Genomic DNA, 57671 nt, shown 5'->3' with positions numbered 1-57671 from the left:
CTCATTTGATAAAGGTTGATAATATAATAGCAGGTTAGTTGGTATGCAGGATGGTGTGTTCATAACGATTAGGTTTAAGTTTTAACACTAGACATCATGGTCATAAATATTGATAAGAATAACCACTGATGTAACCGTGCTTGGATTTTGTTAATGAACAGACAAATGGTTGTTTTTGGTAGTAATTATTAGCTTATACTTTAAGATTTATGATTAACATTTAGATGGTAACAAACGATATCAAAGTCTACTCCGAACGAGGATCATTGTTATTAATCTCATCGTTCAGATAACAAAATATTAAACAAAACAAGTGTTATTTTGAGTTATATTGTTAGGAGGATGTACGAGGATGATAACAACATCATTTTATATAAACGATTATCTACTTTATGTTTACCATATTTTGGTTGTGTTAAATGTTTAAACAACAGTTTGTCATATAAAAATTACAATGGAATAAGTTTAACAATGGTTCATAGATTGGATTATGGAACTTGTGGATTGATGGTTGCAACCAAAGTTAAAGATGTAAATTTATCTAATCAATTTTGATTTAAAACAATGGAAAAGATGTATAAACTTCTCTGTTTTTCTAAAAGTTATAAAACTTCATCATGTTGTTGTTTTAACAATACTTCAGTTTTAATCTTGGATAAGTTAAAGCTTTACATGGTTGATTGTAAACTAATTGTTGGGAAACGACATCAAATTAGACTACAAACTCGATGCGTTGTAGGTGACAAGATGTACAGCTATAAGTTATATCCAAAAGTTTATTGAGATATATTATGATCATCGATTGAACATCCGGTCTTAACATCATGCTTAATCAGCTATGAGATAACCGAAACTAAACGAATTATTTGTGTTGAAACAAAACCATCACAGATTTCTCGTTACATATTAATCCTCTTCTTAAAGTTGTAGTTAATCAACTGATAATCCATAATACAATAAAGTATTAATCCGTTCGGATAAGAACTATCCATTAACTAATTAACAATCTGATAACTTAAATAACAAAACCATGGCAACGTTCAGATGGTTATAATTCTCGATTAAAACAGACATTCATGACCTCGTTTGTCATTATTTTGTTGTTCAAAGAAGTTATATTGATGTAATTAATTAATAACGATCAGTTTACCCATGGTAATAATGGGTTGTTATAATCATTACAACCAAGATTTATATTGATAGAGTTGCTTTGATATATCGTTGAAATTATCAAGGTAATGATCATAGATTTAACTCGTTGTATAAGTTACCCATGTACGTTGGAAATCAATTGTTTAACAAGATCCATGGTTCCATCTATGGTGATTACTTTTAACAACCAGATCATGATGGTTTTCTTGTTTTTAATGATCGGTAACAGGATCAGCTCATCATCATTGGTAGTTGAATTGTTACTTCGATCTAACGAAACAACGAAACAATAATGGTATCCTTGTGGTCATATTAAACAATCCATCATTTGGTTATACATATATTTTTTGGATTAAAACAACACCCACAACGAAGACACAATTGAATTACCACATTTTCATGTTAATAACTGGTTGTTAACACAACAAATACCAACTATTTTCTTCTTGGATTTTTGTTATCGAATAAATATTGATGAAAGAATATCGAGTTAATTTAATACTCATTTAAACTGATCATGAATAAACCAACGTTGTTAATCTAGATATCGTTACAAAAACAAACAAGGTCCGAACATGTTGTTAGTAACCTTACCATTTAAAACAATAATGTTAATGCTTTGATGGTTAGTTCCAATATTTAATACGAAATATCCGATGATTACCATCCTGTTCATTCCAACGTTGTCAACATTTTGTTGAAGGTTCATGTTTGTTTGATACATCCCAACCCATGATCCTTGGGATTTTGTTTATCAGTACCAGTTCGTCATGAACGTAACATGTACATTAGGATCTGAATCACAAGAAATAAACGAAACATAGTTAATGAAATCATCTAAACAGACGTTGTTTGTTAACGCTACAACGTTGTGTTGGAATAGCTATAAATTTAATATAATTTGAATGTGTTTGATTTGTTAATAACAAAGTGATGTGTATAATTGATCTTGGTAAAACAACCATAGCATAAACGTAGAATAAACATCTCATTATCAAATATTAATAGTCTTATTTAGATTATAAACAACGAGATTCCAACGACCATGAACATTTCTATCAACAATTTACACATATAAACGATTATAAGTCACTTTTATAACTTAATTGTTTCCTATTACTTAAATCAATCAAGTAAAATAGATCAAATTAACCACATCGTTTGTCAACGTATTCACCAACTAACAACATGCTAACAGCAATAACTTGTACAAGTTCTATGTCCGATCGTGTGCTTGGTTCTTTGTTCTATTTAAACAAAACATAAACACCAAAAGTTCAATTGATTTAATTCGGTTGAGATGTAACAGAGATTTATTCATTGAATTCATCAGCTTTCTTCCATTAACACCTTTCAATCAAACAAAATAATATAACGGAATGTGTTCTATAAATTTTGTTGTTTAATCTTAGAATTAATTTAGATATAGTTAATGAGAACAATTTGGTTTTATACACACAACTCAAAACACCTACGTTCGTGTAAGTTGTGTTTGACACCACTGTTAACAGAACTAAACCCATCAATTTAACATGAATGAAAATCAATCTCCACTGTCATAGATGTTTTAAACCACAACCAAGGAAAATCCTATCTGGTCTTCTTGTACCGATAATAGCATCAACGAAATCATAATCATAAACAGATATTGTTTGATTTAAACATTTAGAATTATAAACCAACGATTTTATCCGTTGTGAATTAATGTCGATGCAAACAACATAACTTCTGTTGTATTTCTTGTGTTCCAGACTTATAAAACCACATCCCGAACCTATATCTCACAACACTTCTCCATGTTTTAACAACCCTAATATTATGGTCCTAATAATCTTCTTTGAATGGGTGTTCCAGTTCCTCAATCCGTTGTTCAATCTAACATCAAAATAATTATCGAACAACACCATGGTACTTAGATAACTACCAGTCAGGATGTTGTTACTCAGATGATGGTTACAACACTTATAACAATTTGTATTAATAATACAATATCGGCTTGTTCCAACCTTTGGTCTCGGAAAACAGTTCATTCCCATTAACACATTCAGTGTGTTTTCACATCCAATTAATCCAGTTTTATTCAATAGTGTCTTAACATGAGTAACACCTACAACATAGTAGAAGTCTTCTTTGAAAGTAATTATTTTATTCGTACTTCTATATCATGGGTTGGTATTAATATCAATAATTACTATGTTGAAACCATCTTGTCCAACACAACATACAACGTTGTAAAGTCTATGTTTTCATTTATGAGATTTAGTTCTGAACGGAACAAACATGCAAGTGTTACATCCTAATATTAGTCTTGACATTGATAAAATCTTAATATATCGAAAGATATTGTTCTTGTTACAAGGAAATGAAAATGTTAACACTGTTGATTTAAATTATGTAGGATTTGTTACATCGATTTAATCGTATGGTCTCATCAATTACATTTAGATGACAACTTCAATGGATACAACACTGGGTTCGATCCAACCTTGTTAACTGACATATTGTGTAAATGTTAATAACATTTTGTTCGGATTTTGTTATGAAGTGGGATGTTAACCAACGGTTGTAGCCATATGTTTTGGTTCCAATGTTTAATTCATGTCAACTAGTTGTTAAAATTTAAGTTGGTTCACATGATAACAGATAACGGTTAGTTCTGAGATCTTGGTCGTTGTTATCAGCAATAAAATTTAGTCAACCATATGCTTCATTCGATCATGGGTAATTATTCAAAGAAAATTATATGTTGTCAATGGAATTTAATACAAGATGTTTGATGATGTATTAACCGATATTCGATTTTAATTGTGTTAACAATAATTGAAGTTAATTGTTATAACAACGAATATGTATAACACCGAAGAGAATTGGTTTATTATACCCAAGGATGGTGTTGTTTATTGAATTATATATCTTTAATTATACATTATCTTCGGTACAACATCCATATAAATTAATATTTCATGAACCTTGATTAAACAACCAACTACAAAATGTCATACATGTTTGTGTTTGGACTAATAGGTTTATTTAATTGCGGTATAGGATAAATGGATCAACAACCGCCAGTAATAACAGATCTGGAATTGTTAATCGTTCATCATGGACATGGTGTGTTGGTCTATTCAAATTCTTACAACAAAGTAATAACAATTGAGAGATGGTGTTAACCTTTTTTTTGGAATCCAACGTTAATGCAAACCGTTTTATAAACAACACAGTAAGTTTAAATTCAACTAATGGACTCAGATCATTGAAAGCTCATAATCGATAGTACTTAAGACATCAATGTTTATCATTTTTTCGTTGTTGTAGTACCAGGATTTAAATAGTTCATTGATGTTTGATTTGATGGATCGGAATATCATTCAGGATAAATTAAAAGGTTACCATCAATGACAATTATAATAAGATGATTTAGTTCATAGTTCCATCAATTGACAATGTTATAAGTCCATTTACATCTTCTAATCTTTGGTTCTTAGATATAACCGTTGTTATGTTATTTCGTTGTTATGGTCGGATGTTGTTATTGGTTTTATTTAAACAAAAACTATTTAAACTTAATAAATATTAGCCGTTAACTGATGTTGATGATGGTATGGTATGGAAGTAAGATCAAGTTATAAGTTATGATAAGGATAGTTGTGGTAATCGATAAGTTGGTCTCATTAGAAGACATATAATGGAAGAATATATTTAATATTTTGTTGCCATGTTGTGTGTTTTTAACCATTATTCAAACAGATCGTTTAAACAACGATTTAACATCTTATATTACCATCATACAATTATTCTGTTGGTTAACATCGGATGCACTTACAACGTTGGATTGATCAATGCGGTAGTTTAAATCCGGAATTATCAGGTTGAATGTTGTTGATTAGAAGTTAGTGATAAACAAGAATAGAGATTTATATAATAGAACAAAAAACGTTACAACGTTTGGATGTTTGTTATATAAGTTTAGTTTTCAATGTACTTAAACAAGTATATGTTAATTATGTCTAAATGTTGGATGTTTTAATCGAATACTTGATGAGATCAACGATTATAGGATGATCATCTACTTGTTGTTAACATTGATTGTAATGTCATGATCTTATCAGATTGATCGATATAAATTATAACAATTCAGACATGTACAACGTTGGTAACATAACATTGTTAGAAGTGTTTTATCGATATAGTTTGATCGGTATTTCTTTCCATTGAAGAACCGTTGTTTGATTTCAATGTGTTTAATGGATAGTGATGAATTGAACCAATGATGAAACGAATTAACATCTTGGATTATGTAACAAAAAAAAGGTTGTAAAAGGAGATGTAGAAACAGCTTACTTTGTTGTTAAAACCATTTATCATGATATCAGTCATCAAGTTTAAATCAATATGTACAAGAAACTATCTTTTGGTTTTATTAAATAAGGTTTAAGTTAAATCAGATAAGTTCGAACCAACCGTTGTCCATTATTCGAAGATCGGAAGATGTTAACAGGTCAATTGATATCGTTAACTCAAGAATATGGCTCAATCTTGTTATCAGCATTGGGGTAATGGGATTGATTGGGTTCGATGTTGATCTTATTGGATGTTAATATCAGATAAATGATGTTTGTTTGTTAATCTATAAGAATTATATAGTTACAATCCGAGGATAATGTCAGTGGCATGATGTTAGTATCGATTACAGATTATAACAACACGGAGTTAAATGAAAATGATATCTTAAGTTATTAGTGTTGTGGTTCAATGAGTAAACATGTCGAATATGGGTTGTTGGAAAGATCTAAGATCATAATTGTTTTGTTGTTGTGTTTGAACAACAGGTAGGTACCGATGATATCTGACTATGATTTGTATAATATTGGTTAAACATATCAAAGTGGATGTGATATTCTTAGTCATAATTATAGACATACTTAACAAGATGATAATCAGAACATCGGAACAATGATTAGTTTTTATGATATACCAAATTCTCTATTAAAATGATCAATGACTTGTTGTTTTCTTGTGTTATATCGGTTGTTCTTGGATAACATTTGTTATTAGGATATAAAACAGGATAACAAATGATGAAGATATGATATATTTGTTCAACAAGACATCATCCTTGTTGTTCGAATTTAACCAACATACATAAGTTCAGAGCTGTATCCGTTGCAGTTATTACAGTAGTCTCTTAAACTATTGGTTGTAAGTAACAGAATTTTGTTGTCATTGATGTTATATGTTCATAATTACAATCAGTTGTACATTTCATTATTAGTTCAATTAAGTTCATAAAAACCATCTTTCATTCAAAACAACAACGGCCATCTTGATGTTTCGAACACATGAACTTCATGGTAAAACAAAACATGTTCAACAACATTATTAAATATATTTCTTACATGATTTAATTCATCTTAAGGAACCGAAGACATCATATTAACATTGATGTTTTACAACGTTATCAATGATCAGATTGGGCAGATCTGATAGTAATATTTTAACAACAAACCATTAAGCCATCATCGTTTCATCCATCCGATGATCGATGTTTTCTTTAATATAACCTAATAATATGTTACATCGGAAGGTTATAACAACATATACAACGAATAACATTGACAACTATTTCCTGATTTTGTTCCAACAACCATGCATAATGTCAACTTGTTGTTGTAATCCATCATCTGTTCTGGTTGTTTTAATTGTTAATAGCCATTGATCAACGAATCCCATCGTTTATTTACACCGATACTAAACCCTAAACATCATACTGGTTGTTATAACAACCTCTTCCATCGATTAAATTATATTACCAACATCATCTCGTTTAATCAAACGCCAACAGCATGTTGTTGTTTATTCCTGAACTATAGTTACAACGTTGTTAACAGAAACCACCATGATCAAAACATGCCTACAAAACATTAACACTACAACCAAACTTAGATTACGTTCCCAATCATAATTGGTAATAACAAACCAATCGAACTATATTCCCAATGAACATATTGTATTAATCTGCTGATTATATCCGAATAAATTAATCCCATGGACGTTGTTAAACTTCTAATATTTAGTTGTATAGAATTAACATTAATTGTAACTTATTACACTAAAATTCAGACACCACTGTCATGTGTTAATGTTCATGCCATTCGAACTAACAACGGTTGTAATGAAATTGTTGTAACAAAACCAATCAGTATTGTAAGATAAACACTTATTTATTCCATTAATCTGATTAATATATTACCAAAGTAACAGTTCAACATGTTATTAATATAGTGATATATTTGTTGACAAAACGAACATCAATCTATGTTAACAACAAAATGTCATAGTTAATTCCTGATTAATCTTAACAATCCTGTTGTCATGAAATTATTAAAAATGTAACTACAATTTAATTCAGTATTATTCATTAAACAACACAGATCATAGTTTCGATAGCCAACGTTCTGATGCCGATGTAATCATCATCATTGGGTTTCATTAAATCAGTGTAATTATTTAAAACAATTAACCTACTAATGACTTGTTACTTCGTTGTTTCGGTGATCCTTTATCGACCATGTTGTTAACGTTGTTCAGCCATCAGATCAAAGATGTACAACGTTCAGTAAAGACTAAACAGTTCGATTGTTGTAATTAAATCCAATGGAACCAACATTCGAGATAGTGAAACCCATTAAGTCTATTAATTTCTATCAAACAATTCGGTCTGTGTTTGTTGTTCTATCGAGGTGGATGTTGAATGAGATTGGTTAATATATCCGGATTAAGTGATCGGTAATATGTGTGTTGTCAGATGATTTAGATTTGATAATGAAAAGACCATCAGGTTTATTGATGTAGTATGTTGATCTAATTGGTTAAAATATTTGTATACAACGATATAAATAGATCTTAACTTACATTAAACCGAATTATGTTACAACAAATATGACCGCGATATGGCTTAATGTTTGGAACAACAACATGTTGTCATCGGATGTATTGATTTCGGATACAACATGGCATATAATAGTCTTATCAGTGCATATAATAACATGTGTTAACATGATATAAAAAATGTAAAGACATAATCAGAGTTGATAGGTTAACAACAATGAATGATAATGATATTAACTATGAATTGATCTAAACGTTGTAAGAGGCTAACGATTATTATTTGTGTTTTTGTTGTTGTTATTCCGATATATAATTCAATGTTAACATACTGTCAATATAGTTACTGGATCAGTAACAATGATGGTTCGTTGTTTTGTTGTTGTTATGTTAACAAAGATCATTGATAATTTGATGTTAAGACAGGCCGATTGGTTGCTTGGATGTTGGAACATACCAGATGATATTGATGGTTAAATGTAGGTTCACAGATAGGTATAATACTTGTTTATTGAAGCTTAACCATGACCGATGATGAGGTTAAATACTGTTCATAACATTGATATTACGTTGTTTAGATTGATGTTGAAGGTTGGCTTATAACAACCGAATGATGATAAATGAGGTCGGTATTGATTAAAACAAAAAACATCAATAAGAACCATGTGAATAATTTGTTTTTAACATTTTTTGTGTTGGTCACTTGTTGGATGGTTTATTATGTTTGGGTTGCCAACGTTTGAAGATAACTGTTAAGAGATCTTAGGTGTTGCCAATGAATTAAGTTATGAGTTAATTGGTATGTGATGGATTATTTGGTTAAACATAGGGTAATTACAGATCATTATGTTGTTGGCTTGTTGATTATGGTTAAAACTATCAATGGCTATGTCTGGTTGGTAATAATTTATGATTTACAAATGATATTGACCAATGGTTCGGTATTTGTTATTAATTTAACATTTAACTAACAATTGATGTGAGGGTTGTTAACAGGAATCCAACGGTTCACAACGTTTGGTCCACTTTTGGTAATTAATTTGTTATTAAAACCTATAAATAAGTGAACAATCCATGAACGTTGTACCTAATAGATAAATCAATTAAAATCAGCTAATAATATGCTTATTATTTGAATTACAAGATCATAAAACCAAACAAATGTTGTTCAACCATGAATTCCTGCTATAATAAAACATGTTTATCATTCTGTTTACATTTGAATCAAATACAGAATGTCATGATCATAATTGGTGTTTCTTTTGATATAAATTAACACAACATCCCATCTATAAGATCGGGTTATCTGTGTTGTTGTTTAACTTTAATTTGTAACATGTTGGTTCTGATTGAATAGAAGTGACATCATGTGTATGTTATCAACGAGATATAATGTAGACTTAAACGATGTATGGTATAATTTAACATAATATTTATGGTTAACTATTAACATAATTTCTGGTAAAACATAGTGAACACCATTGGTTTTATGTTAAGTTTATAACTTATCGGTAACAACGTTGGGTATAAGTCTCTATTGAATTAATTGATTATCATTGGTATTATCACGATAAGAGAAACCAATGGTCATAAGTTTTGTGATTTAACTGGATGTTGGCTTCGGTTTGTTAACAATTACAATTAAATAATGATGGGAAAACATGGCGGTGATACGTTGTGAATCGATGGTCTTTGGTTCCATGGTCATGATTTGGAAATAATAAATGCATAACAGTAGGTATGGGGTCGATTGGAGAAGGTTTATCAAATGAATATTGATCAGCAATGTTGTTTGTGAAGTTACGAATAATAGTAACAACCAATGATAAATGTGTTTATAAATTAATATAAATCAAATAACATGTTTGATGTCTGGATTTTGTTGAAATAGTTGTAGTATTAATAGCTCGATTGTGACGATGGGTTGTAGACTAATCAAAGGCTTGATTTGTTCGTTTGTGTTTGAATGTTGTGTAATAACATGTGATGGATTTAATATTTCTTAATTGGATTAACACTTATATATACCAAAGATAGAGGTTCAATGATCTAACGATTAGTTACCTGTCATCAGGTTGTATCATTACCTTGTTTGATGTGGCGGTTGTTTAATACAATGTTGATAGAATAGGTTATAACAAGATAGTAGTTATGGTGATAGTTGATGGTTGGTTTTGGTTGTGATGTTGAAATGAATTGATCTTGATGTTCGAATTAAAACAATTATCATGTACATTAGTTGGTTGTTCGTCGTGTTTGTTGGTATAATCTAGATACTAATCCATACTAAATTTATATATCAGAGTTATGGTTCATGTTGTTATGGGTAAAACGTTGTCATTGTTCTTAACATTATACCGATTTATTTCAGTCATATTCAACATATTGTTTGGTTTAATTTTAACAACTTAAGTTTATAACTAATTTGATTACAACATTGGGTTAACATTGACAACACATCAATGTTTGGATGTTGAATTTGAACATGTAACCAAATGTTGTGGTGTTATTGGTGTAAAGAATAAAGATGTTTGATTAGTAAACATGGAGATAAAGTTGAACAATGATGGAATTATGAAACAAAGTATGAACTGGTTATTTTGTTGTTGTTAATTTGTTTAATGTAAGGTAATTAAGGTTGGTTGATAAGATTTGTTGCTATGAGATAGATCTTATTGTTGGACAACGTTGTAATCAAAGTATTGATTCGATGGTAACAAACACTGCTGGTTTTGTTATTGATGATAATTTAATAAATGGATTCGATTGTATAGAGATAACATAATAACAGGTATTTATATAATGTTGGGTAACATCATTGGGGATAGGAACAAACGAACCAAATAATCATGTTAATAGATGGTAAGATGGTCATTAATGGGTAATAATCAATGGTATTTTAACAAATGTTACCCATGTGTTGTATCGTTTTACTCAGTTAAATCAAATTTAATTTAATAACTAATGTTAGAGGATGTTATTATGGTTGATAGATAATTTATTATCATTTGAACAACAAGATAACAACCAACCATGACATTATGTTATCAACTGATTAATTTAACAATTTAAACGAAGTGATTATAACAACAGGCCGTTGTTTCTTGCATTAAATATACAACATCTAGTAATAAATTTGTTGCCATTCATCACCATGATTTTGTTGTCTTTGGTATAAATATTTGAAACCGTAACATGTCGGAGTTTACTCGTTTGTTCGATAATTTGATGTAAATATGGTTAGTATACTGGTTGAAACTTGTTGAAGTTCATCATGTCAATTGATCAGGATTTTATATGTTGTAACATGGTTGATGTTTCGGTCCTTCGATTTAATATCTTCCAACCTTATGAAACAGTTGATAATTACTCCATAGATCGGAGAAATCAACGTGGTCATTCAAATGAAACAAATACACTAATAGTGGTTTAATGTTAAGATTGAATTCTTCAACAAACCAATGACAACACAACATGTTTATGAATTAGTTTGTTATAATCTTTAATAAAATAACAACATAAATCACTTGATTAATGAGGTGATTAACAAAACAGATATGCCAATAAATTGTAAATTACATGGATTGTTGAACGTATGTCATGTAGGTTTAGTTCTGTGTTTTTAAATGAATTGATGAAATTATACTCATTGAACAACATCCGATGACAACCACAACATGCTTGTGGATTTGATTTTTAAAGCCATATGTTGTTGTTAGTTGTTGATCGGGATACAAGATTGGGGTATATACATGTTCGGTTGAAAACAAATACTCCAATTAAAGGTTATGTTTATCAAATCCAGATTGTATCTAGTATCTAACTTATGTTATCAGATTATACTTCATTTAAAGTGATTACCGATGATGTTAAACAAGTTGTTAACCGATATGTTTAACCTGATTATTTATGTTTAAGGAACCAGATATGGACAAGGTGTAAGCTCCGATATGCTAACAACGTTGTGGTTAATCATTTGGTTAATACTTAGTTTATGTTGATCATAATTAGAATCATATTTGAAACCAACGTTGTAACCGATGTGATTGGTCGGTATCTTGTTAATAAATAATGAATAGAAGTGATATAAGCTTATGTATTGGTTTGTAAGTGTGAAACATGTGATAAGATCTTATGGTTGGGGATATGTTTATAATTTGTTTTTATCGTGATGGAATAACAGTTACTATGGGTGTTGCGGATGTAATGAATACTAACGAAATAATCAACCATGGTAAGTTATTGATCAATGTTGGTTTTGACGTTGAGGTTTGAATTGGAAACAACAGGTAGACAACTTAATCAATTGAGTTGTATATTGAATTGTATGAAGGTGTTAAGTTATTAGGAAGAAGTAGTTGGTGGTATTAGTTAGGATCTTGTGGATTAATGGAGGTATGGATCTGTGGGTTGTTGTTGTTTAATGTAAAATCAACTGATTATATGGTTAAATGTATGTATTGATAGGTTACTTATGACAGAATGGACATGATATTTAACTTGTTTGTGTTACGATATTAGGATTACAGGATTGGGTAAGTTGGTACAAGTATAACGAAATGTTTCATTGGATTTTGTTGCTTATTTAATTCTAACATGTACTTGTTTATGTTAACAACAAGTTGTTTCGTTAGGTTGTTGTCGACTTGGTTTCGTTGGCAATGATTGTAACTTTGATGGTGTTGTATGCGGTGTTAAACACAGGTTTGTAGTTAATCGGAATTCATGTGTGGATGTATGGTGTTTGAAAATCGATATATCATTGGTTTGTGTTATGGAAATATGGTGAAGTTAATAGCAAACAAGGAAGAGAAGATATGCATACTTGTTAGGTTCGTAAGTATAAGTTGGTGTTGTTAAGTATGATAACCTTTATGATTATCAGATGATTGTAAGGAAAATTATGAAATATATGTTAGATATTTATCTTAATTGTTTGAGGTAGTTGTTGGGATGGATGTTTTATGATAATATTATGTTCAAGTTTGGTTATGGTTTCAAATTGTTTAGGATTTGTTTTCAATGATAATATAGGTTTAATTTCATCCAGATCATGATTTATAACTGAAATACACATGATTTTAAGGTTTGATTTGTTTATATCGATGAATTTTTGTTGGGATTCTGTAACCATTTATACATCGAGATATAAATTATGTAATCACAATGACATAAAATTAATACCAATAAGAAAGAAATTACTTTATATTCTACCACATGATCAGTAACAACAGGTGGTTATGTTGTGGGGTTAAATTAATAAATTTATACATAAGTGGTTGAGATAATGTGTTTGTTGGAACGATTATACCTCACATGAAAGAGATCGGTCATAAAAGTCATGAACATAAAAAAAACAAAACTAGTTCGAACTGCTAGTGATTATATCGAACTCATTCTGAAGTTATAATTTATACAACAAAATAAATCTTAAATTAAGATCTTAAAATCATCGGTAATGACATTTGTTTGTACATATCTGTTCTCATATTGAACAATAATTGTAACTTTGTTGTGTTTTGATAATTTGTTACAACGGATCAATGAATTTATATTATTATTTAGATAATTTTGTTGGATCATGTAATCCGCTGGTGGATGTTGTTGTTGAATCGGTGTTTCGTTATGGTTTAGTTCGTTGTATCAGATATTAACATGTCAATGGGTTATTAAATTCGTCTGGTTTATTAAAAGTTCTAATTCATCAATCAATATCAATGATTTGTTGGTATCTTCAGATCAAACTGGACTTTATGAAACAAGGAGTTGTTAACTGGACTGGATGTTGGGATCAATTGTTATTGGGTTGAGACAGATATATTACTATGGATGTTAATAATTGGGTATTGTCATGAAGATAATATGGTGGTTAATGGGAGATGTTTGGAATTGGAAATGTTAATGTTGGAGGATGTTAACAACGGATGATGTATATATTGAGATGAAATTAAACAATACGTTAATGTTGTTCTTGGTTACAACTTGGATTCTGTTAACGTCGGAGTTGTTGATGGTTAATTTTTTTGTTCAATGATCCGATGTATATTATTCGATAACACAAAAAATAATCACCTATCAGTGATCATAACTTCCATTGATTTAAGTTGATAAGATAATGTTCATGAATCTAATTTGTTTATGATATAAATCATCAATTTGATATGGTATGTTATAACCTGGATAGATTAACAAATATGTGTATAACTTAGATGATAACTAATATAGTAATTGGATTAAATCCGTGTGTACAAATACATTCCATGTTACAACGTTGTGTGTTGTTTATTCCATGTGTTAAAACAAGTACAAACGTTGGCATTACAACAACGTAATCATAAGATTTCAGTTCAATTTACCATATTAATAAGCATTGATATGAGTTAATATTAGTTGTTATCAGTAAGATGAACGAACATGTTGGTTGAGTACGATGAAGTTAATTACACTTAAATGTTAAACAGGATATTAAATTTATGACTAATCACTATGTGTTTTATTAACATAATGTTGTAAAAAGATGGAAGGACTGTCAATCGGAGGATGTTTGGTATGTTGTTGTTTTATTAATGATTATGAGAAGATGGATTTTGTTGTGATCAGAGTTAGATCGTTGTGTTTAATGTTCGATTTGATATTTTTAAACACAGATGAAATATCAGTTGATAGTTACAGATCGTTGGTTTCAGTTATGTTGGTATTTATTTAATGAGTTAAATCATTGATTTGGATAATGTTTTTAGGTTAACATAAGATGGGATGTTTGTTGAAAGACTTGAAATTATATCTCAGAAGAGGTTGTAATGGGTTAGTTTTAGTTAACATGAAACAACCTGTTGCCTAATTCGATTGATGTTTAGATGTTGGTTGGATTGGCTGGTAGTAATCAGTTATCTTAGAAAGAATCAATTGGTACTAATATGGTGGTAGATGTTGTGTGTTGGTTTGACAAGGTGAATTATGAGGTTTAGTTATGTTTGATTGATGGGATCGAAAGATCATGACAACGAACCATGATTAATGCATACCGATGTCGAAGTTTGATGTATGTTTTGAATCAATAAATTATAATTTGATACAAAGAAGTTATTGGTATAAATTTTAGTAAAATGTCATAAGATTGGTTTAATCGTTGTTGTTTTAAACGTAAACCTCTGTGGTTGTTGTAAGATTGAGTTTAAATTAATCATGTTAGGTATGTTAAAGATATTAGATATTCGTTATCGGTTGTGATCACTGAATCGTATCTTGTTTGAACCATAAAACATAAGCATCGGTTTGAAACTGTTAATGGTTATGGATGTTGTATTATTTAATAATGTAATAAAAAAACAATCGATAACAACGGGAATATGTGTATGTAAGTTCGTTGATAATGAGATTAAATATGGTTTATTCAGTAATAATTATGATGTAATGATATTGATTTGATTAGTTGTTGGAGGTATTGATGTTATTATTGGGAAGAACGATGCATTGGTATGTGTTTATTAAGACAGAGATGCTAAGGGTTGGTTACAGTTAATATTCTAACACATATTTAGATTTTAATAAACATAAAGAATAATATTACTGTTATTATAATAACATAAACATGTTAGATTTTGTTAATCTAATAAACAACAAGTATACCTTGATCTGTTTGTTGACCTAGTTGTTGGCTATTAACTTTAAATGTTATTCATATGAATGATAAACAACATGATAATCTCTGAACTAACAACATCTTTAAAACATCACTTCAATAACATATAACATTCGGTTGTTGTTCTTAGGAAACAAGACAGATGGAACCATCGGTTCAACATATTGTTTTTTAATCCCAACAATGACACATATTAATTAATTTAACCCATTGTCTTATGACCTGGAGGTTTCTGTTGTCTTGAACTTACGAATACTAAACAAGATTGATGGAACATTTATACATATTATAATCAACGATTAACTTCATCCTGAGAGGATTAGTTAGATGCGGTTAGTATTAGAAGCATCATTAATCAGATGTTTTATAAGGTTATTAACACCGTGCTCGTTGTATTTACAACGTTCAAATACAAAATTATACACATCAACAACCAATTACGGAAGGTACTTATCTGATAACGTTTGGTCGTTTTCTAGTAATAGTTACAACATCCGATTATAAATTAATACTTTAATAATAAACCGATATGTTCGATGATTATATCGGATCCCAGTGTTAATCATTTCATCTTCAATATGAATTAACAACAGAACATGAATAATGTTAACTTCTTAATCTTCTAAATCATCAAACATAACCATCACTCAAACCATCATTGTCATCTTGTTGTTACAACATCAACTTAAATCCTGTTAACACTATTTAATTCATTCCAACACACATATTACCGATATATTTAACCCATGAACTAAACTACAACGTTATCTCATACAAATGTTCTCTGATGAAAAACATTAACCCCATGTTGGTCAACTCATAACTTTAATTACTAAATAATATAATGTTGTTCCAACAAAATCAACCTGTTGTAATGAAGTCTTAAACCTTCAACCAAGACTGTATGTAATACCAAAATTCTCCATACTAACAACAAGTATATTTTATTGATAGAAACCATGTGTTGTCCTTGTTTCAAACAGATGTTGTTTATGTTAAGTTCGATTCAATTTCTAAGATAAGTTTGAATAGATTGATAAATTAAACTTAATTTTACTATCCGTCTCTATAGTCATATCGGTATAAACCATTACAATTATTGATTAAAGATAAACACAACAAGTTAACAATGAACAACGGATTAATGTCATTAAGACCACCATGGTTATCAACTTATCTAAATTCAAACGTTGTTACTAACATTCAAATCAATATTTCATTAATCAACAACATCAATGTTTACAGGTTTGTTACCAACCTTTAGGATATATAATAAGATATCCAAACTATTCCTTATAACCTTATATCCAGTGACTACATTTTGTTACCAATTAGTTAATAACACATAAAATCCAATCTATACTACCTACCTTCCAACAACAATATCTTGTTATTAATCTAAATGATACCATTATAATCGATTGTTATAATTAAAACAAGGTAACAGGTAAACACCACAAGTTCATGGAAGATTCGGTCATAACCTATCTCGTTGTTACACCACCATCAACGGTCCTCACTTGAAACAAACAGTTACCACTTTGAATTATAAAAACATCATGTCAATCATTGATAAAATTACAACAACCGGATGTTTATTCTAACACATAAATCTATCCTTATGATACAACGAATATAAACATCTCATAGCATCAGACCGATACCATATGTTACAACAACAAGATAGTAAATCTATCGATTAATATGGAATGTTGGTTTAGTGATAAGTTTAAGTAATATATCCTAACTGTTTATTAATCAAGGATTTAATATGATTACAACGTTGTTATCCTTGAATTTGATGTTCTTTATCACTTCAAGTTGTTGTCGTTTCCCTATCAACTTACTGATTTATTTAACCTACAATACCAACATCCACTTGTTGTTATCGAGTGTTATCTAATTAAACCAGATGATGGAAATAACAAATTAAATACTGTTAAGTCTAATTTTATATCATAAAAAGAAACATTAGAACCTATGATCGAACACACCAATCAATGATCAAACTAACTAGAATTCAAGTCTTGTTACCTAATAAAATATTATTTAATCGTACTATATCAACACCAATATAAACATTACTTCTCACATTTAACTACCAACATCGTAATCAACATATAGATTCTGTGTTTTGTTATTATCGTTCCAACATTATCCATCAAAACCTTTAATCAAATGGTACCAACCATCATGGTCATCATTTTTGTTGTTTTCACCTGTCACTTGTCCAACATCAAAACACAAGACCATCACCAACGACCATGTAAACCTCCGAAGACCAACATTGTTGCATAACGAACTACAATTTAATCGATTTATTCAACCCATACTATTGGTTATCCATGAATCCATTGAATCGATAATCTCTATATCGTTTAATAACTTAAACGTCGGATACAACGGCCATCTGCCATCATCGATGATAATATACTTAGATATTAAAACCAACAACAACAATCTGAAATCATAATACTATTAGTAAATTATAGATTATTACAACGTTCAGCCTCTATTCATGGACGTTGGCTTCTTGTTGTTCAAACAAAATAATCATGTTGTTAACTGTTTTCTTAAATGGTTATTAAACATAATTTCAGTCGAAGTAATATAAAATGGTTTACTATAATCCTGTGGTAACACATGGTTCTAACTTACAATATCCAATAGAATTCAGAACAACGAACAACTACTTAAACAAAATCCGACCTGTTCTAAGTTGAACAGTTAGTAATCGATACAAAAATACTTAACTTTGTACCATCCTAATACAACAACATCAGATGTACACATCTTATCCTTCGGATTCTTTCTTATTAGTTTACCTTTAACCATTCGGATGTAGATTAAACCATCTGTTAACCTATTACCAATCATAAACAAAAAAACAACACCAAAACAACGTTGTGTTAACTCCTTATTCCGACCTCCATTATCTTGTTGTTATTAACATGGATTTAATAAAACAGATCAACCATGTTGGTTCAGATTACAACACTTGTTAATAATTGAAACGAATGTTGTTATCGTAATAATTATGACCAACGAATCCTGATCAATTAACATCAACTTCATGTAATTTAAGTTTAATCGAACCACAATTGTAAATCCTTAACCAAACGTGTATCTTATACAATGTAATTTATGTTTTAGTAACTTGTTAAACGAATTAGATACTTCGATGTCCAATCCTTTGTTCAATTTATTCACTTAATTATCAACAAGAACTTCGAGTATTATTCACACATGGTTAACACACCGGAGGTTTGTTTCTATTGATTTTATTGATGAACATTCCAGTACCAACAGGTGGAACCTTTCCCAACATAATTTTATCCTTTATCCCAGTCACATCAAATCTATTACCTAACATTATAGCCCTGATGGCTACCTTAATAGCACCTTGAAACGAAATAGCAGACAATATCGAACCTTGGTTAACACAGACATCTGTTATACTATCCACTTTTCTCACTGTTAAGATCTGTTCACCATTCGACCCATTAATACCACCATTTGTTCGAACAATATCATGTGTGTTATTACCTTCTTTGATTTCATTATCAGAATCACTTACATCAAACATACTCACTGTATTGATCATTAACCGTAAAACCATCTCAATATGTTTACTGTTAACATTAACACCATGACTACCATATATTTCTTGAACCGTTTCAATAAAATAATTAAAGAACCTATTGCTACCAAGTATTTCAGCATAACTTGTCAGATCTTTATCTCCGGATAAGATAACTTGTCCTTGTTTTATCACGTTGTTGTTCTTAATAAATAATTCAACATCCGATCCCGAATAAACCACAGGTTTCTCATCAAGCTTTACAGGATCGATAACAAACGTTCTGTTGCCATTACCATCGGTCCCATATCTCAAAATACCATTAGTTGGACAAACAATAGACCTATTATCTTCAGCAACGTTGTTATCAAACAACTTCGATAACCTTTCGAAACCTTCTGACAACGTTGTATCGACCTCAATTGAATCATCCGATAGAGGTTCAGAGAACATACCAAATAGATCTACATTCATGTTCGAATTTATTACAAATTTATTTCTGTTACCAACAAACCCATAATGTAATTTGATATTTCTACCAACATTTAAACAAACCAGCATCATCTTGTTGTTACCAACATTTGGTATAACATTAGTCATAATTCAACCAGTTTTGTTGTTGATTTCTTTCTTTAAGTTCAAATAATACATCGAATCCTTGACCGTTGTTAAACCATTGACCAACGAAACAAGACTGTCGGTCTTAATGTACTCAAAACAAAGTATTTCACCACTGTTGACAACATCTCCGTTCGAAACCAACAACCGTGTACCTCTTGATAATTTATAACTTCAAACCTCATCACCGTTGTGTATAATAGATAATATACATTTGGAACCAACAACGACCACATCGTTTGTTCCCAAACAAACACATGACAGATGTTCAATCTTAACAACACCTGAAAACAAAGACATCAAACAATTCTTTATCTTTTTATTGCCAATGTTTTCTTCAATATCATCATGGCCATGGAAGGTTCTTAACGTTAATTGAGTTCCGGGTTCACCAATCGATTGAGCTGCCAAAACACCAATTGATTCACCATATTGAACTAATTTACAACAACCCAGCTCTATTCCATAACAAAACTTACATATTCCAGAGTTTGCTTTACATGTCAACGGAGATCTGATCCACAAACGATTACCACAACATACCAATATCCTACTTACATTATGTTTAGTTATTAAATCGTTTTTCTTAGCTATAATCCTACCTTTTCAACATATGGTTCTAGCAAGACAACGACCAATCAATCTATGCTTGATAAAATTCTGATCTATAATCGGTTTAACTCCCAATCCTACCTCTGTGTTGCAATCCCTCTCATTCACTATCCATTCCCTCGTTGATTCAACAAGTTTTCTCGTAAGATAACCGGAACTTGCAGTTTTCAATACTGTATCAATCAATCCTCTCCTTGAAACGTGTGTGCAACAGAAGAATTGAATTAAACTTAATCCTTTGTTATAAGCATTTATAATTGGCATCTTACATACTTCTTCTTCAAAACCTACAATGTTACCTCTAGAACCAATTAATTGCTGAATCTGAGACAACGTGCCTCTGGCACCGGAGTTGATAATCATCTGCATCGATGTTTGATTCAAACCACATTTCGTTGTTTCTAAGTCAATATCAGCATATATTTTAGTTAAAACCTTTGACCATACCGATGAAAACATCGGAAGTTCCCTTCCTCTTGGTATTGTTGATCACTTTTTAGTTATTAACGAACGAACATGTTTAATTAACAACGTCTTGTAACTTGTATCTTTGAGATCAGATTTTGTCATCGATATACCAGATTGTGTTACATATTTGAATCCTACCCTCATTAACCCTTCACAAAGTACCACCATTTGATCCTGTCCACACCTCTCGTTAACTAATTCAACAACATCAGAGATCATCTGTTTGTTCAGTTCAGGATGATACCATTCGTATACAAAATTACATTTATATGGTATTAACTCCGATATCAACAAACGACCAGGTGTCGAATATATAGTAATGTACTTGTTATTTTGTTTTAATTGGAACTTTACCTTAGTATGTAAATTAATTTTACCCGATGACAGAGCCATGTTCACTTCGTTGTACGAACAAAAACATACATCTCTATATTCATCGGATGTTAGAGACATGTAATACAAACCAAGAACCATGTCTTGAGATGGCAAGATGCATGGATCACCATGGGCCGGATGGAACACGTTGTTGTTAGTCATTAACAAAAGAATCGTTTCAATTCTGGCTCCAAAACTGAGTGGAACATGAACTGCCATTTGATCACCATCGAAGTCAGCATTGAAACCAGAACATACCAATGGATGTAATCTTATAACTTTCTCATTGGTTAATTTAACTCAAAACGACCTCATGCTTAACTTATGCAACGTTGGAGCTCGGTTTAACAACACCGGACAATACTTAACTATTTCTTTTAGCAATTCGTAAGCTAAGCTTAAGTCACTATCTATTATATTCTTTATCTCTTTGAGTTTTAATTTCAACATTAACTTCGAATAAATGAGAGGTTTAAACAATTCAAAGGCCATGGATCTTGGTATAGCACATTCGTTAATTGATAAATCCGGTCCTGATGCTATTACACTTCTACCTGAATAATCTACCCTCTTACCTAGAACGTTGTACCTAAACCTTCCTCGTTTTCCTTTCAATGTTTCAGTTAAACACTTCAACGAAATGGCATTGTACCTCGAAGGTATCTCGGTATTAGAAGAACTATCGATCAAATCATCAACTGTTTTCTGTAGTAATCTTAGATCACTAATATATTCATCAAAATTAACAACACTGAGTTCAGGTTGTTGTTTCTTCATAATATTATTATTCACAATAATAATCCGTTTATAAAGTTGATTTAAATCAGAACTTACTTGTTTATTATCATCCAAAGTTATCATCGGTCTCAGACCAACAGGTAACACTGGCAAGATCCTTATAAACATTCGGTCCAATGAAACATTGTTTGCTATGAAACCATCTATCACTTCTATCTTTTGTTCTATTTTCTCCAATACCTCGTTAGATGTTGTATTTTTTCTTCGTTTCATCAACAGCTTCTTAAGTTTATTTAACTTATCTTTCGATAACAACATAGATATTGCTGAAACACCCGATGCCACTTCATAATTCTTTCCCTTTGTTCATAGTTTCTTACAATCCATCGTAGATATAATTCTACCTTCAACACAATCCTTCGAAGCTGATCTTGTTATCACGTGGAGTTTACAATCAACCAAATCCCGCATCGTTTCCATCTCCATGTTCAATAATGTACTCAAAACATTTGGCATTGTTTTATAAAACAAGGTATGAACAACAGGTAGTGTTAAATTAATATGTCCAAATCTTGAACGTTGGTCTCACCTGTCTATTCCAACGTACATACCACATTTCTTACAACATGCCATCTCATTTGGTTCGGACGTTTCACACAAACATTCGGTTCCATTTTTAAATCCGAATACCTTCGGACAAAACAAACCACCAACAATTGGTTTTCCGGTATTAGGATCGAAGTAATCAGCATTTGATATTTCACCATAAGATCAAGATAATATTGTTTCAGGTGAAGCAACTCTAAATTTTATATTCGTGATGTTCTTTTTAAATATGGAAAGCATTAATTAGATCTTCGTTTCAATGTCAATACACATAGCAAACAACTCTTTCAACAAGACTGCCATTCCTTCGTTTTGATAGGATTTAAACCTTGGATTATCATTTAAAACACCAACGTACAGTTCATGACGAGCAGTTATATCATCACTTTTTGCTGTTAGAGTTTCTGTTAAGAAATGAACAGAACCATAGCCTTGCAACGCCCATACCTCCATCTCACCTAACCTTTGTCCTCCTTTGTTGGCCTTTCCTTTAAGAGGTTGTTGAGTAACGATCGAATATGGACCTGTTGATCTGGCATACATTTTATCATCAACAAAATGATTTAATTTATTTATATAAATGATACCTACTGTTGATTTCTTATCAAATGGCAATCCAGTTTTACCATCATACAATTGAATTTCGTTGCTAGAATCGGATAATGCCAATCTTTTACTGAGAATGTTGGTTTGAATATCTATGGAACTATCGAACAACGGACATGACAACTTAACACCCCTAGACAATTCATTCAACATTGTTATGACCGTTTCTTTTGAAAGATTATTTATGTTCGGATATATCTCAGTAAGTTGTCCCATTGCTAACCTCATAACACTATCACTTCCAGTTTTATTATACAAGTTCAATATTTGTTTGAATTCTAAACCAAATTTATAACTGATTAAACCAAGATCAACCTCCAATATCTGACCAATGTTCATCCTAGATGGTACTCCTAATGGGTTTAGTACAATGTCGATCGGTGTTCCATCGGCCATGAATGGCATATCCTCCTTCGGAACTATCCTCGATATCACACCTTTATTGCCATGCCGTCCACATATCTTATCACCTACTTTAATCGACCTACGTACAAGTAACTTGATCTTTATAACTTCTAAAACCTGATCACTAACAACCTGATCTCCGTTTGTCAAACGTTTTGAGAACTTGTTTAGAAGATCGATTCTAAGTTTATTTAAACAGTTCAAATAGTTCTTATATAAAAGTTTCAATCCATCTTTAATGAACTTAACTTTCGATGCCAACGAAGATTTACCAAATGAACTGCATGTTTCACCTTGTTGCAATAAAGTATAACATCTTCTTAAGTAGTTTTTAGTTACAATATTACATCGGAAGATATAATCCCCGTATGCTCCATCCTGATAACCTTCTTCATCAACAGATGGAATCCTTTTAACTTCCAAAACAGTAGCAAATTCTATCCCGTTTGGTACTCTGAACGATGTATTAATCACAAAATCCTCATTAGATTCATCTCCCTTGTCATCATCAACATCATCTTGTTTCTCTTTCAATCCATGACCGTTGTCATCGGAATGTCCATTGAATGGATCTAAAGAATTGGGATCGTTACCTTTAACCTGTGTTGGCATCAACTTTCCAACTAACACATCTCCTTCCCGAACATGACTACCCACTTTAACTATACCTGTTTCATCCAAATGTGTCAGATACATCTGTGACATCCCACGGATGTTGTTACTCAATCACTCATTACCAAATTCAGTCCGTTCAACATTTGTTTCAACATCTACTATATGGAAAGAATTAAAATCTCCTCTACTTATAACATCCTTAGAAATTAATACTGAATCCTCATAATTATATCCTTTCCAACACATGAACGTTGCCAACAGGTTCACACCTAAACTCATTTCTCCATCACAACTTGATTGACAATCGGCAATAACATCACCTTCTTTCAACACTTGGTTGGGATATACACTTATCCGAAATCTTAAACATGTTTCTTGATTCGAACCTTTTGTTTTAGGTATAACATAAACTCTATATTTATTCTGATTAGGTTCAAAGACCGAAACCCTGTTAGCATCAACACCAATTACCACACAATTATTACATGCCACAACGTTGTGACCCGTACTCTCCATTACAACATGTTCTTCACCAGTACCAACCAATGGAGGTCTTGGATTCAATGAAGGTATGGCTTGTTTCAACATGTTCGCTGCCATTAATGCACGGGTTGGATCGTTGTGTTCGAGAAACGGAATCAAACAAACGGCAGATGAAAACACTTGGACGTTAGTCATCAAACTTAAATTTATCATATTTTTATCTGTTACCTTTGTTCCACTTCGATCAAAACCAATGACCAATTTCCTCAATCCCTGGTTGTTTGGTAACGATATATTAAATCTTTTACTTTCATAATGATTCAAATATTTAACATTATTACTAACCAAACCATTCCTTACCTTTTGATAACCTGTTGTTATATGTCCGTTAACATCTACATCGGCATGGGTTGTTAACATCGTAATCAAACCAATGTTCTGACCTTCTGATGATTCAATTGGACATATCCTTCCAAAATGCCAACGTTTGGTATCTCTTATAGTAACTTCAACATTCTGTGATGATAAACCACCTTCACCCAAACATGTTAACTTATTCTTATGGGATAATTCAGACAGACTATTAACTTGATCTAAATGTTGGCAAAGACTTGAAGAATTGAAGAACTTGTTGACATCGTTTTGAATTTGTTTATTAGATGTTAGAAGTTTATCGATTATTCGTGAGTCATCAACATCCGCTTCAATCACCTCGATATCTAAGATCTTAGCTAATGTTCTTATCACAATTCCTACAATAATATCTCCGGCACCTCTAACCATTCGAATGTCATGACTCGTATGCTTAAATCTACCATCATTAACAGCAAGTTCATTTCAAATTAAGATTAAATCCTTCTTTGTTATCAAATCTAAACCAAATCCAGGATCATTGTTAACCAAATCATTTAAGAAGCATCTACCAACTAGTGTTAGATCAATATTGTCTATGTCTTCGGCCGTTATATCACTCTTATAAACACAGTTCGTTTTAATTAATCTCCTAATTGATGTTAAGAACCTTGATGGTTTAGTTATCTTCATAACACTGGCATGTTGTGTTACAGAACTTGAATTAAACTTCATCGTTCCATTCGTTGTCTTAACTAATCCTTGGTAATGGTCCATTGCAACACCAACAACATCATTTCTATCTATAACATACCGTTCTACCATAATCTTTCTCATCCTTAACCGCCTCTTGTTACCATGTTTCGTTCTGTTATCAACGGATGTTATCCAATCTAAACGAAATCATTTTCCTTTGAAGAAAGCGATATTCTTAACCTCCGAACAAACATTTAATATATGAATATATTTTGTTTTCAACATTAACAACGTTGTAAGTAAATCTCCCGAGTAATAATCGGCATATTTTATTCTTAGGTTATCAATATTTAAATATCTACCATCATTTGTCATTAATTTAAGATTCACTATCCCATCTGTTCTGTCAATTGACACAGCTGATTGCTTTATTAATTGCGGAACCAACACTTTGTTTACTCCATTAACAACAACATCATCGTTATCTGTAAGTTGTGGTAATTCCATTAATGGTACATCAACCTTGGAACGTTGTGCAACGAAGATAATATCTCCGATTAAATGATATAGATTAACATTTATCTTTAAAACAAACCTGTTACGTATGGTTGAATTAGTATCACCTTCCAACGCAGAGTGATCAATACTTATAAATTCTAGACTTCCATAATCTGAATCAACAGGAAACAAGGATGAGACATTAAACTCTAACTTAGATATTTTGATGCCAAGACTGTTATAACAACCTCATATTACTTCGTTATAAAGCCGCTTCTGTAAACAACTTTTGTTAACAACGGGTCCAACACCCAAGGATCCATTCAGATTCAGTCTTGCTAAGTTAACTCCCATGTCCGATGGCTTCTACTACAAGTTGTTGATACTTTGAAATTACATTTAGTTACGTTTCTAACGTGGTTGTTAACGTGACGATTAAAGTGCTTTGAACGAGACAACATCAATCGATTACTTATAGCTTCCGGATCAAAACAAGATTGTAATCCACTAATGTTTATAATTCTATTCAATGTTACCATGTTTATATGAGATCGAACACAAAACTCATTCAATTTTCACAAGTATATAACGTTGTATATCAATGCATCAGCATCTTTGTAAGTGTTGTATAAACCAATTGAAACCATGTAAACAGATCCAATTTTAAGATATTCTATTAACGGTATTGAGTAGTGATATCCGGATTGGCCATTAATTGACAACTCGTTTAAGTATTTACTTACCTCATACGATGGTATGCCTTTCATCTTGAAACAAAGTGTTCTTGAACCTGGATACCATCTTCCCATTAAATGAACACTTGGTATCAAAGATAATTTATATCACAAATACTTGCATATATGTTCTTCATGGTTGGAATTAAACCTTCGTTTCCATTTAAGAACTTCAGCCAAACTTGTCATACCAAAATTACTTGAAGAACAAGATCCGTATGTGATTGAGGTTGTGTTAAGAATACGGCTAAATGGATGAAGACTTAATTGATGTATTCCTCTATATTCTAATGCTAACTGGTTTAAGTTATTTAATAATTTAGTTTTAACAAAACATAAGCCAATACTTGGAAAGGTATACATTTTGTTGGTAGAAATCAAGTAAACATCACAATTTATAGATCCAATGTTAACATCGAGATGAGGTGCAACCTGTGTTCCATCTACCACAAACGTAGTATTAGACCGTTTAATAAACACATACAACCTGATAGGTATCAACATGTTGATAACATTAGACATATGGGTTAAAACCACTAACGATATATCATTGGTCATAGTTCACAGGTATTGTCTAACGTTGGGAATAAAATCAGGATCTAAATCAATAACATTTAAACTGAAACAATTAGGTCTTCCATAAATTGGTGCAATGAGTGAATGGTTGCTGTTAACACATGTCAGAATTCTTACTTTGTTTCCATTAAACCAGTAACTATTATAAATTATGTTAATCGCTTCTGAAATTGATCCATAAACCACACATGCATAATTGTTTTTCAACGAATAAATTGTTTTAATATACTCATGTGATTTTCTAAAGATAGTCGTTAGAACAGCATGTGGTCTATAACGTTGTTCGAATCTTGTACAGATGGCATAATCCATGTATTTTAAAATGTTGAATAAGAACAGTGGTCTTTGTGTCAACGATGCATTATCGAGATAAATCAGTGGCCTATTCAAACAAAACAATGATTTGAAACTTCTTCGAATCCAGATTGTACTAAACATTTATACTTATTATTTTGTTGTTAGATTTGATATTTTCATTGCCAACAGGTATACCATACGTATAATTCTTCATGCTTGTTGTTGTTCGATTAATAACCACTTGTCCAAGATGTAGTTTATATAAAATGTCATAGCCAATTCCATTTGTTTTCTTAAGATATAACACCATACTATTAATTAATCCGACTATCTTATGCATAACATTTCTTTCTGAAACAGATGACCTTGTTGTTTATTAAATTGTAAATACTATCCGGTGATAAGTGGTTCAATAACTTCGGATTATGTGTCACAACAAGAAAAGTCCTGTTGCTGATGTTAAATCCCAATAATATCTTCGAAATACTTGTTGTTTTCTTGCTGTCCAATCCAGAATCAGGTTCATCTAAGAGACAAAGACTTGGTTCCGTAATCACCATTTGAATTAATTCAAACATTCGTTTCTCTCCTCCAGAGAAGCCCACATTCATAGGTCTATAGAACAGATTACTGTCAACATCCATGAACTTGTTTAACTTTTGTAACTTGTTTGAAAAGGTTTTATCAGTATTGTTTCGTTTCGATATCAATCTTAAGAAATGGATGTAAACTATTCCTGGTATTTCAACCGGATGTTGGAAGCCAACGAAAACAGTTGACCGATCCTTCCTCCATCACATTCCTCTTCTGTGTTGCTTATCATCGATCCAGTCCTGACAGATATAATTATCCATATTAGATAAAGCATTAATAAAACTAGTCTTTCCAATACCATTTTCTCCGACCATAATACATAACTCACCTGGAAACAATCGGAAACTTACATTCGACAATATCCTCTTGGTCTTAAAGTTAATGTTAATATGTTTTATCTTTATCATTATCAAAGAAGTATTTTTTTGTTGTTTCTAAACGAAGACCAGATAACAGAGGTGTATAATACACCATATATAAACCACATTAATAATCATCAACGATATACCATTATCACTTATTCCGCTAAACATATAAACATAAATTCTGATAACAACATTGTGATACAACTACTACCGGATCCATATTTTATATCCGATGACAGACGATTAACCTTACCTGTTTGCAACAAAACATATTATTTTAATCATAATAACATAAATAATATTTCTCAATGTCAACTTCGTTGTGGTACAACGTTTAAACATGGATCCAAATATATTAGTTAATAAAACCGTAAGCTATAACCTTGGATAAAACGATGTCATTAATATCACTGCCAATATGACATAATTTTGTTTTGATGTTGATTCATCGATTGGAGTTATAAACGTTAAGTGAACAAGATCCGACATCGGGATCTCTGACTATCAACACATAGAAAAGATATCTTCAAACCATAACAACATCAATTTCGTTTCAAATCCAAATTACCTCTAAATACCTCTATGTTGTCCAATGTTGTTTCCGTAACAAAGTTCGATAATTCTCTCATTCCACTTAATCAATTTTGACATGTCGAACATCTTAAACAAGAGGTCTGTTTTGTTGTTATTTCTATCACTCCAATATACAAGACGTTAGTGTTTACAACGTTTGAACACATCTTCCGAAGTAATCAGTTATAATTCCAATCATTCAAAATAATAAGTATTCTTTCAAATCGATTGTTATTATCTTTGGTAACCTTGGAACATATTAACAAATTCGTAGTACTATTAATGACTTCGGACGTTATTATAAATGTACTGCTAACAACACCCATGCTTCCAATGTTTGGAGATAATTATCATTATGAGATACCATCCCGTTCTGATAACACCTGATGTGAATCGAACTTAATACCATGGTCTCTGATGACATTATAACTTAAACCATTTATGTCAGGAAATGTTTTGTTGAGTCTAAAACAAATGAATGTTTGGATTTATGAATGGCCATCAATATCTGAAACATAAACATGTTACAACGTCCAGTAGATTTATTTTATATCCCAACCTTCCATTAAAACCATTGTAATTTGATGCCAATTACACTTCAACTTGATGGAACAGATGAATAATCGACAACAAAAATACATCCATTCTTCCAACCTTTATAAATCCCATACTTCTAATCTCTCTTATAACAATTAAACCATCCTAACCAATTTATATCAGATATGACTTCATGTTCTAAATAATACCACTAACACAAGGTTGTTTTAATCTGCTTACAAATAAACCACATATAAATAAGAACCACTTCTTTTATCATGATGGTCATATCGTTTATAGATAACAAATCTTAAGTTGAAATAAAAGTTACCAACCCGATGACATATAAAACAGTAATACAACGAATATATTTCCATTCTCTGATATCATTTCCAACATAAACCTGCATTTAATTATCCCAGATAAGATACAACCATCGGTAAACTAACCTTACCTCCATACTTAGATATTATGAACGTTGTTCCATTCTAAGTTAAATCACATCTCAACCCAGATCCAACGTTGTTAATTTTACCATCAAATAATTCAATACAATTAACACCTTTCTTATACCAAACACAACATCCTAAGTTACTAATAAAACACTTAGAATCAACTCAATAACTTGTTATCCAATAAGCTTAAACTTGTATTCATCGATGATATCAACAACATCACACCTTCCCTCCTACATTTAAGACCATGTTTCCTTTACCATCCTTGATATAATAGGACAGTTTACCTCCATCCAACCATATGTTTACCCTCCTAACCTCCATCTCTGATCTCTACAATGCTTACCATGGATCTTGTTCTTCGAACATCAAACATCCAATCTTACACCTATCAAACATACCTATCCTGTTGAAACTTATACATCCAACCTCCAAGAATAAGCAACAACGTAATATCCGTACAACCAGAATGATTTATCCACTTTGATAAGTTTATCTTACATCCCATCAATTAACTATCCGATACCACATCCAACGTTATCCTTCCTTTATATCATCCATCTATAATTCCTAACCATTTCTATGATGTAACAACGTTGTCATCAATGTTTTAACCCATCCTTGTTATGTCCAATACCACATTAAACGTACATGTTAACCAACCTTCACCACTCCTATACTTGTTATGATCAGTCGTTATTACTCCCAATCACTGGATCGTTTACTTATCAAAGCCACTAACAACACGATTAGCATTTAATAGTTTAGTGATATACTTTATTGTTACTTCTTAATTAATTACTATTATATCTTCTATCGAACCGATAGTTGCTATAACTAAACCATCTTACATCAATGTGGTATAACACACCATCCGATCACAACGGTCTAAGATGTTCAATCGGTTGTTATTACAACGTTTTAATCTAAAATATGAACAACGACCAAAGAAGGTATCCGATATTAATATCTCGAACAGTTATGTTTACTATCATGTCATAGATCATTGGGTTGTTGTTAACATGTAGTACTTAGATCAATTAAACCACCACCAAAACAATTGTATCGAACCTTATGGTACTTTATTCCATCTCTTTTAGATGATTATCGGACCCAATTATGGTTATCCCGAACCAAAGACTTAATATCATAACTACAACACAGAATATAAACATTTACCCACTACAATTAATAATTTTTTTGTTGTAACTCCACTTCAATCCTCCAGTCATAGAACTTGTTTGATATGTTTACATTTAATTGTCTATCTTTCAGAACGAATTATATACACTTTACTTCCGAACATAACAAACCGATTATCTCTGTTTATTAATTAAGATATACGAACAACATTTTATGTATCACACCAATCAATTATGAATTGTTATTAACAACTTCACAATTTATATAGTCCGACATACACATTATCATCTTGTTGTTGTTTAAATCAATCATAATACCCAATCAAATAATATCGTGGTTGGGTTAATTTGTATGTATACGTTGTATAAAATTATTTGATTTAACATATCGGTAATTAATTAACTAAATACATAACAACATGAAATCTGAGATTAACAACCGATATAACATAGTTTTGGTACATCGATGAAGTTCCAATAACATGTACGAATTAATTGATTAAATTACATGAACATTGGGTATCGACAACCAAATATCAACAAGTAGTGTAATGTCATCTGAACGTTGTTACGTTAGTTCGATTCATGGCCATCGTTCAAACAACCACATTAACAACTAAGAAGTTCAACAAATAACATATCCTATTCTTATCAACTATATTCAGTTAATGGTACCGAATGATGGTTTTTGTTAATTCAACCATATCAAATTACATCAAATCTTTCAGTTGATACTCTAATCGAACTAATTTATTACAACATCCATGATAAGAAACATCTGTAGTTGATATAATAATGCTTAAGCATATTGGGATGTTTTATTACGAATAAATACAACCTGGTTCTAACATAATAACAATTATAAGCCAACATCCGGCTCTTTATGTCCGATCATCTTGTTTTTTATCATGTTGTTGGTGATATGTATCGAGATAATCATTTCAATAAAACAACCACATGTTACTTTGTTGTTGTTTAAATTAATCTGAACTTAAAAACAGTAATCCTATTGGGTTCGGATTAAATAATAGAGATATTCTTCGATATAGGATTGATGTAATCAGATTATGTTTGGTTATAATACTTGGTTGTAAGTTTTAACAACAAAATTGGTATACAATTAACAAATGTACAATGATGGTTTAAATTATTGGTTAAGATACTATCAAAAGGTAGATCGATGCTGTTAATTTATTATAATTGATGGATTTATGATAATTTCATGGTATTATATTCTATAATTGTTGTAGATGTTGGGATTTTGTAATTGGTAGTATGAATTAGTAGTCATCTGGATCTTCACATGGAAGATCAATTGGTTTGGTTCTCGCATATGCCATAATATTAGGATGATTTATTTCCTTGAACTTGTCATTAGCACTTAACAGTAATTGCCTAATACGTTCCTTCGTTAATCCAACATCCAAACCTATATCGCTAAGTGATAATTTATCCTGACTGAGTTTCTTCAATCTCACTGATCTTTCTTCGAACGGAGACATCAACGAAAGCTTAACAGTTGTCATAGAGTCATAAACATCTGTTATGTCTAGGTTCTCAGTGGGTTCAACAGTTTCAGTCTCATCAATCTCGATATCGTCGTCTGCAACAGTCTCATGTAGATCAGAATCATCAAAACAATAATCCAAAGATAATTTCTTAAGCTTAACCATTTTGTTGTCTGTACTATCAGCATTTCTGATATGTTTTAGTCCACCATTCTCATCAAGTATCTTCTGAATGATTTTTTGTTTCACTCATCATTTGGCAAATACAGCAAAATGTTGGTTATTCTGAAAGTTAAACCTGTTGATTGACATTAACAACCCTGTTGTTCCGATTGTAATTAACTCCGATCTCTGAATACCATAATCACAATATGCTGCTGAAACATTCATTGGTATCCATGAACATGCTTTAACCATTTGCCGTTTGGTTCTTCTAAAGATACTATCAATCTTCAACACCGAAACAAGATGTTCCAACGTTTTCTTTTGATGTAAACATGTTGATCTTATAACATCTATGTTCCGTTTAAAACATAACAACAAAACATGGAATAACTGCATAACTAAAAGATCAAGATCAAGTTTTATCAAAATGTTGACAATACATCAATGAGATCTCAATGAACTTCGATATAAAATGGCTTTGTAAAGCAACCTTATTAAGAAACATGTCTTACATTTACATGACTTAAACCAAGAGTTATTAACCGTCCCACTCCCATTTAAATATTGTATATAATTCCGTTCTTGTAAATAATTATCAATTTGAAAACAACAGTAACTATGTTGTTGTGATCAGTTGTTACTCACTCTTACATCTAATATTTCATAGACATCAAGAACACAACATTGTAACCCTTCCAAGATTTGATATAGAAATTTAGTTATTATCGGTGATTTGATGATGTTAATGAATAATATAAACTGTATCTTACAAATCATGTTATGAAGTTTTATTTCGGTTTTCTCTGTATAATCTATTTTAAAATTCATTTAAACATCTATTGATTCATTTGTTTGTTTTTTATTCAATAAGTAATCGGTTATTCCGAGTACAATCGACTAAATTGGTTTATTGCGTTTAACAACTGTGATTCCAACCAAATGAATATGTTCATGTAAACATAAACTAATATATGTTGGAACCATCCATCAAATTATTAGTACTTGATAGACCTTATGGTTATTGATCGAACGAGTTTCCATCTTATCTTCTAAATGTTCGATAAATTTCTTATAACTTCTATTGAATTTAATTATCAACAAAAACAAGGATATAGATGTTACTACCCGTTTTTTCTTGTCATTTAATGTTAAGAACCATCCCATCGAACCTGTTGTTAACAACACGATGAAAGTGTATCTCAATACCAATTAACAAGTCTTACAATTTCAATAGGAATTAATAGATCAATGAGAAATATCATAACATGAAGATCCAATGACACTTTGTTCCTACATGTTTTATGGCTAATAATTTCATTAACAACTACCAGTATTTAATCTATTACCTTACATTCCTACCTAATAAACACTACTAACAACATCCATACCCAACATTATGGGTATTACTTGTTCGTTGTTACCATCACTATCACATTATTACTACGAATTTGTTCATCTGTTACCAAATGCTGCAATTAAAACGTTGTTATCATCTCTACTTCCCTCATCTATTACCTCTAACCTTTTATTACCTCGAAGTATATACATTTTCATCACTAAACAAATCCTGCTAATAACATCCTATGTCCTCCATCAATGTTTCTATTTTCTGCAACCTACAACATACCTATATCCCTAGTTAATTCCACTGGATTTTGTTCAATGTGTTAACAACACCAACAGCTATATGTTATTATCGATCTAACATTTCAGTCACTTCGATTATCATTCTTGTTAGTCCAACCTTCGATCGAAAGTATCAAACTTATCATCGGAGTTAAATCTCTTCTATCAATATCTACCTATTATTCGATATTAGTAATCAATGACAAAATGTTAACCAACGTTGTTAATGTTTAATGTAACATTCGGTTCGAAACATTTGGTATACTAAAATCCAATCATAACAAGTATGATCTATCTTAGACACAACGTTGTAATACCTCGTCTAATTTTGTTGTTATCTCTGAATAAAAATGATGGATTCGATGTATCTGATACTATAACTACCTTCGAATAAATCATGGTTACTGATTTAATACTTTGTTTTATTAATTCTAAAACAGTTCCATCATGATCTAAAACCTCCATGACCATTACAAAGGTATTTAAATCTATTATTATTTCTTCAACGTTGTTATCAACATACCTCGTAGACAACACATGTACTCGTTTATAAATTTCTAATCACTATCAACAACTAAAACTATTCTCTTTCATCGAAACCAACAACCACTAACAACATCCGAACATCTTGATCTACCTCACATTCATCTATGAAGTGTTTATTTCTATTCCTAAGTGTTGTTAATCACAACGTTGTTACCTTGTATATGTTTCGATGTTAATTAAATGTGTATCTTCATTCAAAGGAATCAATCATAATTGGCAACACTGATAAATCAGGTTTGTTGTTAATTCAAGTCCAAAGAACTTCGAATCGTCTACCTCCGAATCCAACAATAACATCAACCAAACATTTAGATCTATAAACGTTGTTCCAACGTACCACTTGTTGTCTTACGATATCCGAAGTTCAGTTCGTAACTTCTTGTAACCATCGTAACTCTTAAATCTACTTGATCCTGATACATTTACCCATTCGTTGATCTTGTTAACTCCGTCTCTGTTTACTTCTATCAGCTCTAATCCACTAAGAACAAACGATTGTGTTTGATATTAACAATCTACAATCTTGACAGGTTTGTTAGTGATTACAACCTTAACTAATTCTGATATGTTCTAAAGAAACCAAAAACCACAACAACCACCTAACACATATGCACTGGATTTTTGTTAATAGCTTAATTTGTTCAACAAACCATTAGAATTCATGGATTATATTTCCTTTCTTCGTTCAGAAGAACCTATGTTCAAGTATGTTTGTATTTACTTACCAACAATTTATAATAATCCGGAAGCATGTTGTTCAAGTCTTTAATTCGATGATCACAATTTAATCCAACACTTAAATAGTTTGACATGACTAATCGAATGTCAGAATGTTTCAATCAGATAAATCCTTCCAGGATGCATCACTTATCGTCACCGATATTACTAACACATGTTCGATCATCAACCTTCTCCATATTCCTAACCAAACAAATAGCATTGTTGTTTTCAATGCATCAAAACAGTTCCAATCAATAACATGTTTACATCCATGCTTAACAATGTGTTTGTTTATAACTCATCACATTTCATCGAATGAAACATTTCGATATGTTGACTCCAATGCATCGAAAGACACCAATTAAACCCTTACTTGTTGAAACAAAGACCCAACGTTGTTACGTAACAAACACTGTAATCCTGTTAGTTTTTAAGCTATTAATACCACTCATTCGTTAACTTTTATACAAGTTGTTAGTGTAACCTGATTGATAAATGTGATTTGAATTGAAGGTATTCGTCTCAATTGTGTTCACTACTGCTTCTGAATAATCTGAAATATATACTTCTTAATTATTATTTTGTTGTTTTATATCCGAAACATCGATGTTACTTCTATCTTCCAATACCGTAACACCTACCATTTAATCCAATCTTTGTATTGACTACCATTACACCATCCATTATTAACTTTCCGTTTCTTCTTCTAACTTCAACAATACCATATGAATATTAGTTTAATTAAATTTATATTGTCCGCTAATACTTCATCGTTAATCGTACATGAAATACCGGAATATTATAAACTATAAACAATTATGATGTTAACATATGCTTTTAACAACATCCTGACAACGTTGTTGTCCGATCCTATCTCATTCCGAATCTACTAACCCTTTACCATAACATACAACATCCTCTCTCCTTTCAATTCATGTACTTTCAGACATCTCACAACCTTCACCATCCAATCAATTGAACAACACCATCTGGTCCAAGATTACAACCAACAACATCATCTGTGTTTCCCTTATCCAACATGGATATAAACATAATGGTCATTTAACTATATATTTCATGCCAATCTTCGATCGAACAACAAGTTAATACCAATCTCTCTACCTCCGATATTCATGTATTCGGATGGAACAACGGCCATGCATGTTGTTTGAAGGTTTTGTTATCAGTTGTTTCTCGGTAATAAAACAACCTCATGTTGTTTGTTTATGTAAAATGTATCAGTAGTGATTAATCTTTCATCTAAATCTGGATGATTGACAGTACCAAAACCAACATCCACATGTTTTATTAAATTAATTAATGTATCTTTGAATTAGTGAACAACGAACAAATGGATTTGTACCATCTATTAGATCAATTATTCACATGCGATTACCATTCAGATCAACGTTCGGTTTCCTCACTTCAAACCTCCAGTTTCATGAAGTAACCGCATTTGTTAATATCGAGTATATCACTTTTAACAACTTTAACATATATTGTTACCAGGTTGTAACCTTTTAGCTTCTGAAATAAACTCGATTTTGTTGTTAAAATCAAAATCATTTGTTGTAACATCTAACATTAATCTGATACAACATCTATTAATTTGAAATACGGATTATATGTTAAATCCTTGACATTTTGTTGTTGTAAAGGTTGTTGGAAACAGTAATCAAAACAGATGTTAACACATTTCATATCAGCATTAGCACTGTTTACCGTTAAGACTAATTAAATTATTTGGTAACTCATGTTAATATCGGAAGATCATAATTCGGAACTGATGTAATTACCAAGATTAAATGATCCGATGTGATTGACTTGGGTTGTAAGTAACCGAATTAAAGAGACCATTAACAAATCTATTAATCATCTTGATATCTGATAAATGTGTTTGAACGTTGGAATAATCCAACACCCATGGGGTAAAAATAGTAAGAACTCATTGATTCTTGTTTTTATCTGACCGATATGGATGATGAAATTGTTGTTGGCAACAGTTCAATGAATTAATTCCAAATCTAACAACAATTATGATCAATGGTTGTATAAGAATAACAGTTTAATTAGAATTTTGGGAGATCGGATGTTGTTATTGATCCTTGGTAACGAACATCTCAATGTCAGATGTATATAAATTAATTTGGATTGTTGGAATTAACCACTCATGGTTATACTTTGTAACATCAGTTTATCTTAACATTCGTGTTATATTCAACAGATTAACAGATAAATTAATCATTCATCGTATATCGGAGTAAATTATATTGGTTTACAAATTGATTAATCGAAATGATTATGAGATTATAATTATGGTACAACAAAATGGTAACTTGGATGTTAAATTATGACAACAAAAAAACACAACATGTGGTGAATAATTGTGGTTGTAAATGAATATCTCGAATTATATCAACAACTAAGGATGTTTGAATTGGAATGAGATAAAATTTTGTTTGTGTTTGGAAACTATGTGATTAATTATCGTACATCTAATTTAAACATGGATTAATGGTTGGATAACGGAGTGTCATACGAACCATTCAAACAAACAGGGTTGTTAAAACCATTATTTGATTAATGTTACAAGAAATCATCACTTTGTTGTGAATTTTATATTATCATTGGGTAATAACTTAACACCATCTGATTTAGTGTAAGTATTCATATTAATGATTTAAAATCGGAATTATTATAAACATATTTATTGACAATGTTAGAAACTGAACTATGGTATTTTTGTTGTGATCTGTTACCAAAAATTAACAATCCAACTTCCATTATGTTGTCATCAAACATTTGTGTTAACACTGTTTATATGGTTGTTATTTTTAGGTTTCATTTCATCATTTTGTTAGCCATTAATGTGTTGTACTTTAGTTAATTATCACATTTTGTTATTTTCCCAGAATACTTATACCCAATCTACTTAGATGGTCATTACCGTCATTCATTTGTTGTAACGTTATTATGTTGTAACACTGAACTATGAGTAGTTTTAACAGTTTTAGAACAAAGTACAAATTTGTTATCAATAGGATCAATAATTGAACGGCCAACGAAGATGTGTTATCTAAGATAGAATCCATCATTTCGAAGCTTGGAAGAGCTGCTAAGGTTAAAGCCAATAAGACTAATCGTTTTATTTCAAAACTGAAACATATCAATAGCAACATGGATGTTGACAACAAGTGGTTATTTAATTAATAATCCCAGAAAGTTGATATAACAACGGTGCCTCTTTGTTGGCATAACCTCCATCCTATTCCTGTTGTTATTAATTTCGGTTCAAATCAATCCACTTACCTTCATCGAAGTTATCCTGCGGGATAACCTTATCAAACGTTCGTGTTTCTTGTTCTTAACACAACATAATTCATCATCAATATCTGGTTTCGATCGGTGTTTTTAAACCAACATCAACACCCACCCTACCATCCTGAACCTACCAGTAATGGTGGTAGAAACCTTAAGTTAACGTTGTTCCTGATGTGTGGTTTTAATTGACTAAACGTAATGCTTATGTAAATTTTTGTTGATGGTTAAACCTCATTGACCACTCACATATCGGCTAAACAACACCCATATCTCACAACGTGTGTTGTTCCGATCACAAAATCCAGAGATTAAACATCAGACAATTATGATCTCGTTTTAATGTGTACACAATAAGGTTGTTAATATCATATTCCATCAATATCATCGACAATTACTATCAAATCTATCATCGGTTGCTAATATAATTTCCAACACAACGACCAGTCTCATACTTTGGACGTTTTCATCGACAAACTAATCATAAGGTTGTTAAACCAACAAGTCATCTTCCGTTGATCTGGAATTAATCCAATCAAGTTACAACCACTATCAAATCTCATTCCATTAACCAATTCCAATCCAGGATTCAATACTTCGTTCCATCCATAGCAATTATTCCATCATTAACTACCCGTTGGAACATTTCGATAACATGTTTACCATTGATGGTTCTATCACTGTTTACAACAATTGATCAGATCTGAATAATTTCATCGTAAACTTGATAAGAATTTTTATAATTTCTTTTGATTAAATCAACACCGACTTGTTTCCACTTGCGGTATCTATTCCATCCTCTAACATTTAGAGACTAATATCTGGGTTATCAACGTTTGAATCCCAAATTTACCATCATTTTGTTGAACACCATGACGATAGTAACTGCGTTGCCAACGTTGTCAGCTTTCATTGGAGGTTGGTTAACAGTTTAATTCCGATACCTCTATGTACACCAATTGGGATTATTTCGTTGTGTCAGTGTTGCTTCGGTGTTTAGATTTGTTGGTAATCATGTGTTGGTTGTCAATGACAAAGGTTGGACTAACCGAACCTAAGGTTAATTTAATAACACTTTGATACCACGTTGGACCGAACCAACATGTCGTTTCTTAGTGTTGTTCTGAGATTCGATATGCTATCCGTTAGTTATAGTTCATTTATATCGAAACAACAAGGTTATCGGTTGTCAACAACAACATCCGATGTATTGAGTATATCCCTTTCTAATGAATTAAGAGCATACCTGTTGTTCCGATGAGTGATAACCTATAACGATTGTTGAAGAATGGAAGGTTGATGTTAACGACTACATCAAGTACAAAATTTGAAAGAACCAGATCATGGTATTAATCATCAACTTCGGAGGCTAATATCACCTTTATAATCGGAAACCATGATGTTGATAGCAGATAGAGATGGTTAAACATGAATCGAATTCTTTTGAACTGAAACATGTGGATGTTAAACAAACGTTTAAAACAAGTACATATTAGCCGATAGATATCAGAGATTATAACAAAATAAATACAGATGTAAGACCATGGATGTTGTGACCGGATTTAGATAAATTAAATTACTGAGGTAAGTATGAAGATATGGTTTGTATGTGTGTTGTTAATGATTATTGGTTAAAACCAAGGATGATAAACAATGTTTAAATAAGAAATAAATGTGAATATGTTTGCGATGAGTTAAACCGAAAGGGGTAATGAGAACATTGTTCGGATCATTCGTTGTTAGCCAAAGTTTATCAGATAGGATAGATTATGAAAGATATATTATAAATGTTATACAGAAGGTTTATGCTAATCGAAGTTCTCCTCTTATTTCGTTGTTAATGAGATGTTGTTATAACCGAATCTTTGTATGCTAAAGATGTTTTATTCGTTGAATTTAACTTAATTGTCACCTTGTTGTGAGTGGTAAACACTTAACTGAGAAAGACTTGTGTTGGAACACCCACTAACACATTATATGGTAATACCTGTTGTGTTATGATCGTGTTTGTTCAAACGTTGACACAATAATCGATTTCAATTCTACCTAATACCGTACTGTTCGTTCCAACATTCGATCATGATTGTACTTCTGGATGTTGGTGTGTTAAGATCTAATTGGTTGGCCGATAGATCCTAAGGTAATTCCATGCATTAATGTAACATCATCTCCTATCTTTACTTGTTGACTTATATCTGTGTTATGGGTATGGTCTAAGACCAACCTTTGTTAAACACATACTCCATGATCGATCTCTATACCATAATTCATTCTGATATGTTTTTAATACTGTTATAAAATCGAACAACAGGTATGGCCTGTTCAAAGATACCACTTTAAATCTTGGTTTCAACATGAAATCGATAAATGAACAACATGGAAGATCTCGTTTGAGGTTGGCTAACAAATCATCAATAATTGAACCCAAACAAACCAACGTTTGATGCATTAAGTTAATATCGGCATTGGTTTACTTAACTTCAAGCCAACCATTATTGGCCAACATGGTGAACCAAAAACATGGTTGGAACTGTTTGTTTTTATTGATTTATCTCGATCTAAGTTCAAGTTTATGACCGTTGGTTCAACAGATAATCTAGAAGATAATAAATTTATCCAATTATCCGGTTACGATCAAAGTGTTGTTCAAATCAGTTATTAAATCATCAACATCGTCTAATCCGATCTGTAGTCTTATTATTGGGTAAGTGGATTCGGTTCCAAATAACCTATGTCTGATAACAAACAACGAAGTTGAAGTTTTGTTGTCATTATAAACACCATCCGTTTTAATAACCACTAAGTTGCTTAGAAATCTTTTACATTTGTCAATTGAATTTTCATTTAACTTAATGGATATTGTGTTACTTTGGAGGTTGTAATTTTGTTGTCAAAGTCCATGATCGGATGAGCTTGGTAATGCTGGACAAAACGCTTGGCATAAATGTCTCATCGTATACAAATGTCTACAGAGTTTCATGATCGGATTATAACGGTGATACAATCGGAAGATGGAAGTGTTTAAATTTTTGAGAATGGATAACAGATCACAATTGTCACATGTTAAATCAACGAGATTTTTGAACTTTATAAACATATGTGATCAAGGTTTTTGTTGTTGATATTGATGTAAGATCGGTGTTCGGCCATCTTATCAAATATTTTATTAAACCACAGATCGATACATCCACACCAATGTATTCAATGGCTTGTAAATCAGAGGTGTTGCTCATGAATTATCCATTGATATAATGCATTTATCGGACCGTTGTTTAACATATTTACAGATTTTATCGATATCCAATACCTCGAACGTATCCGAACACGGTGATTCTAAATGAATTAACTTGGTGGTTGTTCTAAGTTAATGTCTTTAAGGTATACTCGTCTCTGGGATTGAAATAACCAACGTTTATGTTTAACTTCGATAACATATTACAGAATTCTTTCAAAGGATAATAAACTGAATCAGTTATCAACACATGATCACCGGGATTAAGCAAAAACAAAACTGTCAACGTTGTTGCTGTTAATTCTTGAACTTGTTAATATCGTGCTATCGGAGTATTCTAAAATAGTAATTGTTGTGCTTAAGTTATGAACAGCGGATGATACCCAATGTTGGCTATCGGTTGCCATTGATCTGATAATATCAGATGGTGTTTTGGTTTGAAACGTTCAGTCTTTCACAAGGTTGTTGTAAATTATGTTTAAAGCATTAATCGTATAAGCAAGTTCCGATCTCCTCTTCATTGTAATCATTCTAGTTATATTAATATCCTCTTTAGTATCTTCCATTTTAATATCTATATACTGACTTCTCGTTGTCCATCATTAGTATCCGAATAAACATCTTTACTATCGAAGCTTAAACACCTATTGTTGTTGGTATCCATAGAATTAATAACATGTTACTTACGTCTACAACGTTTGGTTGTTCCATCAGCATCACCATCATCATCGGTGTCTTCATCTTCATCTCCCTCCTCACTATCTTTACCTTCATCATCATCTTCTCTCCCATCTCCATCATCCCTATCTGTGTTGTTAACTACAACATCCTTGCCATCTACCTTATAAACGTTTGATAATATCACCAATAAAATTGTAAGATAGAACATCAATCATCTCTGATCTGTTAACGAACACAGGAACCTTAAAATCAAGTTTAACAACCAATCCCGTATACTCTTTAACATTGACATTATGTAATTGTTTATCTTGGATAGAATTAACATTAGTTATCGGAATGTTTAAATGTGTGTATGTTTTATTGATGTATCGTGTTAGTTAACTGGTAATCACAACGTTCGGTCATATCCTTGTTGTTATGACGGTTTCATCTAAACCAATAGAATTCTGGACAGTTGTTTCATTGATCATTCATGGTTCATGATTTAATCACCAGGATAATGCCACTTCCATGCTCATATGTTTCCTCGGTGGTTGCAACAGACTTGTGATTATCGTTTGTGATATTAGCATGTAACGGTGTAGAGACCATAATTGTTGTGTTTGAATCTGACATATCGGATCGTTGTAATAGTGTTAACTTGGACCAACGTCAACGTCCACTTCAAACTTCGGGATCATGGGCGTTTGGTTCAGCAACGGTCAGATGTGGATCTGGTTTGATTGTTTGATTTTTAATCTTTGATTCTGATTCAGATATAATACTAAGTTTAATATCATTTGATAATGACGATACATTAACCAACGTGGTAGGAATTTTATCTAATCCAGTAAACATGTATTGGTTGATTGGGGTACAAACGGTGTTTGGTTCGGAGTTACAATCGTTTTGTATACTTCTGATGAGTTTATGATGGTCGGTTGTTGTTAACAAATCAATAAAAGTCAACAGAATCGTTTTCACCACTAACAAACAGTCAGTCATTGACGATTTCAAATTATCAACAAAACCAATCACAGGTATTAATAATCTTTCTTTTATTATATCTAATAAACAAGTTAAAATCTTGTTCAACCTAAACATTGTAATAGATTGGATATTTATCAACAAGATCCGATACCTCCATCCTTGTCCTTGTTTTAAGCGGTAGTGATACCTCATCTCTGTTTTTATCTCTAACAAAACATCATACTACCATGTTAGCTATCCTCTCAAGTCTTTACCTTGTTTAATTCTCTTCTCGATGTACATGTTAACGTACCAACTTTAAACCAGAGGTAGTATTGATCGATAGTAGATCATTTTGATGTTGTTTTTATTTGCTGTGATGTAACATCGGTCCAACAAAGAGGTCACTTGCTTACCAGTAATCCCAAGGTTCTATTAAATCTATCATGACTAAGTGATTATCTGTTCTATTCGAAACAATGTCTATTTCGTTGTTCTTGAATCGTTCAACCATGGTCTTAGTATTTCCAACCATAGGTTTTGTTCATGTTCTATACTTATTCTTGTTGTTTGTTAAGGAATACCACTGCTTTAGTGGCCATAATGGCCATCATCGGTTCATCTTTTTAATCTTGGTAACACCGCATTAGATAAACGATTGGAGTAATTCCCGTTTGTTTGATAATATCAATCTGCTATGGTGTCCTCTCAAGGACTTGGACGTTGCGGTTGTAACAACATCACAACGTTCGATTGGTGGAGATTGTAATCCGATAACAATTAGACCAATAATATGTAAGATGTTAGTAAGTAGAAACGAATCAACTATATCAGCTACTCTTCTGAAACCTTTATTAACCTATTGGTCTTGGATATGAGGATGTACCAACGATTATAAGCTTCAAGGTCTATATCTTATGACAACGTTTAGAACCTCATTCATATCGATTGTATCAGTTTTAAGATCAACAACCATATGATACACTATTGAATCACATTCCGGATATATTCAACTGTTGATCCATGTATCAAATGTCCACCACATTTAAGATCCATTCCCATGATAGCATCTTTCAATGACAGAAGCAACAACATAACTGTTTGATTCGTTTGGCTGCCAGAATGTGTTTGAACGTTGGCATGTTTACATTTGATCAAACGTTTGGTTCGATTTGTTGTCACTTTCTCTAACTCATTGGTGAACAAACAACCTCCATAATACCTATCTCTAGGATAATCTTTTCTACATATTTATTGATGAGGACATCGTTATTGAGTTACCAGAACAACCTTCGAATCAGAATTCTCTGAAGCTGTAAGGTTCAAACTTGTGGTTTGTCTAATGAGTTCTTGTTTTTTCAATATCAATTCAATCAAAACATCAAGTGTTGATAGACTTGTTTTGAAGAGTGGATTTACCATAACAACGTCCATGTTAACTTGTTGTTTGAGATATTATGGTTAAGAACCACTAACTCATATTCGTTTGATGATGTTATTCATCGATGAAACATGAAACGTTCGAACATTGAAGATGTTGTGTAATGTTAATGGGTTATGTTCGGTTACAATCCTGATCTATTCAAAAGAACAACAAAATGTTGTTAATGTAAGACATTGGAACCATGACATCGGATACTATAACACCGATTGTTTGTAATCACTGATTTAATAATCGGAACATCTAAATGTTTGGATTAATTTATAACAACAAATAAACATCAACGAATGGAACCACATATAAATTGGTTAACAACGTTGTGAAACGTTTATAGAGTTATTTGTATTTATTAATGAGGTTTATTCGTTCGTTTAGTATACTCGTAACCGATGTCTTATATGGTATATTCAAGTGTTCGGGTTGTTTCAACTGTTTCTTGTTAAACCAAAGATAGATCGATAATTAACCATAACATCATAAGTTTCGATAAACATGATAAACAAAATGTGTAAGGAGGTGTATCGGTTACATCCCGTTGGAGGTTGGTTGTTGTTTAATATGGAAATAAGAAACCGATGTTAGCACATGATTTTGGTAGATGTTTTGTTGTATTAAATAACCAAATAGCTATTGAAATGATGAGGATGTTGAACGATTGGAGTTCCATAACAGCTTGAAATTTTTGGTCTAAGAGTTCGGTTCAAACGTTTTATTACCATTACTTACAAATATTTCTTGAACATATTTATCTAACAACATCCAATGTTTGAATATCTTATAACCCAATCCTGGTTGCTATCGGTTCCACATGAATGAATGTTTATTGAGTTTTTGTTTGTTTTGCCAACAAAGATCCGATCAAGAACATCTATAGTTAAATGGTTAATCAGTATTACCATAATATTGGCCAGATAAAGGTTAATACTTGTGATCTGTGGTGGTTAATTTATCAAACAAACCATCATGGTTCGGATCGAAACAACGTGATGGTAGTTTTATGGTTTAACCAACGTGAATTCAATATATATCACCAAGTAATAGTGCTGGATTTTTGTTGTTTTAAATTACATCGATTAAAACATCCAAATATATCGGTTGTTGTTAATATTAGATAGAAATAGAGATCAGGATTGATGATAATGGTTTCATAAGAAACAATTTATTTAACGAAGAAGATGTTAACACTTCGATGGAGATTAGTCAACGGTCTTGGTGTTTCATAATTTCTTTATCGGATGAATTAAGTATCAAACAGGGATACAATGTTAACTTTATTATTTTTTAATTAAGAATATCAATTCTGTGAATATCTTAACCAACATTTCATGACTTTTAAAAATTGTACACCATATGTGGTTATAAATACGATGTACCTTCATTGATATGCCAAAATATTGTAGTTGATCGATGAAATATTCATTTTAACTATAAACATCTTGTGAATACTTGGTTATTATCCCCACCCATATTATCCATGAACATTGCTTGCCCGTTGTTAATCATAACTCAATTGAAACCATTATTTCCTTCGGAATTATTCATTCAACAACCATATAAACAAGAACTGGATAATTTATTGTCTTGAGTTTAATCCACCGATCTCACCTTCTTGTTGTATCCTTTCTTGTTATCCAACACATGCATACCAAATAGCTTTCAATAGCTCATTACAACCAGTTAGTTCAATCCATTAATGATGTTATGCTCATGGCTTCAGTATCACCTTGTTAACATCAATCTGTTTGAATTAAGGTGATGACCGTTGTTAACATCGACATGTTTAGGAACCGAAATATATCAGTTATGATCATGTTTTTATATTATTTTAGTTACTAACATCGGAACTCATGTTCGGATCTTTATCTATCGAGATTATAACATGGTTACTACGTTGATTCTCCTTATGATAACGATTTAACAATCTCCATGAAGGATAACATCCGAAGAATAACTTAAATCTTTAATCCATAATACTAACCAATGATAACTTCATAATGTTTTATAATCGTTTAAGGTAATCTTGTTGTTATTAATCGAGGTAGTATAATAGTTGATAGTGGTGTTCGTTTTCACGAAGATGTTTAAACCAATCATAAGAAATGTTTACAACCAATGAACTCCTTAATTTGTTGGTTTCATGTTCGTTTGTTAAGATCAGTAGTTTTGTGGTTTAATCAGACATGTAATCGTTTGTTAATAAGATGAAGTATCAATTTAATGTATTAAATATAAAACATTTGTTACTCCAAACCATTAGATGGATAACCTGATATCATTGTTATCATTTCGATCTCCATTTATACTAATTTGTATTATCTCAATAACAAAGAATGTTATCATTACATCAATCATTACAACCAGTTCATTCCTGTTTTGTTGTTGTTAGTACATAGATACCAATTGGTTAAACAATGTGTTACTTAAAACAAAATAACTGTTGTTGGTTCAACCATGGGATGCTTGTTTATCACAAGCCCGATGCTTAAACATTCATCGTTTAAACCAACGTTTACATCTATATTATTTCTATCTTTAATTCGATGTTCACTTGTTGGTTTAATAATTTGTTTAATAATACCATTGATCGGTACTTCAATACTTACAACCTTGGTATACCAAAGTAAATGAATCATAATTTGTGATATAAACAACACAGGTTTGTTCGATGTTATTTTGTTGTAATGGTATCAGATCTTATGATCAAAAGATTAAATCAAAACTGTAATTACCATTCTCTTTGTTAAAAACTGAACTCACTAACACTTAAGTTCAACAATTCATGTTATCATGGATGGTAAAAGGATGTTGTTGTTTAATATAAATAATTGTCCGTTAATATCGAAATGATGTCAATTATTATGAATTATAGTATATATTTTTTGATTTAATTCAAGAGTGTTATTTATAAACTGGCTAATATTTGATCAATAGCATCGGCCAACATCATGGGTGTTGTATCTCATTTTTCTCCATTGGTCATATCATGTTAGTCCGTTTTAACTACAACATCGTTCGGTTGTTAATATTAATATGATTTACTATGAGGTATAACATATCGGATGTTAATCTATCCTGATTTATTACCCACAACGTTGTAACATGTTGCACGTTGTTACCATCTCCAACATGGAATTAATAGATTTATTTCATGTTATAAAGCCGCTTCTAATGCTTACACTGTTTACTTACACAAGTGTAGATCTAAGTGTCAATGAACCAACGGATGATCGATTTATACAACCATCAATGTAATTATTTGTTCATGGAAATAAAACCTTGATACCAAGATCTATATATCCGTGTTTATATGTTGGTTTTGTTGTTAAATCCCAACAAGATGGGAATACAATGAGGTAATTAATACATCGATTTCTAATAATATTCTTGTACAACATTGAAGTAATGAAATAACAACAGGTTATAAGTTTCGTTAATGGGATGTTGAAATCGATTGGTTTTAATAATCGAAGTAATGATTCATTCGTAATGACCGATGTTGGGTTACATAATTAATCTGAATGTTAGAATGTTTATGATGTTATTATCAACCTCTGAATATATATTACTCTCAGTAGGTAAAGTAAACTAAACGATGTGATTGGTTTGTTAATTGATTATTCAAGTGTTTGACATTAGGTTTTGATTAATATTTGTTATAATTTTCGAGATATTAGTACCAGTTAGCTGAAATATGTTACCATACTTACACATCTGGCCTATCAACGTGATAATCTGTCACTTCTCTTAATAGAATGTGTTTTCGGTTTAGCTTCCGGCTTAGATGCATTCAGCTGTTATCTATTCCATACTTAGCTATCCTGCCATGCCGTTGGCAACGACAACAGGTAGACCAGAGGTATGTCCATCTCGATCCTCTCGTACTGGAGACAGGATCCGTCAACATTCTTTTTCCCACGGCAGATAGGGACCGAACTGTCTTGCGACGTTCTGAACCCAACTCACGTACCGCTTTAAATGGCGAACAGCCATACCCTTGGGACCTTGTTCAGCCCCAGGATGCGATGAGTCGACATCGAGGTGCCAAGCAACCCCGTCGATAAGAACTCTCAGGGGTTATTAGCCTGTTATCCCCGGCGTACCTTTTATCCGTTGAGCAACGTCCCTTCCACTTGGATCCGTTGGATCACTATGACCGACTTTCGTCTCTGCTTGACATGTCTGTCTCGCAGTCTAAGCAGGCATATGCCATTGTACTCTACTGACGATTTCCAACCGTCATGAGCCTACCTTGTGCACACCTCCGTTACTCTTTAGGAGGCGACCGCCCCAGTCAAACTACCCACCTTGCATTGTGTTACATCAAGATTGACTTGTAGTAATGAAGATGTTGTTTGGCAACAGGATGGTGTTTCATTGGCAGCTTACGTTGAGCTAACGTCCAACGGTTATCGCTTACCATCTACACTGTACAATTGACCAAAATACATCGATACAAGGTTGCAGTAAAGGTGCACGGGGTCTTTCCGTCTTGCCGCAGGTACCCCGCATCTTCACGGGGATTTCAATTTCACTGAGCTTGTGCTGGAGACAGCGGGGAAGTCGTTACGCCATTCATGCTGGTCGGAACTTACCCGACAAGGAATTTCGCTACCTTCGGACCGTTATAGTTACGGCCGCCGTTTACATGGGGTTTCATCCAAATGCTATACACATCCGAACTTCACTTGCCAGCACCGGGCAGGCGTCAGACTCTATACTTCATCTTACGATTTTGCAGAGTCCTGTGTTTTTGGTAAACAGTCGCTTCCCCCGTTTCTATTATACCCAACCTTGGTTACCCAAAGTCAGGTTATGTTTCTCCCGAAGTTACACATACAATTTGCCGAGTTCCTTCAGCACAATTATCTCATACACCTTGGTATACTCTACCTGATCACCTGTGTCAGTTTTTGGTACGGTCTATATCCACAAGCTGTTTCTTGTTAACAGTTAAACTTATGCCAAAACCAATCCTAATAAGGTTTGACAAAGTTCAAGTTAAGTCACTTGTGGAAGGTTCACGAATATTAACGTGATTGCCATCGATTATGCGCTTGCGCTTGGTCTAAGGTACCGACTAACCCCATTCGGAACAACCTGGAATGGGAATCCTTGATCTTTCGGTGTGAAAGATTCTTACTTTCAATTATCGTTACTCATGTCAACATTCTCACTTCCGATGCCTCCAACAACCCTCACGGGTTGTATTCCTTGGCTTACGGAAAGCTCTGCTACTGCGTTTGCTCGATTGGCAACGCCCTTGACTTCGGTACTGAACTTAGTCCCGTTACATTTTCGGCATGAACATCCATCAATCAGTGAGCTGTTACGCTTTCCTTAGATGATGGCTGCTTCTGAGCCTACATCCTGATCGTCTTCGAACATTCACCGCCTTTCTCACTTAGTTCAGATTTAAGGACCTTGATCGAAGGTCTGGGTTGTTTCCCTCTCCACTACGGACGTTATCGCTCGCAGTGTGATTATTGGTTAAATCCAACAACAGTATTCGAAGTTTGGTTAGATCAAACAAAATTATTCATTCTATTCATCCATCCAGAGCTCTACCCCTGTTGGGATACGACTAACAACCTACCTACATAGGTTTCGCAGAGAACCAGCTATCTCCGAGTTTGATTGGCCTTTCACCCCTAACCACAGATCATCCCAACGTTTTGCAACACGTACGGGTTCGATCCTCCAGTTAAATGGTGTTAACCTTCAATCTGTCCATGGTTAGATCACTCGGTTTCGGGTTTGAAGTTGCAAACTTTGTTGTTGCCCTTTGTGGACTCGCTTTCGCTTCGCTTAATTTCAATGTTAATAGCTCTGCTTGCAACAGCAACTCGTTGACCCATTATACAAAAGGTACGTCGTCAGGTCTTTGGACCCTCCGACTGCTTGTTAGCATCCGGTTTCAGGATCTGTTTCACTACCCTGTTCGGGTTCTGTTTCACCTTTCCCTCACGGTACTAGTTCACTATCGGTTGTGCATATATATTTTGGCTTAGAAGGTGGTCCTCCTATCTTCGGACGAGATTCGTTGTGTCTCGTTCTACTTTATTCGTAGTTTTAATGCCAACAAAGTAAGGGCTATCACCTTTGTTTGCTTGTTGTTCCAAACAATTGGTTGTTAACATTATCACAACAGCCATGGTCTGGTTTCACTCGCCGCTACTAACAGAATATCTTAGATATATTTTCCTACAGGTACTAAGATGTTTCAGTTCCCTGTGTTCATGACACCTTGGATCAACGACCAAGGTCCTCTATGACAAGAGGATAATTATACTTCATATCTTCCATATATCGTCAATTTATTATGCATACCAAGGCATCCACCAGATGCCCTTAGCCATTATAACAACATTAACAAAAAAATGAAGTATAAAAAACAATGAAAAGGATGAAGCCAACGTTGGTGGTTTGTTCTTATTAATATATGTGTAAATAATTGTTTAAAACAGAAACCTAATCAATTGTGATACAAAATTCTGATGATTTTAATTAAGTTTTAATCGATACACATTTATAATTCGTATTCATTTATTAATAAAACACTGCCAAGTCTAAGTTGGCAGCGGTGGTTAGATGGATTATACCATCAGTATTTTGTTTTCCAACAAATGTTTCTAAACAGTAACCACTTCCCCATAAGTATTCACATAATTCGTAAGTATCATTGGTTGCCATAATACTTATGGAGTAATTAGTTCAATTTAAATATAAATATTCACTAATGTTCAATAATTTTATTAACCAAATGCTTAGTTAACATAAATTTCAAGCATACATGATCTTGACTAAAGACCACGATTTCGTTGTTTTCAGCCACAGGTTCCCCTACAGCTACCTTGTTACGACTTCACCTCGGTCATCAACCTTACATTGATTTCTAAATCTAGAACCTTCGGATAAAGTTGGTTCCCATGGTGTGACGGGCGGTGTGTACAAGACCCGAGAACGTATTCACCGTGGCATGCTGATCCACGATTACTAGCGATTCCTGCTTCATGTACTCGAGTTGCAGAGTACAATCCGAACTAAGACAACTTTTTGAGATTAGCTCCACCTCACGGTATTGCGACTCTTTGTAGTTGCCATTGTAGCACGTGTGTGGCCCAGCCCATAAGGGCCATGATGACTTGTTGTAATCCTCACCTTCCTCTAATTTTTGTTAGCGGTCTCCATAGAGAGCCATTAATTTGTTTGGCAACTATGGATAAGGGTTCCGCTCGTTATGGGACTTAACCATACATCTCACGACACGAGCTGACAACAGCCATGCAGCACCTGTTCAAGGTATTCTTACTTTGTTTGTAAGTGGCATGTTGTTTCCAACATGTTTAACCTAAAATGTCAAGAGCTGGTAAGGTTCTTCGTGTAGCTTCGAATTAAACCACATGCTCCACCGCTTGTGCGGGTCTCCGTCAATTCCTTTAAGTTTTAGTCTTGCGACCGTAGTCCCCAGGCGGAGTGCTTAACGCGTTAGCTATACAATCAAACATAAACATGCAACCTTTAGTATATCCGAAGACATACTTTTGGGGTTGTTATTTATGCTCAACTGTTAGCACTCATCGTTTAGGGCGTGGACTACCAGGGTATCTAATCCTGTTTGCTCCCCACGCTTTCGTACCTCAGCGTCAACTTAACCCAATGAACTGCCTTCGCCTTTGGTACTCCTCCAAATATCAACGAATTTCACCTCTACACTTGGAATTGTGTTCACCCCTATTAAGTTCATAGTTATGCAGTATCAACATCAGCTATGAAGTTAAGCTTCAAGATTTAATTGTTGACTTATATAACCGCCTACATACCCTTTACGCCCAATAATACTGAACAACACTCGCTCCCTTCGTATTACCGCGGCTGCTGGCACGAAGTTGGCCGGAGCTTTTGTTTAATTACTATCATCATTATCACTAAACAAACAGAGTTTTACAGTCCAAAGTACATATTCTGTACCTCTTTTTTAGACCTTTATCACTCATGCGACATGGCTGGATCAGGCTTCCGCCCATTGTCCAATATTCCTCACTGCTGCCTTCCGTAGAAGTTTGGGCCTTGTCTCAGTCCCAATGTGGCTGTCCGTCCTCCCAGACCAGCTATAGATCTTGGCCTTGGTAGGCTTTTACCCCACCAACTAGCTAATCTACCGCAAGCTCATCTTGTTCCGAAATATTCTTTACCTGTTGCAGGAGTCATACGGTATTACTTCAAGTTTCCTTAAGCTATCCCGTTGAACAAGGTAGATTCTCACGTGTTACTCACCCGTTCGCCGCTAACAACCTGTTAAGGTTATCCGCTCGACTTGCATGTGTTAGGCCTGCCGCCAGCATTCGTTCTGAGCCAGGATCAAGCTCTTAATAATCTAAGTTCAACACCAAATTAGTACTGAACTCAGTGATTTGTTTTAACATTCTTATATTTGGAAACAAAAAAACCAAACATTTAAGTACTAAGTTTTTAATATCTTATAATATATAGCAATAATATATATATAATAAAAAAAATCTAAGAAACATGAAACATGTGACAACACGTGATCACATTTAAGCGTATGTTTTAATCGCTTCGGTTACATAGCAATCAGAATTCTGTAAACGTCAAGTATGATCTACAAACCATATCATAATTAATTTGAGGTCGGTTCACTGTTATTATAATTTTATTACTTATAACCACAAGCTAATTTAGCTACAACGTTGTGGATCGTTAAAACATATCCTCGTTTTTTTAATTAATAAATGAATTTTATCATGTTATTGGGTATTACATCCGAAGTTTGATAACATTTACTATAGATAATTGAGGTATTTATGGCATCGATAATACCTATTGATTTATGACCAGCAATACCAACACACACCATGCATCTGCATGTCAACATTAAAACAACATTCGACTAACAGCTTCAATAAATAGACACAAACGTACTAATGACTCGTTTTTTAAGTTTTATTAAAGCTATGATGTTTATACTCAATTCTTATTTCTTAATTACTTACAACGAACAACGAGTACTTGAACAACCAATTAGAAGTAAAAATTTTGGTTCTTTTATCAATTACAAATTCTATTAAATTAAACTAATATGTTGAATGTATTATTAATTTATACATTTTGTTGTCACGGCCATCGGATGATGATTATATATTTATCTTGATTTTGTTGATAAAAAAACAGATCCATGCTTAATGAATTCTGTTTGACTGTTTGTTTACAATTTTATGTTTAATAACAAAATGTATCCAACTTCTTGTTGTTATAATAACGATTAACAAGTTGTATGATTATTTAAATGAAGATCTATGTTAGGAACCATCAGATGATTACTTAGAGCCAATTGTAGATGATAAATGCAAATCAAAGTGGTATGATGTTTCAAAAGACTTAACAAACCCATAAGTAGTTGAAGAAATTGATGGTTACAACGTTGGCATCAGACCAACAAAAAACCAAAGGTTTCGATAAAACAGGAAGAAATCCTGTTAAAGTATTAGATATTATTGATGTTAAATGCTAATGATGATCAAATGACCAGAACCATATCACAAATTAGCAACTGAAACATTCATCTGAACAAAACTCTTAACTGATTTTATATTTGGGTATATGTGTTCTACAGAAAACAACGGATTGTATAATGTTATTAAAAATATTAAACGAATTAATAGAAAAAACAACAAAATGACATGTTGGAAATATGTCTATGGTAATGTCACTAAAAACCAACACCAAATGTTTTTTAATAACAACGTTGCATGTGAGTTTAATTGTTTGAGATTATCAATCATCTGAATAATAAGAAACAACAAACAGATCTTGTTAAAACAATTCGAATCGAACGTTTAAGACATAGGTGAAAACTAATTTATCTTTATTATAACGAACTGATCGAACCATATTTAATAGCATTAAAAATCTAATTTCATGTTTATGTTATAATAACCACATGTTGTAATAAAACTAGAATGTTGTTAATTCCACGAATTTAATTCAAATATAAAATTATTTAATGTTAAAACCGATTAAACAAGTATCTTGTTGTTGGGTTTATTTTGATGTACGATATACACAACCATCGATGATGGTGTCAAATGAGGGAACAATTCATGTGTTGGATTATTTCAAGTAATCGTCATACAATGAAAGTTATATCAAATAATTAATGACATGGAGTTTAAAAGAGATGAAACATTTGAATGGTCCTAAACGCATGATCTAATGGGTTATCGTTAAATCATTAGCAGTACCATATGGGATTCAAAATTCTAAACATCTATATCCGTTGTTAACAATTAACCAAAAAATCCATGATAGAAGATATTTCAACGACAACTACCAAACGACCTCTCGATTCAATTGAATAGAGCTAAGAAAACAACACCTGAACATGAATCAGGTCATTAGTATAAATGTTTGAGTCCCTGTTTTTTTTGCGGATATTATCAACTGCAGGTTGTTTGTATTATGAATATGCAACATGTAATCCAAAGTTGAGATATTGATCTCGATGAATAAACTAATATGATCGATTTAATATCAGGATACATAAAATCATGGTTTGAATTAAACATAAACCTATCAGATATAACCATAAAGTGTTAGAATCAACAAAAAACAACAACGGAGATGCTTTCAATGATACTTGGCATAAAGATTGATGGATGATGGGTGTTGTATACCCGTTGGTAACAGATTGACAACAAACAGAGATAAGTATTAAGTTTCATAAATTTATGATAAAGAATATGTTTTAAGTTAAATTACACCATTCTCTGAAGGATATAGAGTATATGGCATGGATGAACCTTGTTAACATAAAAGATGTTGGATGTTGTGTCTGAAGTAGAAAGAATTACTTGTATTAATTTGTTGACTTTATTAGAAACACAGGATGTTGTGTACTTTCGAAATGTTTTCAAGATTATTAGAAACAGAAAGATGTTAACACAACAGAATGATGGTAACTCCGTTGAATTTGAGATCTTGATTTAACATTTGAATGTTATCGAACAAACAGATGGACTTCGAACATGTGGAACATGGTTGTAATTCGGGGATAGATGTACCAGAAAATATAATTACAACGAAGAAACAAGATGTTTTATGTGAACTAATCAAATGTTATTGGTTGAATAAGATGAGATCAATGCAGTCACAAACGTTGTTGCTTTTGCATGTTAACATTACAAATATGTAAGAAAACGTTTAGAAGTATGTATAAAGATTTATACCAACATAGCATGATGTCTAAGATTGGATTGTTGTTTGAAGACAATGATGAAATAACAGCGATGAAAACAAAAAAAGGATAAAAAAAGACATGGACGTTGGTTTTTAAATTAATATGTTCGATTCTAACAACAAGTGAAGATTAAACTTATAGAGTTTGATGGTTGTTGGGATTAATAAAACAGGAATAACGAATAATTATCTAATATTGATTGAAGGTAATGGTTCAGCTGAAGTATTAGGTCTGATGTTTCATGTAGGTGATACTAGATACGAAGATGTTAGGGTGTTGGGAGAATGGATAATCATGTGAAGAAGTTGAAGCAGGATCGTTTCGAGAAGTACATATCAATGTTTGATGGGAATAACAACAAAAAAACATAGATTTAGATTAACAGATGTTGTTGGTGTTTTAATTATTAGATAAAATGGTATAAATATGGTTAAAACATTGGAAACATTAAGAACACTTGGAACGTTGATAAACTGCCATTAGATGAAGAGAGACTTAGATGTTTTTTAATAAATGAATACATTACATCTAACGATGATGATGTCATGGATGATTACCTTTAACTAACAACAAAATATCGACAATATCTGTCTGGTTTATCTCTACTTGATTACTGAGGTGAACTTGGT

53 protein-coding genes, 2 rRNA genes and 1 pseudogene are annotated in these 57671 nt (G+C 32.2%); 20 read left to right on the top strand and 36 right to left on the bottom strand.

The features are described from left to right. Window positions 1-342 precede the first annotated feature (342 nt). A complete protein-coding gene (locus MAGTDC_RS05790; RefSeq protein WP_414173047.1) occupies window positions 343-930 on the top strand; it encodes a pseudouridine synthase in 588 nt (195 codons plus the stop codon). Window positions 931-1812: 882 nt separating this feature from the next. On the opposite strand, the gene MAGTDC_RS05145 is transcribed toward MAGTDC_RS05790, so the two are convergent. Beyond that, entirely contained in the window at window positions 1813-1935 is a 123-nt protein-coding gene (locus tag MAGTDC_RS05145) for a hypothetical protein (protein WP_278046832.1), read from the bottom strand. Window positions 1936-2495: 560 nt separating this feature from the next. Further along, complete coding sequence (locus MAGTDC_RS00190; protein WP_278046831.1) at window positions 2496-3530, bottom strand: class I SAM-dependent methyltransferase; 1035 nt, start codon at window positions 3528-3530, stop codon at window positions 2496-2498. Between the two features lie 4561 nt (window positions 3531-8091). On the opposite strand from MAGTDC_RS00190, the gene MAGTDC_RS05140 reads away from it, so the two are divergent. From MAGTDC_RS05140 to MAGTDC_RS04000, 10 genes are all read left to right on the top strand, one after another. Further along, window positions 8092-8217: a hypothetical protein gene (locus MAGTDC_RS05140; RefSeq protein ID WP_278046830.1), complete on the top strand. Its 126-nt coding sequence runs from the start codon at window positions 8092-8094 to the stop codon at window positions 8215-8217. 1497 nt (window positions 8218-9714) lie between these two features. Beyond that, window positions 9715-9888 carry a hypothetical protein gene (locus MAGTDC_RS04020; RefSeq protein WP_192572860.1) on the top strand — a complete coding sequence of 58 codons (174 nt, stop codon included), beginning with the start codon at window positions 9715-9717 and terminating at the stop codon, window positions 9886-9888. Window positions 9889-10485: 597 nt separating this feature from the next. After that, window positions 10486-10650, top strand: coding sequence for a hypothetical protein (locus MAGTDC_RS04015; protein ID WP_192572859.1), 165 nt, complete (start codon window positions 10486-10488; stop codon window positions 10648-10650). Window positions 10651-10675: 25 nt separating this feature from the next. After that, window positions 10676-10822: a hypothetical protein gene (locus tag MAGTDC_RS04010; RefSeq protein WP_192572858.1), complete on the top strand. Its 147-nt coding sequence runs from the start codon at window positions 10676-10678 to the stop codon at window positions 10820-10822. A 1349-nt stretch (window positions 10823-12171) separates the two neighbouring features. Next, complete coding sequence (locus MAGTDC_RS04005; RefSeq protein WP_192572857.1) at window positions 12172-12330, top strand: hypothetical protein; 159 nt, start codon at window positions 12172-12174, stop codon at window positions 12328-12330. Between the two features lie 1473 nt (window positions 12331-13803). Beyond that, a complete protein-coding gene (locus MAGTDC_RS00175; protein WP_146656509.1) occupies window positions 13804-14055 on the top strand; it encodes a hypothetical protein in 252 nt (83 codons plus the stop codon). Window positions 14056-14246: 191 nt separating this feature from the next. Further along, window positions 14247-14369 carry a hypothetical protein gene (locus MAGTDC_RS05135; protein ID WP_278046829.1) on the top strand — a complete coding sequence of 41 codons (123 nt, stop codon included), beginning with the start codon at window positions 14247-14249 and terminating at the stop codon, window positions 14367-14369. 185 nt (window positions 14370-14554) lie between these two features. Then, window positions 14555-14743 carry a hypothetical protein gene (locus MAGTDC_RS00170; RefSeq protein ID WP_146656508.1) on the top strand — a complete coding sequence of 63 codons (189 nt, stop codon included), beginning with the start codon at window positions 14555-14557 and terminating at the stop codon, window positions 14741-14743. A 587-nt stretch (window positions 14744-15330) separates the two neighbouring features. Next, window positions 15331-15528 carry a hypothetical protein gene (locus MAGTDC_RS00165; protein ID WP_278046828.1) on the top strand — a complete coding sequence of 66 codons (198 nt, stop codon included), beginning with the start codon at window positions 15331-15333 and terminating at the stop codon, window positions 15526-15528. 478 nt (window positions 15529-16006) lie between these two features. Continuing rightward, complete coding sequence (locus MAGTDC_RS04000) at window positions 16007-16183, top strand: hypothetical protein (protein ID WP_192572856.1); 177 nt, start codon at window positions 16007-16009, stop codon at window positions 16181-16183. A 328-nt stretch (window positions 16184-16511) separates the two neighbouring features. On the opposite strand, the gene MAGTDC_RS05130 is transcribed toward MAGTDC_RS04000, so the two are convergent. The 10 genes from MAGTDC_RS05130 to MAGTDC_RS03995 form a co-directional block, all read right to left on the bottom strand. Beyond that, on the bottom strand, window positions 16512-16640 hold the full coding sequence (locus tag MAGTDC_RS05130) for a hypothetical protein (RefSeq protein ID WP_278046827.1): 129 nt from the start codon (window positions 16638-16640) through the stop codon (window positions 16512-16514). Window positions 16641-17833: 1193 nt separating this feature from the next. Beyond that, window positions 17834-18010, bottom strand: a complete 177-nt coding sequence (locus tag MAGTDC_RS00160; protein ID WP_278046826.1) for a hypothetical protein — start codon at window positions 18008-18010, stop codon at window positions 17834-17836. 919 nt (window positions 18011-18929) lie between these two features. Beyond that, a complete protein-coding gene (locus tag MAGTDC_RS00155; RefSeq protein WP_146656505.1) occupies window positions 18930-22916 on the bottom strand; it encodes a hypothetical protein in 3987 nt (1328 codons plus the stop codon). A 3-nt stretch (window positions 22917-22919) separates the two neighbouring features. Beyond that, complete coding sequence (locus MAGTDC_RS00150) at window positions 22920-26684, bottom strand: DNA-directed RNA polymerase subunit beta (RefSeq protein WP_146656504.1); 3765 nt, start codon at window positions 26682-26684, stop codon at window positions 22920-22922. Then, window positions 26669-28078 carry an aminotransferase class V-fold PLP-dependent enzyme gene (locus tag MAGTDC_RS00145; RefSeq protein ID WP_146656503.1) on the bottom strand — a complete coding sequence of 470 codons (1410 nt, stop codon included), beginning with the start codon at window positions 28076-28078 and terminating at the stop codon, window positions 26669-26671. Before MAGTDC_RS00145 ends, MAGTDC_RS00150 begins: the two co-directional genes overlap by 16 nt. Continuing rightward, entirely contained in the window at window positions 28071-28277 is a 207-nt protein-coding gene (locus tag MAGTDC_RS00140; protein ID WP_146656502.1) for a hypothetical protein, read from the bottom strand. Before MAGTDC_RS00140 ends, MAGTDC_RS00145 begins: the two co-directional genes overlap by 8 nt. Then, window positions 28270-28938: an ATP-binding cassette domain-containing protein gene (locus MAGTDC_RS00135; RefSeq protein WP_278046841.1), complete on the bottom strand. Its 669-nt coding sequence runs from the start codon at window positions 28936-28938 to the stop codon at window positions 28270-28272. The genes MAGTDC_RS00140 and MAGTDC_RS00135 overlap by 8 nt, the downstream gene beginning before the upstream one ends. 425 nt (window positions 28939-29363) lie before the next feature. Further along, entirely contained in the window at window positions 29364-29795 is a 432-nt protein-coding gene (locus MAGTDC_RS00130; protein WP_146656500.1) for a hypothetical protein, read from the bottom strand. Window positions 29796-29934: 139 nt separating this feature from the next. Beyond that, window positions 29935-30060, bottom strand: coding sequence for a hypothetical protein (locus MAGTDC_RS05125; protein ID WP_278046840.1), 126 nt, complete (start codon window positions 30058-30060; stop codon window positions 29935-29937). 587 nt (window positions 30061-30647) lie between these two features. Next, the gene (locus MAGTDC_RS03995) at window positions 30648-30785 is read right to left on the bottom strand and encodes a hypothetical protein (protein WP_192572887.1); all 138 of its coding nucleotides are present in this window, start codon (window positions 30783-30785) and stop codon (window positions 30648-30650) included. A gap of 1902 nt (window positions 30786-32687) precedes the next feature. On the opposite strand from MAGTDC_RS03995, the gene MAGTDC_RS00125 reads away from it, so the two are divergent. Further along, window positions 32688-32870 carry a hypothetical protein gene (locus MAGTDC_RS00125; RefSeq protein ID WP_146656499.1) on the top strand — a complete coding sequence of 61 codons (183 nt, stop codon included), beginning with the start codon at window positions 32688-32690 and terminating at the stop codon, window positions 32868-32870. 13 nt (window positions 32871-32883) lie between these two features. Here MAGTDC_RS00125 and MAGTDC_RS00120 read toward each other — a convergent pair whose 3' ends face one another. The 8 genes from MAGTDC_RS00120 to MAGTDC_RS03985 form a co-directional block, all read right to left on the bottom strand. Beyond that, window positions 32884-33975 (bottom strand): sigma-70 family RNA polymerase sigma factor, encoded by a 1092-nt coding sequence (locus MAGTDC_RS00120; protein WP_146656498.1) that lies wholly within the window; start codon window positions 33973-33975, stop codon window positions 32884-32886. Between the two features lie 198 nt (window positions 33976-34173). Then, the gene (locus MAGTDC_RS00115; protein ID WP_278046839.1) at window positions 34174-34440 is read right to left on the bottom strand and encodes a hypothetical protein; all 267 of its coding nucleotides are present in this window, start codon (window positions 34438-34440) and stop codon (window positions 34174-34176) included. Window positions 34441-35193: 753 nt separating this feature from the next. After that, a complete protein-coding gene (locus MAGTDC_RS00110; protein ID WP_192572886.1) occupies window positions 35194-35439 on the bottom strand; it encodes a hypothetical protein in 246 nt (81 codons plus the stop codon). Window positions 35440-35598: 159 nt separating this feature from the next. Next, a complete protein-coding gene (locus MAGTDC_RS05120; RefSeq protein WP_278046838.1) occupies window positions 35599-35748 on the bottom strand; it encodes a hypothetical protein in 150 nt (49 codons plus the stop codon). 514 nt (window positions 35749-36262) lie between these two features. After that, on the bottom strand, window positions 36263-36529 hold the full coding sequence (locus MAGTDC_RS00105) for a hypothetical protein (protein ID WP_278046837.1): 267 nt from the start codon (window positions 36527-36529) through the stop codon (window positions 36263-36265). Window positions 36530-36992: 463 nt separating this feature from the next. Then, window positions 36993-37184, bottom strand: coding sequence for a hypothetical protein (locus tag MAGTDC_RS00100; RefSeq protein ID WP_192572884.1), 192 nt, complete (start codon window positions 37182-37184; stop codon window positions 36993-36995). A 46-nt stretch (window positions 37185-37230) separates the two neighbouring features. Beyond that, complete coding sequence (locus MAGTDC_RS03990; RefSeq protein ID WP_278046836.1) at window positions 37231-37377, bottom strand: hypothetical protein; 147 nt, start codon at window positions 37375-37377, stop codon at window positions 37231-37233. 183 nt (window positions 37378-37560) lie between these two features. Further along, window positions 37561-37734 carry a hypothetical protein gene (locus MAGTDC_RS03985; protein WP_192572882.1) on the bottom strand — a complete coding sequence of 58 codons (174 nt, stop codon included), beginning with the start codon at window positions 37732-37734 and terminating at the stop codon, window positions 37561-37563. Window positions 37735-39159: 1425 nt separating this feature from the next. On the opposite strand from MAGTDC_RS03985, the gene MAGTDC_RS00095 reads away from it, so the two are divergent. After that, the gene (locus MAGTDC_RS00095) at window positions 39160-39378 is read left to right on the top strand and encodes a hypothetical protein (protein ID WP_146656493.1); all 219 of its coding nucleotides are present in this window, start codon (window positions 39160-39162) and stop codon (window positions 39376-39378) included. Here MAGTDC_RS00095 and MAGTDC_RS03980 read toward each other — a convergent pair. After that, window positions 39367-39513: a hypothetical protein gene (locus tag MAGTDC_RS03980; protein ID WP_192572881.1), complete on the bottom strand. Its 147-nt coding sequence runs from the start codon at window positions 39511-39513 to the stop codon at window positions 39367-39369. The genes MAGTDC_RS00095 and MAGTDC_RS03980 overlap by 12 nt on opposite strands. A gap of 921 nt (window positions 39514-40434) precedes the next feature. Between MAGTDC_RS03980 and MAGTDC_RS03975 the strand changes: the two genes are divergently transcribed. Next, window positions 40435-40602, top strand: a complete 168-nt coding sequence (locus tag MAGTDC_RS03975; RefSeq protein ID WP_192572880.1) for a hypothetical protein — start codon at window positions 40435-40437, stop codon at window positions 40600-40602. After that, a complete protein-coding gene (locus MAGTDC_RS00090) occupies window positions 40589-40792 on the top strand; it encodes a hypothetical protein (RefSeq protein WP_146656492.1) in 204 nt (67 codons plus the stop codon). Before MAGTDC_RS03975 ends, MAGTDC_RS00090 begins: the two co-directional genes overlap by 14 nt. A 1314-nt stretch (window positions 40793-42106) precedes the next feature. Here the strand turns inward: MAGTDC_RS00090 and MAGTDC_RS00080 are convergent. From MAGTDC_RS00080 to MAGTDC_RS05110, 15 genes and pseudogenes are all read right to left on the bottom strand, one after another. Beyond that, a complete protein-coding gene (locus MAGTDC_RS00080) occupies window positions 42107-42583 on the bottom strand; it encodes a PLP-dependent transferase (RefSeq protein ID WP_146656490.1) in 477 nt (158 codons plus the stop codon). Between the two features lie 262 nt (window positions 42584-42845). Next, window positions 42846-43004, bottom strand: coding sequence for a hypothetical protein (locus tag MAGTDC_RS00070; protein ID WP_192572879.1), 159 nt, complete (start codon window positions 43002-43004; stop codon window positions 42846-42848). Beyond that, a complete protein-coding gene (locus MAGTDC_RS00065; RefSeq protein WP_146656487.1) occupies window positions 42982-43284 on the bottom strand; it encodes a hypothetical protein in 303 nt (100 codons plus the stop codon). The genes MAGTDC_RS00070 and MAGTDC_RS00065 overlap by 23 nt, the downstream gene beginning before the upstream one ends. 113 nt (window positions 43285-43397) lie before the next feature. Beyond that, entirely contained in the window at window positions 43398-43652 is a 255-nt protein-coding gene (locus tag MAGTDC_RS00060; RefSeq protein ID WP_192572878.1) for a hypothetical protein, read from the bottom strand. Between the two features lie 104 nt (window positions 43653-43756). Further along, window positions 43757-44482 (bottom strand): hypothetical protein, encoded by a 726-nt coding sequence (locus tag MAGTDC_RS00055; RefSeq protein WP_192572877.1) that lies wholly within the window; start codon window positions 44480-44482, stop codon window positions 43757-43759. Next, the gene (locus MAGTDC_RS05115) at window positions 44475-44597 is read right to left on the bottom strand and encodes a hypothetical protein (protein WP_278046835.1); all 123 of its coding nucleotides are present in this window, start codon (window positions 44595-44597) and stop codon (window positions 44475-44477) included. Before MAGTDC_RS05115 ends, MAGTDC_RS00055 begins: the two co-directional genes overlap by 8 nt. 1 nt (window position 44598) lies before the next feature. Then, complete coding sequence (locus MAGTDC_RS03970) at window positions 44599-44775, bottom strand: hypothetical protein (RefSeq protein WP_192572876.1); 177 nt, start codon at window positions 44773-44775, stop codon at window positions 44599-44601. Then, entirely contained in the window at window positions 44760-44882 is a 123-nt protein-coding gene (locus MAGTDC_RS03965) for a hypothetical protein (protein ID WP_192572875.1), read from the bottom strand. The genes MAGTDC_RS03970 and MAGTDC_RS03965 overlap by 16 nt, the downstream gene beginning before the upstream one ends. A gap of 111 nt (window positions 44883-44993) precedes the next feature. Next, window positions 44994-45185: pseudogene (glyA, locus tag MAGTDC_RS05785) on the bottom strand (serine hydroxymethyltransferase); the annotation flags it as partial. 146 nt (window positions 45186-45331) lie between these two features. Next, complete coding sequence (locus MAGTDC_RS00040) at window positions 45332-45598, bottom strand: hypothetical protein (RefSeq protein ID WP_146656483.1); 267 nt, start codon at window positions 45596-45598, stop codon at window positions 45332-45334. 18 nt (window positions 45599-45616) lie between these two features. Beyond that, a complete protein-coding gene (locus MAGTDC_RS03960) occupies window positions 45617-45781 on the bottom strand; it encodes a hypothetical protein (RefSeq protein WP_192572873.1) in 165 nt (54 codons plus the stop codon). Window positions 45782-48208: 2427 nt separating this feature from the next. After that, window positions 48209-48442, bottom strand: coding sequence for a hypothetical protein (locus tag MAGTDC_RS00035; RefSeq protein WP_192572872.1), 234 nt, complete (start codon window positions 48440-48442; stop codon window positions 48209-48211). 996 nt (window positions 48443-49438) lie between these two features. Continuing rightward, window positions 49439-52150 (bottom strand): 23S ribosomal RNA (locus MAGTDC_RS00030). A 450-nt stretch (window positions 52151-52600) separates the two neighbouring features. Then, window positions 52601-54162: ribosomal RNA gene (locus tag MAGTDC_RS00025) — 16S ribosomal RNA — on the bottom strand. Together the 16S and 23S rRNA genes form the textbook arrangement of a ribosomal RNA operon. A gap of 369 nt (window positions 54163-54531) precedes the next feature. After that, window positions 54532-54678 carry a hypothetical protein gene (locus MAGTDC_RS05110; RefSeq protein WP_278046834.1) on the bottom strand — a complete coding sequence of 49 codons (147 nt, stop codon included), beginning with the start codon at window positions 54676-54678 and terminating at the stop codon, window positions 54532-54534. Window positions 54679-55430: 752 nt separating this feature from the next. On the opposite strand from MAGTDC_RS05110, the gene MAGTDC_RS00020 reads away from it, so the two are divergent. The 5 genes from MAGTDC_RS00020 (at window position 55431) to MAGTDC_RS00005 (ending at window position 57456) form a co-directional block, all read left to right on the top strand. Further along, window positions 55431-55646 (top strand): hypothetical protein, encoded by a 216-nt coding sequence (locus tag MAGTDC_RS00020; RefSeq protein WP_192572870.1) that lies wholly within the window; start codon window positions 55431-55433, stop codon window positions 55644-55646. 707 nt (window positions 55647-56353) lie between these two features. Then, window positions 56354-56554: a hypothetical protein gene (locus MAGTDC_RS00015; protein ID WP_146656480.1), complete on the top strand. Its 201-nt coding sequence runs from the start codon at window positions 56354-56356 to the stop codon at window positions 56552-56554. A gap of 67 nt (window positions 56555-56621) precedes the next feature. Next, window positions 56622-56792, top strand: a complete 171-nt coding sequence (locus tag MAGTDC_RS03950; RefSeq protein ID WP_192572869.1) for a hypothetical protein — start codon at window positions 56622-56624, stop codon at window positions 56790-56792. Between the two features lie 25 nt (window positions 56793-56817). After that, the gene (locus MAGTDC_RS00010; RefSeq protein WP_146656479.1) at window positions 56818-56997 is read left to right on the top strand and encodes a hypothetical protein; all 180 of its coding nucleotides are present in this window, start codon (window positions 56818-56820) and stop codon (window positions 56995-56997) included. A gap of 192 nt (window positions 56998-57189) precedes the next feature. Further along, window positions 57190-57456, top strand: a complete 267-nt coding sequence (locus tag MAGTDC_RS00005; RefSeq protein ID WP_146656478.1) for a hypothetical protein — start codon at window positions 57190-57192, stop codon at window positions 57454-57456. The last annotated feature ends 215 nt before the right edge of the window (window positions 57457-57671 follow it).

Source organism: Candidatus Hodgkinia cicadicola (genome assembly GCF_002774925.1).
The sequence above is the reverse complement of the archived record's forward strand: the minus strand, read 5'-3'. Positions and strand labels throughout refer to the sequence as shown.